The organism is Amycolatopsis sp. NPDC024027 (assembly GCF_040638975.1).
GTDB lineage: Bacteria > Actinomycetota > Actinomycetes > Mycobacteriales > Pseudonocardiaceae > Amycolatopsis.
The window spans coordinates 169,970-227,640 of record NZ_JBEZYY010000008.1 but is presented as its reverse complement, the minus strand read 5'-3'; the positions used below and the strand labels follow the sequence as shown (position 1 = coordinate 227,640).

General features: G+C 72.5%; 37 protein-coding genes (2 of these 37 running past the window's edge). 16 read left to right on the top strand and 21 right to left on the bottom strand.

Going from position 1 to position 57,671, the window contains the following annotated elements:
* The 5 genes from AB0F52_RS21860 to AB0F52_RS21840 all read right to left on the bottom strand — a co-directional run.
* A protein-coding gene (locus tag AB0F52_RS21860; protein WP_360173754.1) for a type I polyketide synthase crosses the window boundary here: on the bottom strand, positions 1-8,468 show its beginning. Its footprint begins 8,638 nt before the window's first position; the window shows 8,468 of its 17,106 coding nt (coding positions 1-8,468); its start codon is at positions 8,466-8,468; its stop codon lies beyond the left edge, outside the window.
* 192 nt (positions 8,469-8,660) lie between these two features.
* Positions 8,661-9,908 carry a cytochrome P450 gene (locus AB0F52_RS21855; protein ID WP_360173751.1) on the bottom strand — a complete coding sequence of 416 codons (1,248 nt, stop codon included), beginning with the start codon at positions 9,906-9,908 and terminating at the stop codon, positions 8,661-8,663.
* A 30-nt stretch (positions 9,909-9,938) separates the two neighbouring features.
* The gene (locus AB0F52_RS21850; RefSeq protein WP_360173748.1) at positions 9,939-11,180 is read right to left on the bottom strand and encodes a macrolide family glycosyltransferase; all 1,242 of its coding nucleotides are present in this window, start codon (positions 11,178-11,180) and stop codon (positions 9,939-9,941) included.
* Positions 11,177-12,406 carry a macrolide family glycosyltransferase gene (locus AB0F52_RS21845; RefSeq protein WP_360173745.1) on the bottom strand — a complete coding sequence of 410 codons (1,230 nt, stop codon included), beginning with the start codon at positions 12,404-12,406 and terminating at the stop codon, positions 11,177-11,179. The genes AB0F52_RS21850 and AB0F52_RS21845 overlap by 4 nt, the downstream gene beginning before the upstream one ends.
* A 17-nt stretch (positions 12,407-12,423) precedes the next feature.
* The gene (locus tag AB0F52_RS21840; protein WP_360173742.1) at positions 12,424-14,052 is read right to left on the bottom strand and encodes a beta-N-acetylhexosaminidase; all 1,629 of its coding nucleotides are present in this window, start codon (positions 14,050-14,052) and stop codon (positions 12,424-12,426) included.
* Positions 14,053-14,332: 280 nt separating this feature from the next.
* On the opposite strand from AB0F52_RS21840, the gene AB0F52_RS21835 reads away from it, so the two are divergent.
* Positions 14,333-15,442, top strand: a complete 1,110-nt coding sequence (locus AB0F52_RS21835) for a DegT/DnrJ/EryC1/StrS family aminotransferase (protein ID WP_360173739.1) — start codon at positions 14,333-14,335, stop codon at positions 15,440-15,442.
* Positions 15,443-15,455: 13 nt separating this feature from the next.
* The gene (locus AB0F52_RS21830) at positions 15,456-16,718 is read left to right on the top strand and encodes an activator-dependent family glycosyltransferase (protein ID WP_360173736.1); all 1,263 of its coding nucleotides are present in this window, start codon (positions 15,456-15,458) and stop codon (positions 16,716-16,718) included.
* Positions 16,719-16,836: 118 nt separating this feature from the next.
* On the opposite strand, the gene AB0F52_RS21825 is transcribed toward AB0F52_RS21830, so the two are convergent.
* From AB0F52_RS21825 to rfbC, 3 genes are all read right to left on the bottom strand, one after another.
* Positions 16,837-16,938 (bottom strand): CGNR zinc finger domain-containing protein, encoded by a 102-nt coding sequence (locus AB0F52_RS21825; RefSeq protein ID WP_360174024.1) that lies wholly within the window; start codon positions 16,936-16,938, stop codon positions 16,837-16,839.
* Between the two features lie 203 nt (positions 16,939-17,141).
* Positions 17,142-18,548, bottom strand: coding sequence for an NDP-hexose 2,3-dehydratase family protein (locus AB0F52_RS21820; protein WP_360173733.1), 1,407 nt, complete (start codon positions 18,546-18,548; stop codon positions 17,142-17,144).
* 118 nt (positions 18,549-18,666) lie between these two features.
* The gene (gene rfbC / locus AB0F52_RS21815) at positions 18,667-19,260 is read right to left on the bottom strand and encodes a dTDP-4-dehydrorhamnose 3,5-epimerase (protein WP_360173730.1); all 594 of its coding nucleotides are present in this window, start codon (positions 19,258-19,260) and stop codon (positions 18,667-18,669) included.
* Between the two features lie 185 nt (positions 19,261-19,445).
* Here rfbC and AB0F52_RS21810 point away from each other — a divergent pair, with 185 nt between their 5' ends.
* From AB0F52_RS21810 to AB0F52_RS21795, 4 genes are read left to right on the top strand one after another with little or no spacing between them, the layout of a single operon-like run.
* A complete protein-coding gene (locus AB0F52_RS21810) occupies positions 19,446-20,660 on the top strand; it encodes a macrolide family glycosyltransferase (protein ID WP_360173727.1) in 1,215 nt (404 codons plus the stop codon).
* A 49-nt stretch (positions 20,661-20,709) separates the two neighbouring features.
* The gene (locus AB0F52_RS21805; protein WP_360173724.1) at positions 20,710-21,690 is read left to right on the top strand and encodes an ATP-binding cassette domain-containing protein; all 981 of its coding nucleotides are present in this window, start codon (positions 20,710-20,712) and stop codon (positions 21,688-21,690) included.
* 26 nt (positions 21,691-21,716) lie between these two features.
* Complete coding sequence (locus AB0F52_RS21800) at positions 21,717-22,562, top strand: ABC transporter permease (protein ID WP_360174021.1); 846 nt, start codon at positions 21,717-21,719, stop codon at positions 22,560-22,562.
* Between the two features lie 53 nt (positions 22,563-22,615).
* Positions 22,616-23,497 carry a TIGR03621 family F420-dependent LLM class oxidoreductase gene (locus AB0F52_RS21795; RefSeq protein ID WP_360173721.1) on the top strand — a complete coding sequence of 294 codons (882 nt, stop codon included), beginning with the start codon at positions 22,616-22,618 and terminating at the stop codon, positions 23,495-23,497.
* Between the two features lie 114 nt (positions 23,498-23,611).
* On the opposite strand, the gene AB0F52_RS21790 is transcribed toward AB0F52_RS21795, so the two are convergent.
* Entirely contained in the window at positions 23,612-24,829 is a 1,218-nt protein-coding gene (locus AB0F52_RS21790; protein WP_360173718.1) for a class I SAM-dependent methyltransferase, read from the bottom strand.
* Positions 24,830-25,091: 262 nt separating this feature from the next.
* On the opposite strand from AB0F52_RS21790, the gene AB0F52_RS21785 reads away from it, so the two are divergent.
* A complete protein-coding gene (locus AB0F52_RS21785; RefSeq protein ID WP_360173715.1) occupies positions 25,092-25,415 on the top strand; it encodes a hypothetical protein in 324 nt (107 codons plus the stop codon).
* A gap of 187 nt (positions 25,416-25,602) precedes the next feature.
* On the opposite strand, the gene AB0F52_RS21780 is transcribed toward AB0F52_RS21785, so the two are convergent.
* The 6 genes from AB0F52_RS21780 to AB0F52_RS21755 form a co-directional block, all read right to left on the bottom strand.
* Positions 25,603-37,791, bottom strand: coding sequence for a type I polyketide synthase (locus AB0F52_RS21780; protein ID WP_360173712.1), 12,189 nt, complete (start codon positions 37,789-37,791; stop codon positions 25,603-25,605).
* A gap of 164 nt (positions 37,792-37,955) precedes the next feature.
* Complete coding sequence (locus AB0F52_RS21775; RefSeq protein ID WP_360173709.1) at positions 37,956-38,744, bottom strand: NAD-dependent epimerase/dehydratase family protein; 789 nt, start codon at positions 38,742-38,744, stop codon at positions 37,956-37,958.
* 459 nt (positions 38,745-39,203) lie between these two features.
* Positions 39,204-39,641 carry a hypothetical protein gene (locus tag AB0F52_RS21770; RefSeq protein ID WP_146073508.1) on the bottom strand — a complete coding sequence of 146 codons (438 nt, stop codon included), beginning with the start codon at positions 39,639-39,641 and terminating at the stop codon, positions 39,204-39,206.
* An 87-nt stretch (positions 39,642-39,728) separates the two neighbouring features.
* A complete protein-coding gene (locus tag AB0F52_RS21765) occupies positions 39,729-40,421 on the bottom strand; it encodes a response regulator transcription factor (protein WP_360173705.1) in 693 nt (230 codons plus the stop codon).
* Positions 40,418-41,665, bottom strand: coding sequence for a histidine kinase (locus AB0F52_RS21760; protein WP_360173702.1), 1,248 nt, complete (start codon positions 41,663-41,665; stop codon positions 40,418-40,420). Before AB0F52_RS21760 ends, AB0F52_RS21765 begins: the two co-directional genes overlap by 4 nt.
* A complete protein-coding gene (locus AB0F52_RS21755) occupies positions 41,662-43,290 on the bottom strand; it encodes a PH domain-containing protein (RefSeq protein WP_360173699.1) in 1,629 nt (542 codons plus the stop codon). The genes AB0F52_RS21760 and AB0F52_RS21755 overlap by 4 nt, the downstream gene beginning before the upstream one ends.
* Before the next feature lie 221 nt (positions 43,291-43,511).
* Here AB0F52_RS21755 and AB0F52_RS21750 point away from each other — a divergent pair, with 221 nt between their 5' ends.
* Together AB0F52_RS21750 and AB0F52_RS21745 are read left to right on the top strand one after the other, a co-directional pair.
* Positions 43,512-44,288: an alpha/beta fold hydrolase gene (locus tag AB0F52_RS21750; RefSeq protein ID WP_360173696.1), complete on the top strand. Its 777-nt coding sequence runs from the start codon at positions 43,512-43,514 to the stop codon at positions 44,286-44,288.
* A gap of 831 nt (positions 44,289-45,119) precedes the next feature.
* Positions 45,120-47,048 (top strand): glycoside hydrolase family 44 protein, encoded by a 1,929-nt coding sequence (locus tag AB0F52_RS21745; RefSeq protein WP_360173693.1) that lies wholly within the window; start codon positions 45,120-45,122, stop codon positions 47,046-47,048.
* A 28-nt stretch (positions 47,049-47,076) separates the two neighbouring features.
* Here AB0F52_RS21745 and AB0F52_RS21740 read toward each other — a convergent pair whose 3' ends face one another.
* On the bottom strand, positions 47,077-48,741 hold the full coding sequence (locus AB0F52_RS21740; protein ID WP_360173690.1) for an FAD-binding dehydrogenase: 1,665 nt from the start codon (positions 48,739-48,741) through the stop codon (positions 47,077-47,079).
* The gene (locus tag AB0F52_RS21735) at positions 48,738-49,376 is read right to left on the bottom strand and encodes a TetR/AcrR family transcriptional regulator (RefSeq protein ID WP_360173687.1); all 639 of its coding nucleotides are present in this window, start codon (positions 49,374-49,376) and stop codon (positions 48,738-48,740) included. The genes AB0F52_RS21740 and AB0F52_RS21735 overlap by 4 nt, the downstream gene beginning before the upstream one ends.
* A 245-nt stretch (positions 49,377-49,621) precedes the next feature.
* On the opposite strand from AB0F52_RS21735, the gene AB0F52_RS21730 reads away from it, so the two are divergent.
* Entirely contained in the window at positions 49,622-50,782 is a 1,161-nt protein-coding gene (locus AB0F52_RS21730) for a right-handed parallel beta-helix repeat-containing protein (protein ID WP_360173684.1), read from the top strand.
* 161 nt (positions 50,783-50,943) lie between these two features.
* Positions 50,944-51,219, top strand: a complete 276-nt coding sequence (locus tag AB0F52_RS21725; RefSeq protein WP_360173681.1) for a YggT family protein — start codon at positions 50,944-50,946, stop codon at positions 51,217-51,219.
* Here AB0F52_RS21725 and AB0F52_RS21720 read toward each other — a convergent pair.
* Positions 51,216-51,875, bottom strand: a complete 660-nt coding sequence (locus AB0F52_RS21720) for a TetR/AcrR family transcriptional regulator (RefSeq protein WP_360173677.1) — start codon at positions 51,873-51,875, stop codon at positions 51,216-51,218. The two genes, AB0F52_RS21725 and AB0F52_RS21720, sit on opposite strands and share 4 nt — an antisense overlap.
* A 116-nt stretch (positions 51,876-51,991) precedes the next feature.
* On the opposite strand from AB0F52_RS21720, the gene AB0F52_RS21715 reads away from it, so the two are divergent.
* On the top strand, positions 51,992-53,182 hold the full coding sequence (locus AB0F52_RS21715) for an FAD-dependent monooxygenase (RefSeq protein WP_360173674.1): 1,191 nt from the start codon (positions 51,992-51,994) through the stop codon (positions 53,180-53,182).
* Positions 53,183-53,251: 69 nt separating this feature from the next.
* Positions 53,252-54,232, top strand: a complete 981-nt coding sequence (locus tag AB0F52_RS21710; RefSeq protein ID WP_360173671.1) for an MCE family protein — start codon at positions 53,252-53,254, stop codon at positions 54,230-54,232.
* Positions 54,233-54,253: 21 nt separating this feature from the next.
* Here the strand turns inward: AB0F52_RS21710 and AB0F52_RS21705 are convergent, their stop codons facing one another.
* On the bottom strand, positions 54,254-54,685 hold the full coding sequence (locus AB0F52_RS21705) for a PaaI family thioesterase (protein WP_360173668.1): 432 nt from the start codon (positions 54,683-54,685) through the stop codon (positions 54,254-54,256).
* Between the two features lie 64 nt (positions 54,686-54,749).
* Between AB0F52_RS21705 and AB0F52_RS21700 the strand changes: the two genes are divergently transcribed.
* Positions 54,750-55,172 carry a MarR family winged helix-turn-helix transcriptional regulator gene (locus AB0F52_RS21700; RefSeq protein WP_360173665.1) on the top strand — a complete coding sequence of 141 codons (423 nt, stop codon included), beginning with the start codon at positions 54,750-54,752 and terminating at the stop codon, positions 55,170-55,172.
* Positions 55,173-55,176: 4 nt separating this feature from the next.
* Here AB0F52_RS21700 and AB0F52_RS21695 read toward each other — a convergent pair whose 3' ends face one another.
* Together AB0F52_RS21695 and AB0F52_RS21690 are read right to left on the bottom strand one after the other, a co-directional pair.
* Entirely contained in the window at positions 55,177-55,908 is a 732-nt protein-coding gene (locus AB0F52_RS21695) for a class I SAM-dependent methyltransferase (RefSeq protein WP_360173662.1), read from the bottom strand.
* Entirely contained in the window at positions 55,908-56,825 is a 918-nt protein-coding gene (locus tag AB0F52_RS21690; RefSeq protein WP_360173659.1) for a PAC2 family protein, read from the bottom strand. Before AB0F52_RS21690 ends, AB0F52_RS21695 begins: the two co-directional genes overlap by 1 nt.
* 172 nt (positions 56,826-56,997) lie before the next feature.
* On the opposite strand from AB0F52_RS21690, the gene AB0F52_RS21685 reads away from it, so the two are divergent.
* Both AB0F52_RS21685 and AB0F52_RS21680 read left to right on the top strand, forming a co-directional pair.
* Positions 56,998-57,507 carry a PH domain-containing protein gene (locus tag AB0F52_RS21685; protein WP_360173656.1) on the top strand — a complete coding sequence of 170 codons (510 nt, stop codon included), beginning with the start codon at positions 56,998-57,000 and terminating at the stop codon, positions 57,505-57,507.
* Positions 57,504-57,671, top strand: the beginning of a protein-coding gene (locus AB0F52_RS21680) for a PH domain-containing protein (protein WP_360173653.1). It continues 1,380 nt past the right edge of the window; 168 of the gene's 1,548 nt are visible here — the first part of the coding sequence; its start codon is at positions 57,504-57,506; its stop codon lies beyond the right edge, outside the window. The genes AB0F52_RS21685 and AB0F52_RS21680 overlap by 4 nt, the downstream gene beginning before the upstream one ends.

Here is a 57,671-nt window from a genome sequence, read left to right as displayed (position 1 = left end):
GCGGCCAACCGGTCCTCGATGGCCGCCACGTGCGGCGAGTGCGACGCGTAGTCGACGGCGATGACCTTGGCGCGGACACCGTCCGCCGCGCACTCCGCCACGACGGTGGCCAGCGCGTCGGGGTCGCCGGACAGCACCACGGACGAGACGCCGTTGACGGCGGCGACGGCGACCCGCCCGCCGAGTGCGGCGATCCGCCGCTCGGCCTCCTCGGCGGGCAACGCGACGGAGGCCATGCCGCCGTGCCCCGAGAGGCACTCCGCGATGGCCTTGCTCCGCAGCACCACGACGCGCGCGGCGTCCGCCAGCGACAACGCCCCGGACACGCAGGCGGCGGCGATCTCCCCTTGCGAGTGCCCGACCACGGCGTCCGGGTGGATGCCGCGCGATTCCCAGAGCGCGGCCAGCGACACCATCACCGCGAAGGACACCGGCTGCACGACGTCGACCCGCTCCAGCAGCGCGGCGTCGGTCAGCGCGTCCTGGAGCGACCAGTCGACCAGCTCGCCGAACGCGGCGGCGCACTCCGCCATCCGCGCCGCGAACACCGGCGACGAGCCGAGCAGTTCCGCCGCCATGCCTGCCCACTGGGCGCCCTGGCCGGGGAACACGAAAGCCACCCGGCCGGTGACGTCGGCGACGCCGCGGACCGCGCCCGCGCCGGTCAGCCCGGCTGCCAGGTCCGCGGCGGCCGAACCCACCACCACCGCCCGGTGTTCGAACGACGACCGCGACGAGACGAGCGAGTAGCCGACGTCGACGGGCCGCTCCCGCGAAGACTCCACGTGTGAGGCCAGCCGGGCCGCCTGCTCCCGGAGGGCGGCCGCGGACCGCGCCGACAGCACCCACGGCACGACCGGCGAACCGGGACGCGCCGGGGCTTCGCCGACGTCCGGCGCCTGTTCGAGCACCACGTGCGCGTTCGTGCCGCTCATCCCGAACGACGACACCGCGGCCCGCCGGGGCCGCTCCCCGGCCGGCCACGACCGTTGTCCGGTCAGCAGCCGCACATCGCCGGCCGACCAGTCCACGTGCGGCGAGGGCTCCTCGGCGTGCAGCGTGCGCGGCAGAAGCTCGTTGCGGAGCGAGAGCACCATCTTGATGACGCCGGTGATCCCGGCGGCGGCTTGGCCGTGCCCGACGTTGGACTTGCCCGAACCGAGCCACAGCGGCCGGTCCCGGTCCTGCCCGTAGGTCGCGAGCAGCGCCTGTGCCTCGATCGGGTCGCCCAGCGGAGTCCCGGTCCCGTGCGCCTCGACGGCGTCCACATCGGACGGTTCGACGCCCGCGTCGGCCAGCGCCGCCCGGATCACCCGCTGCTGCGACGGACCGTTCGGCGCCGTCAGGCCGTTCGAAGCACCATCCTGGTTCACCGCCGAGCCCCGTAGCACGGCCAGCACCGGATGCCCGTTGCGGCGTGCGTCCGACAACCGTTCGACGAGCACCATCCCGGCGCCCTCGGCCAGCCCCATGCCGTCGGCCTGCGCGGAGAAGGCCTTGCACCGGCCGTCGGTGGCGAGCCCGCGCTGGCGGCTGAAGCCGACGAAGCCGATCGGATCGGCCATCACCGCCGCTCCCCCGGCGAGCGCTAGCGTGCACTCGCCGCCGCGCAACGCGCGGATCGCCAGGTGCAGCGCCACGAGCGACGACGAGCACGCGGTGTCGACGGTGAGCGCGGGCCCTTCGAGCCCCAGGGCGTAGGCGATCCGGCCGGACACCACGCTCGTCGACGAACCCGTGACGAGGTGGCCCTGCGCCTCGGCGGCCACACCGTCGGAGGTGGCGCCGAAACCCTGGTGGGATGCCCCGATGAAGACGCCGGTGGACGAGCCGCGCAGGGACGCCGGGTCGATCCGCGACCGCTCGAGCGTCTCCCACGCGCCCTCGAGCAGCAGCCGCTGCTGCGGGTCCATCACCGCGGCTTCGCGCGGCGAGATGCCGAAGAACGCCGGGTCGAACTCGGCCGCGTCGCGCAGGAACCCGCCGTCCCGCGCGTAGGTCGTGCCCGCCGCGGTGTCGTCGGCGGAGAAGAGCCGGTCGAGGTCCCAGCCGCGGTCGGCCGGGAAGCCGGAGATCACGTCGCCGCCGGAAGACAGCAGCTGCCAGAACTCCTCCGGGCTCCGGATGCCGCCGGGCAGGTGGCAGGCCATGCCCACGATCGCGATGGGCTCGTCGGCGACCCGGGCGGCCGGCGCGGCTTCCCCGCGGACGGGGTCCTCGCCGAGCAGCTCCGCGAGCAGGTGGCCGGCGAGCACCGCCGGGGTGGGGTAGTCGAAGACGAGCGTGGCGGTCAGCTTGAGCCCGGTGGCCGCGTTCAGCCGGTTGCGCAGCTCGACCGCGGTCAGCGAGTCGAAGCCGAGGTCGCGGAACGGACGCTCGGCCTCGATCAGCGCGCCCGCGTGCCCGAGCACGGCGGAAGCCTCGGCCCGGACGAGCTCCACGAGGGTCCGGGTCCGGTCCGCCTCGCCGAGCCGGGCGAGGCTGCGGCGCAACGCCGGCTCGCCGCCCGGGCCCCCGGCCGCGGCCCGCCTCGACGGCGTCCGGACCAGCCCGCGCAGCAGCCACGGCAGCGAGCCGGTGCGCGCCTGCTCCCGCAGCGCCGCCTGGTCCAGGCGGATCGGCACCTGCACCGCCTCGTCGAGCCGCCGCGCGCGGTCGAACAGCGCCAGACCCTCCGTTGTGGACAGTGGCGCCACCCCGATGCGGCGGAGCCGCGCCACGTCGGCGTCGGTGAGGTGCGCGGTCATCCCGCTGCGCTGCGCCCAGAAGCCCCACGCCAGCGCGACGGCGGGCAGGCCGCTCGCCCGTCGGTGCTGCGCGAGCGCGTCGAGGAAGCTGTTGGCAGCCGCGTAGTTGCCCTGCCCCGCGTCGCCGAAGATCCCGGCGCCCGCCGAGAACAGCACGAACTCCGCGAGGTCGAGCTCCCTGGTCAGCTCGTGCAGGTGCCACGCGGCGTCCACCTTGGGCCGCAGCACCGCGTCGAGCCGGTCCGGGGTGAGCGACTCGACGACGCCGTCGTCGAGCACGCCGGCGAGGTGCACCACGGCGGTCAGCGGATGCGCTGCCGGAATCCGCGCGAGCGCGCTCGCCAGCTCCTCGCGGTTCGCCGCGTCGCAGGCGACGATGTCGACTTCGGCACCGAGGTCCGTGAGCTCGGCCCGCAGCTCGGCCGCACCCGGTGCGTCCGCGCCGCGCCGCCCGAGCAGCAGCAGCCGGCGCGTGCCGGTGGCGGCCAGGTGGCGGGCGATCTCGGCGCCGAGCGTTCCCGTGCCGCCGGTGAGCAGCACGGTGCCGTCCGCCGGGCGGGCCCGCGGAACCGTCAGCACCACCTTGCCGACGTGGCGTGCCTGGCTGACGAACCGGTAGGCCTCGGGCGCGCGGCGCACGTCCCACACGCGCGACGGCAGCGGGTGCAACGCGCCCTCGGCGAACAGCCGCAGCACCTCGGTCAAGATCTCCTGGACGCGTTCCGGCGCGGCCTCCACCGCGTCGAACGCCCGGTACCAGACCCCGGCGGCGGCGACCTCCTCGGCGTCGCGGACGTCGGTCTTGCCCATCTCCACGAACCGGCCACCGTCGCGCAGGAGGCCCAGCGAGGCGTCGACGAACTCGCCGGCGAGGGAGTTCAGCACGAGGTCCATGCCGTCCCCGGCGAACCGCTCGGCGAAGCTCAGGTCCCGCGACGACGCGATGCGCGTGTCGTCGAGGCCCAGCTCGCGCAGTGCGGGCCACTTGCCCTCGCTCGCCGTGCCGAAGACGTCCGCACCGAAGTGGCGCGCGAGCTGGACGGCGGCCATGCCGACGCCGCCGGCCGCGGCGTGCACGAGAACGCGCTGCCCGGCGGCGATCCGGCCGAGGTCGACGAGGCCGTAGTACGCGGTCAGGAACACCACGGGCACGCCGGCCGCCCGCTCGAACGTCCAGCCGTCCGGCATGGGCACGAGCAGCCGGTGGTCGGTGATCGCGACGGTCGCGATGCAGTTCCCGCGGAAGATGCCGGTCACGCGGTCGCCGGGGGCGAGCCCGGTGACCCCGGCGCCGGTCTCGGTCACGACGCCGGCCGCCTCGCTGCCCATCATGGCGTCGTCACCGGGGTACATCCCGAGTGCGATGAGGACGTCCCGGAAGTTCAGCCCCGCGGCCCGGACCTCGACGCGGACCTCGTCGTGGCCGAGCGGCTCGTCCGCCGCGGCCGCGGGCAGCAGCGCGAGGCCGTCGAGCGCGCCCTTCTTCGCGGTGCCGAGCAGCCACGCGCCGTGCTCCGGCGGGACCAGTGCCGGGTGGTGCGCCGGCAGCTTCGCCAGCCTCGCCGCGCACACCCGGCCGTCCGCGACGACCAGCTGCGGCTCGCCCGAGCGCAGCGCGCCGAACAGCCCGTCGGGCAGCTCGCCGGACGTCGCCTCGGCGGCGCCGAGGTCGAGCAGCACGACCCGGCCGGGGTGTTCGGAGGCGGCGGACCGGAGCAGGCCCCAGGCCGCCGACGCGGCGAGGTCGGTCACCGGGCCGCCGGGCGTGCCGATCGCGCCGCGGGTGACGACCACGAGCCGCGCGCCGGCGAACCGCTCGTCGGCCAGCCATTGCTGGACGACCGCGAGCACCTGCTTCGTCGCCGTTCGCGTGGCCTCGGCGAGGTCACCGGTGCGTGCTCCCGAGTGCGGCAGGAAAACCAGCTCGGGCACCTCGTCGGGCAGCGCGTCCAGCTCGGGATACGCCTCGGCCGGCAGGCTCGCCGGAACGACACCCGCGGGGTCGTCGCCGAGCACCGCGCACCGGGGCGTCTCCTGCCCCGGCTCGCCGACCGACACCCAGTCGACGAAGTACAGCGAGTCGTGGCCGCGGTCCGGGGCGGTGTCCGGCGCGGCGAACGGCCGCAGCGCGAGCGAATCGACGGTCGCCACCGGCTCGCCGAGCGGGTCGGCGAGCGCGAGCGACACCGCGCCGTGGCCGGCCGGCGTCAGCCGGACCCGCAGCGCGGTGGCGCCGCTCGCGTGCAGCCGCACTCCGTTCCAGGAAAACGGCAGCAACGGCGAACCGGAGTCATCGAAGGCTCCCGTGAAGCCGATGGCGTGCAGCGCCGCGTCGAGCAGCGCCGGGTGCAGGCCGAACCCGGCGGCGTCCCGGCGAGCCTGCTCGGGCAGTTCGACCTCGGCGAACACCTCGTCGCCGAGCCGCCACACCGTGCGCAGGCCCCGGAACACCGGGCCGTAGCCGTACCCGCGCTCGCCGAGCGTCTCGTACGGGTCGCCGAGGTCGAGCGCGACGGCGCCCTCGGGCGGCCACGGCCCGGCCTCGGGAGCCGGCACGGACGCGTCCGGTTCGAGCACCCCGGTCGCGTGCCGCGTCCACGGCCGGTCGTCGCCGGTGTCCTCGGGTCGCGAGTGGATGACCAGCGAACGCGCACCGTCGCCGTCGGGCGAGCCGATGGCGAGCTGGAGCACCACCGCGCCGTTCTCCGGCAGCGGCAGGGCCGCTTCCAGGGTGAGCTCCCGGACCACGCCGCAGCCGACCTGGTCACCGGCGCGCACCGCCAGTTCGAGGAACGCCGTGCCGGGCAGCAGCACGCGGCCGCCGACCTCGTGGTCGGCCAGCCACGGGTGCGTGCGCGCGGACAACCGGCCCGTCAGCACGACCTGCTCGGACTCGGCGAGCGTCATCACCGCGCCCAACAGCGGGTGATCCGGCGAGCCGAGGCCGGCACCCGAGACGTCACCGCTCGCCGTGGCGGTCTCCAGCCAGTAGCGCGTGCCGCCGAAAACGTACGTCGGCAGATCCACCTTGCGCGCACCCGAATCCGCGAACGGCGCGATCCGGTCCGGTTCGAGGACACCGACCTGGGTCTCGGCCACCGACAGCAGGAACCGGCCGAGGCCGCCGTCGCCGCGGCGCAGCGACCCGACGGCGAACGCGTCGGCCCCGCGGTCCTCGATGGTCTCCTGGATGCCCGTCGTGAGCACCGGGTGTGCGCTCACTTCGACGAACGCGTCGCGCCCCTCGTCGAGCAGGGCGCGCACCGCCTCGTCGAACCGCACGGTGCCGCGCAGGTTGGTGTACCAGTACTCGGCGGTCAGCTCGCGCGTGTCCAGCCAGGCGGCGGTCACGGTCGAGAAGAACGGGATCCGGCCGGCGCGCGGCTCGATCGGAGCCAGGTCGGCGAGCAGGCGCTCGCGCAGCGACTCGACGTGCGCCGAATGCGACGCGTAGTCGACGGGGATGCGCTTGGCGCGCACGCCGTCGGCCCCACAGGCGGCGAGCAGCTCGTCGAGCGCGCCGGGTTCGCCGGCCACGGCGACCGCGCTCGGCCCGTTGACGGCCGCCACGGAAAGCCGGTCGGCGAACGGCTCGAGCAGCTCGCGGACCCGCTCGACGGGAGCCGCGACGGAGGCCATCCCGCCCCGGCCCGCCAGCTCCGCGGCGATGGCGATGCTGCGCAGCGCCACCACGCGGGCGGCGTCCTCCAGGGACAGCGCGCCGGAAACGCAGGCCGCCGCGATCTCACCCTGCGAGTGCCCGACGACCGCGGACGGGCGAATTCCGTTGGCCCGCCACAGTTCCGCGAGCGACACCATCATCGCGAACAGCGCCGGCTGCACCACGTCGACCCGGTCGAGGCCCGGCGCGCCGTCCTCGCCCCGCAGCACGGCGGTCAGCGACCAGCCGACGAACGGAGCCAGTGCGCGCTCGCAGTCCGCGATCCGCTCGGCGAACCGCGGCTCGGTGTCGAGCAGCTCGGCCGCCATCCCGGCCCATTGCGCACCCTGGCCGGGAAAGACCAGTACCGCGCGGCCCTCGGCCCGCGCGGTGCCGACGCGCAGGTTGGCGGCGGACTCGCCGCCGGCGAGCGCCCGCAGCCCCGCGGTCAGCTCCTCGACGGCCGAGCCGACGACGGCGGCCCTCCTCGGCAGCGCGGCCCGCGTGCTCGCCAGCGAGAACCCGATGTCGAGCGGGCTCGGCGCGTCCTCGTTGCCCACCGCGGACAGCAGCCGCGCGGCCTGCGCCCGGAGCGCGTCGTCGTCGTGTCCCGAGAGCAGCCAGGTCACCGGGCCCGGACGCGCGGCCGGTGCGGCGTCCTCGGTCGCTTCCGGCTCCGGCGCCTGTTCGAGGATCACGTGCGCGTTGGTGCCGCTCGCGCCGAACGCCGACACCGCCGAACGCCGCGGGCCGTCGCCGTCCGGCCACGGCGTCCGCTCGGTCAGCAGCCGGACCGTGCCCGGCGACCAGTCGACGTGCGGGCTCGGCGCGTCGACGTGCAGCGTGCGCGGCAGGCTGCCGTACCGCATCGCCAGCACCATCTTGATCACGCCGACCACGCCGGCGGCAGCCTGGGTGTGGCCGATGTTGGACTTGATCGTGCCCAGCCACAGCGGCCGCTCGGCCGGCCGCCGCGCGCCGTAGGTGGCCAGCAACGCCTGCGCCTCGATCGGGTCGCCCAGCGTGGTCCCGGTGCCGTGCGCCTCGACCGCGTCGACGTCCGAGGGGTCCAGCCTCGCGTCGGCGAGCGCGTCCTGGATGACGCGCTGCTGCGACGGTCCGTTCGGGGCGGTGAGCCCGTTCGACGCCCCGTCGGAGTTCACCGCGCTGCCGCGCACGACGGCGAGCACCGGGTGGCCGTTCTTCCTGGCGTCGGACAGCCGCTCGAGGACGAGCACGCCGACGGCCTCGCTCCAGCCGGTACCGTCGGCACCGGCCGCGAAGGCCCGGCAACGGCCGTCGGCGGAGAGCCCGCGCTGACGGCTGAACTCCACAAAGGACCGTGGCGTCGCCATCACCGTCGCACCGGCGGAGACGGCCATCGAGCACTCGCCCGCGCGCAGGGCCCGCACCGCGAGGTGCAGCGCGACGAGCGCCGAGGAACACATCGTGTCGACGGTGACCGCGGGGCCCTCGAGCCCGAAGCTGTAGGCGAGCCGGCCCGACAGCACCGCGGTGCAGCTGCCGGTGAGCACGTGCCCTTCGATGTCCTCGGTGGCGGCGATCGGGCCGGAACCGTAGCCCTGGTTGCTGGCGCCGACGAAAACCCCGGACCGGCTGCCGCGCAACGAGGACGGGTCGATCCCGCCGCGCTCGAACGCCTCCCAGGCGAGCTCGAGCAGCAGCCGCTGCTGCGGGTCCATGGCCGTCGCCTCGCGCGGCGAGATGCCGAAGAACCCGGCGTCGAACGTGCCGGCGTCCTCGAGGAAGCCACCCGAGCGGGTGTAGGTGTGCCCCGCGCGGTCCGGGTCCGGGTCGTAGAGCGCGTCGGTGTCCCAGCCGCGGTCGGCCGGGAACTCGCTGATCACGTCCCGCTCGTCGACGAGCAGCCGCCACGCGGCCTCCGGATCGCGCACCCCACCGGGCAGCCGGCAGCTCATCGACACGATCGCGATCGGCTCGCTGTCCTTGGCCTCGGCGGCGCGCAGCCGCTGCCGGGTCTCCCGCAAGTCGGCCGTGACGCGCTTGAGGTAGTCGCGAAGCTTCTGTTCGGTGTCCATTGCGATGTCAGCTCCTCGAGAAGTCGGCCGGGCGGTGCCGGCGAGCCGACCGATGTCTTCACAGTGCCGGGTCACCCACCGGCCGCACGAGGGCGGCGAGGAAGTTCTAGGTGGACCACTAACTCCGGCCCTTCCGCAGCCGGGCCCGTCAATCCACAGTGGACTGACGGGCCGACCGGGCGCGGAAGGTGGTCAACCGTCGGTCTCGTCCCAGGTCACGGGGAGCCGGTAGACGCCGTAGTGGAGCATGTCCTCCTTCGTCGGCACCTCGTCGGCGGGGACGGCCAGCCGCAGCGAGCCGAACCGCTCGAACAGCGCGCGGTAGCCGATGCGGAGGGTCAGCCGGGCCAGGTGCTGGCCGAGGCACTGGTGCACCCCGTGCCCGAACGCCACGTGCCCCTGGGTGTTGCGGCCGAGGTCGAGGACGCCCGGATCGGGGAACCGCGCCGGGTCCCGGTTCGCCACCGGCAGCGCCACGACGACGGTCTGGCCCTGCTCGATCGTTTCGCCGCCGATCTCCACGTCCGTCAGCGCCGCCCGGCTCGCGCCGAGGTGCGAGACCGTCAGGTAGCGCAGCAGCTCCTCGACCGCGTTGTCCAGCAGCTCGGGCTCCGCACGCAGGCGGGCGAGCTGCTCCGGGTGCTCCAGCAGGGCGAAGACCCCGAGTCCCAGCATGTTCCCGCTGGTGTCGAAGCCGCCGCCGAGCAGCGCCCAGGCGATGTTGATCAGCTCGCCGTCGGTGAGCTCCCCGGTCGCGGCCAGCTCGCCGAGCAGGTCCGGTGTCGGGTTCTCCCGCTTCTGCCGCACGATCTCCGTCAGCAGCCGGCCGAGCTCGACGACCGCCTCGGTCAGCTCTTCGACCGTGTAGGACATCCGGGAGACGACGGCGAGGTGCTTGGCCAGCGGCGCCCGGGGGCCCGGCGGGATGCCCATCAGCTCGCACATCACCCGGATCGGGAACGGTTCGGCGAACAGCTCCACCAGGTCCACCCCCGGGCCCGCGTCGGCGAGCGCGTCGAGGCAGTCCTGCGCGACCTGCTCGATCATCGGGGCCAGCTCACGGACCCGCCGCACCGTGAAGTAGCCGGCGAGCAGCCGGCGGTACCGCATGTGCTCCGGCGGGTCCATCGCGATGAACGCGCCCGGTTCCGGCGCCGGCGCGCGGTAGACGACCTGCTCGCGGTCGTCGCCGGTCGGGATCGGCGACGGGATGGACAGCGAGATGAGGTCCTTGCGGTGGCTGAACCGGTCGTCGGCGAGGATGCGCCGCACTTCGTCGAGCCCGGTCGCCACCCAGCCGTCGCGGCCGTCCACGCTCACGGGCATGGCGAGCCGCGCGATCGGGCCCGCCTTCGTCAGCGCCGCGTAGTTCTCGGACGGGTCGAACGGGCAGCGCCGCTCGACGGGCAGCCGCGGGTTCGCGGCCGCGCTGTCGGACATCTTCGTCTCCCCTTGTCGTCGTCCCGGCCGTCACCGTGCGGCCGGCTGAAGCCCTTCCAGCACAGTGAGCCGGTGCTCAAGCACGTCGGCCGCCTTCCGCGCGCCGCCCGCGTCGCGCACGTGTTCGCGCATTTCGGCGACCCGCGCGCGAATTCCCGCGTCCGACGCGGTACCGAGCACCGCCGCGCGCAGCCGCTCCGGCGTCACCGATTCGCGATCCAGCCGCGTGGCGAGCCCGAGTTCGAGCAGCCGGCGCGTGTTGAGGTGCTGTTCGGTGTGGTGCGGGACGACGACGAGCGGCACCCCGAAGTACAGGGACTCCAGCACGCTGCCCATGCCCGCCTGGCACACCACGAGGTCCGCGTGCGGCAGGACCGCGGCGTGCGGGATCCACTGGTGGACCTCGACGTTCGGCGGCGGCGTGCCGATGTCCTCGAGCCGGAGCCTGCCGCCGAGGGTCAGCACGAAGTGCCACGGCAGGCCCGCGAAGGCCCGCAGGCAGTCGCGGAAGAACTCGGGCCGGTCGTTCACCGTCGTCCCCAGCGTCACGAGCACCACCCGCTTGCCGTCCGGCGGGCTCCAGTCGTGGTCCGCGGCAGCGTCGGCGGGCGGGCCGACGAAGGTGTAGCCGGCGCCGAAGGTTTCGGCGGCCGGCTGGAACCGCTTCGGGACGAAGACCAGGTTGACCTCGTTGCGGCCCTCGTACAGCCGGACCAGCGAGGCGTCGTCGACGCCGTACTCCGCCGCGTACCCGGTGATCAGCCGGTCGAACTCGACGAGCCCCGGGTGCGCGGGGTCGAGCGGGCCGACATCGCTGCCGCCCTCGCCGAGAATGCTCGCGCCGTCTTCGTTGAGCGAAAAGCTCTCGTTCGAGGCGAAGGTGGGGATCAGCTGGACGGACGGCAGCCCGGTCCGCCACGCGGTGAACCGCCCCGGCGCCCACAACGTCGTGTCGTAAGCGAGCAGGTCGGGCGGATCGGCGGCGAAGGCGGCGTCGATGCCCGGCGCGACGGCCATGGTCATCGACAGCAGGTTCGTGGGCAGCCACGCGGCTTCGTCCGCGGTGTGGTATTCCGAGGGCGGTCCCGTCCCCAATTCCGCGGAATAGGCGACCGGGCGGGCACCCGTGGCCGCCACGCGGTCGGCGAAGGTCGGCGTGGTGAAACAGGTCACGCGGTGTCCCCGCGCGGTCAGCTCGGCGAGCACGGGCAGCACCGGCGTCGTGTGCCCGTACGCCGGATAGGGCAGGAAAGCGAAGTGCCGGCGGTTCATCGCGACTTCGCCACCGCTTCGATGGCGTCGGCCGCGGCCGACGTCCCGCCCGCGGCGCGGATCTCGTCCCGCATCTTCGCGACCCGTTCCTTGGCCGCGTCGTCGCCGGCGAGCCCGAGCACCGCCGTGCGCAGGGTTTCCGCGTCGGCGTCCGCGGGCATCACCATGCGCCCGAGCCCGAGTTCGACCAGGCGCTCGCCGATCAGCTGCTGCTCCCCGAGCCGGGGCACGACCACCGGCGGCACCCCGAAGTACAGCGCCTCCATGGTGGTGCCCATCCCGGCGTGCGCGAGCAGCGCGTCGGCCCGCCGCAGCACTTCCAGCTGCGGGACCCAGGGCACGACCTCGAAGTTCGCGGGCAGCGGCTCGAGTTCGCCGGGCTTGACCTGAGTACCGACCGCCATCACGACGGTCCAGTCCACGTCGCCGAAAGCGCGGACGCACTGGCGGTAGAACTCCGCCCGGTTTTCGTAGCCGTGGCTGCCCATCGTGATCAGCAGCAGCGGCCGGTCGCCGGCGGGCGGGGTCCACCGGCCGTCCCCGGCACGCAGGCCGTTGCCGAGCGACGGACCGGTGAACGCGAAGCCGTCGCCGAAGGTTTCGGCGCCGAGCTGGAACGATTTCGGCAGGAACACGACGGAGAGGTCCTCGCCGCCCGCGCCGAACTCCTCGACCGGCAAGTCCGCGAAGCCGTGCTCGTCCAAAGTGGACCGCATAACCTTGCCGAGCTCGGCGAACGAAGGGTGGGTGAAGTCGAGCTGGATGTCGCTCAGCTCCGCCAGCCGCGCGTACGGCGAGTATTCGGCGTTGGCGGCGAACGTGGTGCAGGTCTGCACGCTCGGCAGCGACCACTTCCGCGCCAGCAGCCGGCCCGTGTGGTGCGCGTACTGGTCGAACACGATCAGGTCGGGAACGTCGCCGGTGAGCCGCTCCACCGCCGCTTCCAGCGGCGCGAAGCCTTCCAGGACCTGCGCGAGCATGGCGTTGGCCGCGTCGTCGGCGGTCGGCTTCTCGGGAATCGCGACGTCTTCCCAGTTTTCGGGCGTCGTCGACGCGTACTCGAGCACGGTCGCGCCGGCGTCGGCCACCGCGCCGGCGTACTGCCGGGGAACGGCATAGGTGACGCGGTGCCCGCGGCGGACGAGCTCGGCGACCACCGGCAGCGACGGGTTGAGGTGCCCGTGGGCCGGATAGTTGAAGAAAGCCAGGTGCTTGGTCTCGGGCATGATGATGACTCCGTTCGCTACCGGGTTTCCCGCGGGGGCCAGGCGATCTGCGGCGAGCGGTAGTAGCCGACGCCGGTCAGGTCCCAGTGCGGCCCCTGTGCGGCGAGCCGGTCGCGGAAGGAGGTCCAGTCGTGGGTGGCCGCGGGAGACCAGCCGATCTCCGCGATCGCGGGCAGCCGGGGGAAGGCGAGGATGTCGATGTCCGGCCGTTCGAAGACCAGCTCGGTGAACAGCGGGGCCGAGACACCGATGACGGACTTCTCGTCGATTCCGGGGACGACCGTCTCCGGCTCCCAGTCGTAGGCGTCGCGCACCTCGATGTAGCCGGCCCAGAACTGCCCGACCGGGTACGCGGGGTTGTTCTCGTCGTACTTCATGTCGAGGTAGGCGTGCTCCACCGGGGACATGACCAGCTTCGCCCCGTGCTTGCTCGCGTCGGCGACGGCCTGCTGGTCGACCTCCTCGGGGAACCAGATCTGCGCGGTGGTCCGCGCCGGATCGGTCGAGCCGGCCACCTCCTGCCAGCCGAGGAGCTTCTTGCCGTACTTCGCCACGATCGCCTGCACCCGCTGCATATAGGTGCGGTACTGATCCGTCGGGACGTCGGTCGCCTCGTCGCCGCCCACGCTCAGGTACGGGCCCGGGGTCAGCGCGGCGACCTGGCGGATCACGTCGTCGAGGAACTCGTAGGTGATCTCCTTGCCGAGGCACAGGGTGCTGTTGGGACTGCCGTAGATGTCGGTGAAGAGCGGCGGCGCGACGCCGTCGCAGTTCAGCTTCGCGTACGACGAGCGCGCGGCGTTCGCGTGCGCGGGCCCTTCGATCTCGGGGATCACGGTCATGAAGTGCGCCCCGGCGTACTCGATGATCGCCCGGTAGTCGTCCTGGGTGAAGAAGCCGCCCCGCTCGCCGCCGACGCCGGTGGACCCGCCCACCGAGGTCAGCCGCGGCCAGCCGGTGATGGCGAGCCGCCAGCCCTGGTCGTCGGTCAGGTGCAGGTGCAGGTAGTTGATCTTGTAGCGGGCGATGTCGTCGATGTACTTCTTCACCTCGGGCACCGTCCAGAAGTGCCGGGCGACGTCCAGCACCGCGCTGCGGTAGCCGTACCGCGGGGAGTCCGTGACCGACCCGCCCGGCAGCGTCCACGGCCCCGGCTGGACCGAGGTCCGCTCGACCTTCGCGGGCAGCAGCTGGCGGACCGTCTGCACGCCGTAGTACAGCCCGGCGGCCCGGTTCGCCTTGATCCGGACCGAATCCGCCGCGATGTCGAGCTGGTAGCCCTCCTCGCCGGCCTGCCCGCCCGCGCCGAGCTGCAGGGAGATTCCGGGCAGCGCCAGTCCCGGCACCGCCGGCACCACCGGCAACGCGAAGCCGGTGGCCGGCCGCAGCTGGGCCGCGAAGTCGTCGGCGACCTGCCGCGCCCGCGGCAGCCGCGGGTCGTAGGAGAGCACCGACCACGGACGCAGCTCGAACGTCACCCCGTTCGCCGGCCGCACGCTCGCCGGGGCCGGGATGACCCTGGCCAGCGACGGGATCCCCTCGGCCGCCACGGCCGGCTGCGCCGCCGGCACCACCAGCCCGGCGACCAGGGCCAGTGCGAGGAACAGGCCCCGGAACCGCCGTCGGACGGTCGTGGATTGCACCATGGTCGGTCCACCTCGTGAATTCTGGGATTGGCCGGGTCCATGGGTATACCGAGCAGGCGCGCACCCCTAGCGGGGAAGCGGATTCCTAGCAGTTTTCTCAGCGCGCGCCCGGCCGGGACGGCTCCGCCCGCGATCGCCGGACCAGGAATTCCCTTAGTACTCGGCAGCGCGGGCTTGTCGCCCGCGCGCGCAGCCGATTGCCTTGGCCCGCTGCCCCCGCTCGCGCACCGTCGCGCCGAGTCGTCCCCCACTCAGCCACTTTCGCAGGAGGTACCCCCGGATGCCCATTCTCACCTGGGACTACAAGCAGGAGTACGAGAACGAGCGGGACGACATCCTCGACGCCGTGGACTCGGTCTTCCGGTCGGGCCAGCTCGTCATGGGCAAGAGCGTCCAGAACTTCGAAGCCGAGTACGCCGCCTACCACGGCATCGAGCACTGTGTCAGCTGTGACAACGGCACGAACGCCATCGTGCTCGCGCTCCGCGCGCTCGGCGTCGGCCGCGGCGACGAGGTCATCACCGTCTCGAACACCGCGGCACCCACCGTCATCGCCATCGACCAGGTCGGCGCGACCCCGGTGTTCGTCGACATCAACCCCGGCGACTACCTGATGAACACCGACCTCGTCGAGGCCGCGATCACCGAACGCACCAAGTGCCTGCTGCCCGTTCACCTCTACGGCCAGTGCGTCGACCTCGCGCCGTTGCGGGCGCTCGCGGCGAAGCACAACCTCAAGCTCCTCGAGGACTGCGCCCAGTCGCACGGCGCGAAGCAGCACGGCACGCTCGCGGGCACGACCGGAGACGCCGCGGCGTTCTCCTTCTACCCCACCAAGGTGCTCGGCGCCTACGGCGACGGCGGGGCGATCGTCACGGCGGACGCCGAGATCGCCGCGAACCTGCGCAGGCTGCGGTACTACGGCATGGAGAAGCAGTACTACGTCGTCGACACCCCCGGCCACAACAGCCGGCTCGACGAGGTGCACGCGGAGATCCTGCGCCGCAAGCTGAAGCGGTTCGACGGCTACCTCGCCGCCCGGCGCCAGGTCGCGCAGCGCTACGCCGAGGGGCTCGGCGACACCGATCTCGTGCTGCCGCAGATCACGCCGGGCAACGACCACGTCTACTACCTCTACGTCGCCCGGCACCCGCGGCGCGAAGAGATCATCGAGCGCATGCGCACCTACGACGTCAACCTGAGCGTGAGCTACCGCTGGCCCGCGCACACGATGACCGGCTTCGCCCACCTCGGCTACGAGAAGGGTTCGCTGCCGGTGACCGAGGAGCTCGCCGACCAGATCTTCTCGCTGCCGATGTACGCCACGCTCTCCGAAGACATCCAGGACAAGGTCATCAGCGCGCTGCGCGAGGTGCTCGCCACCCTCTGAGGGAAGGACCCCGATGCGGGTGCTCTTCGTAACCCTGTCCGAGAAGTCGCACGTCTACGCCATGGCTCCGCTCGGCTGGGCCATGGCCGCGGCCGGGCACGAGGTCCGGATGGCGAGCAATCCCGCGATGGCGCCGGTCATCGCGGGCACCGGGCTCACCGCGGTCTCCGTCGGCGTCGACCACCCGATGCACGACATCGTGCTGGAGGCGCAGCAGAACGGGATGCTGGAGAAGGACTACGCGGCCTGGACCGAAATCTCCAGCGAGGCGCTGAGCTGGGACGAGGTGCTGCTCAAGTCCACCGAGGAACGGATGGGCCTCGACGTCTACAGCAACTCGATGGTGCACGAACTCGTGGAGTTCTGCCTGTCCTGGCGGCCGGACCTGGTCGTCTGGGACCTGCTCACCTTCGCCGGCGCCGTCGCGGCGCGGGTCTGCGGCGCCGCGCACGCGCGGCTGCTGTGGGCCGCCGACGTGTACTCCACCACCCGGGCGGCGTTCCTCGACCTGCGTGCGCAGGACCCCGCGCGCGCCGGCACCGACCCGCTCGGCGAGTGGCTCGGCGGGTACCTCGACCGCTACGGCCACGAGTTCGACGACGAGATCCTCAACGGGCAGTGGAGCATCGACCTGCTCCCCGCCAGCATCCAGCTGCCGCTCCCGGTGCCCCGCGTTCCGGTGCGCTACACGCCCTACAACGGGCCGTCGATCGCGCCGGACTGGGTGCTGCGGCCGCCGGAGAAGCCCCGGGTCTGCCTGACGCCCGGCGTTTCCTTCGGCGTGGACTCGGGCTACCTGCCGGTCCGGACGGTGCTCGACTCGCTGGCCGATCTCGACGTCGAGGTGGTGGCCACGTTCGACCCGGACGAGCTGCCCGCTTCGGAGGTGCCGCCGAACACCCGGGTCACCGGGTTCGTCCCGCTGCACACCCTGCTGCCCAGCTGCTCGGTCACGGTCAACCACGCCGGCTACGGCTCATGGATCACGGCGGCCTACTACGGCGTACCGCAGTTCCTGCTCCCCATCCGCTACGGCGACCTGATGCCGGTGGCCCGCAACCTCGAGTCGGCCGGGGCGGCGTTGTTCGCGGACGGGGCAACGGCCGACGCACAGCAGGTCCGCGACGGCGTGCTCCGGCTGCTGTCGGAACCATCCTTCGCCGACGACGCCGGGGCGCTCCGCGCCGAGATCATGAGTACCCCTTCGGCGGCCGAGATCGTGCCGCACCTGGAGCGCTTGACCATCACCCACCGTTCGAACCGCAGCCTCGTCTGACGGCCGGTCGTCGCAGCGGGAACGAGAGAGGGCCGGACGCGAACGTCCGGCCCTCTCTCGTCTTCGCTGTGCGGCAACCGCCCCGCGGGTGCGGCGGGCCGGCGTGATCGCCCGGCCGTCATGATTCCGCGCGCCGCCGCTCCTGAGCGCGCACCCGGCCTCGGCTGGCGCAGGCGGGCGACGGGCACCAGCGCCGTCGTCCGGCCGGGTCGGCGAACAAACCGCGGCAGTCCTGCTCGGGGCAGGCCCGCAGGTCGTGCCGCAACGGGCCAGTCCGCCAGTCCGCGGCCTGGTGCGCCAACCGTGCGAAGGCGGCGTGCGTGACCGGCGCGAGCGGGTCAGCTCGGAGCGGGCCAGCCAGCCGCGCAGCCGGGCCGCGGTCGGCAGCCGCTCGACCGGCCGGGAGCCGAAGTGGCCACCGTCCTAGCGGATGCCTCGCCCGGCCGCCGTCCCGGCAAGGCTGTGCAGGCAGGCGACGATGCTGCGGGCCTGGATGTTGACGTAGTGGCTGTGCCGCAGCAGGTCCGTGAGCTGAGGCAGCGACAGCCAGCGGTAGTCGGGGAACTTCGCCGGCGGGACGTCGATCCCGGTCTCGACCGCGACGTAGCGGTTCAGCGCGTGGTGGAACCGGCCGCCCTCCTCGGACAGCAGGTTGTCGTACCTGATCTGCGCCGGCCCGGCGGCGAGGAGCTCGCCGAGGAACGGCGGCTGGGCCGCGGCGGGGAGCACCGAGTAGTTCTCCGGTGTGCACTGCACGGTCGGCGCGAGCTCGACCACGTCGACGTACCCCGGCTCGACCCGGGCGTTCATCAGGCAGTGGAGCACCCCGTCGATCCGCTTCACCAGCATGCCGACCACGCCGATCCCGATCGGCTCGATCATCGGCTGGCACCACCGGCGCACCTCGCGCCCGCCCGCGCGCACGTCGACGCCGATCACGTTGAAGAACTTCCCCGACTCGTGCCGGATCGCCGTCCCGTCGCGCTGCCAGCCGCTCACCTCGTTGAGCGGGATGCGGTCGGCGTAGACGTCGGTGCGGGTCCGTGCCTCGGTGATCCACGCGAGCAGGTCGCGCATCCGGGAGCTGTCCGGGGGACCGGCGAAGGGCAGGCAGGACAGCACGGTCCTGGCGTCCATGTTCACCACGTCTTCCTCGTGCAGCAGCGCGTGCACCTGGCCGAGGCTCAGCCAGCAGAAGCCGTCCAGCACCTCGACGTCGGAAGACACCTCGATGATCATGTTGCGGTTGCGCTTCTGGTGGAACCACGAGCCCTGCTCGGACTGCCGGACGTCGGCCACGACCCGGCGGTCTCCCGAGCGGTCGCGGAAGTACTCGAGGTAGGGCACCGGCTTGCCCTGGTGGACCCGGGTGTAGTTGCTGCGGGTCGCCTGGACCGTCGGCGACAGCTGCACGCCGTTGCGGTTGCCCGGTTCCACCTTGGCCTGCATCAGGCAATGGAGTACGCCGTCGAACTCCTTGACCAGGATGCCGAGGATGCCGATCTCGGGCTGGTTGATGATGGGCTGGGTCCAGGCCGGCACCGCGGCGTCGGGCAAGCGGACGTCGAGTCCCTCGACGGTGAAGAACTTGCCGCTCTCGTGCACGATGTTGCCGGTCACCGGGTGGGTGGCCCACCCGGCCAGCTCGTCCAGCGGGATCCGTTCGACGACGGTGTAGTTGCGTTCCGCACAGGCGGCGAACCACCGGTGGAACTCGTCGAGGCCCAGCACCTTACCGTCGGCGCACGACACGGACTTCGCGATCCGTTCGGCGATCGCCGGCTCGTCGTCGACAGGCGGAGGTGCGAGCACCGTGGTGGCGTCGGTCATCTGAGCTCCTCGTCGCACCGGATTCGATGCGGTCAACGTAGGCAGGCCGGGAGTCCGGCCCCCTCGCCGGGCGAGCCACTTTAGTGATTCTCCCAGCCGGGGTGGCCCGGAATTCCTTTCAGGGCAGGGGGAACAGCGCGCGGCACCGCTCGTAGTCCGGCAGCATCTCGCGGGCGGCGGCCTCGTCGAGGGTCACCGCCGCGGTGTCGCGTTCGGACATGAGCGGCTCCATGCCCGCCGGGATGGGCAGGCCGATCCGCGGGTCGAGCGGGCTGATCGAGAGCTCCTCGCTCGGCACGTACCGCGTCGAGCACAGGTAGGACATCACGGTGTCGTCCTCCAGCGCGATGAACGCGTGGCCGAGGCCCTCCGCGAGGTAGAGCGAGCGGAACGACTCGCCGTCCAGCTCGACGGCGTCCCAATCGCCGAACGTGGGCGAGCCGACCCGCAGGTCGACCGCGATGTCGAGGGCACGGCCGCGCGCGCAGTACACGTGCTTGTAGCCGGCCGGGGGCATCGCGGTGAAGTGGATCCCGCGCACGACACCGCGCCGCGAAGTGCTGTGGATCGTCCTCGACAGCTCGAAGGGCCGCCCGGTCGCCTCGCTGAACCCGGGCTCCTCGAACGGCGACACGAACGTTCCGCGGTCATCGGTGTACACGACGGGGGTGAACTCGACGGCGCCGGAGATGGACAGCTGGCGTGCTTTCACGACGCCCGACCCTAGGAGGGGACCCGGGGTGTACACCGATGACCGCGCGAACAATGGGGAATCGACTAGGACTGGCACGCGGTCGGCCGCCGGGCGACGGTACATGCCCGACCATGACACTGATCGCCGGCCTGTGCCCGGCGATCAGTCACGCCCGTTCTCCCGAAACGAGGGTCGGACCACCGATGACCGGTCACATCGCGTTCTTCAGCTTCCCGGCGTACGCCCACATCGCGCCGACACTGCCCGTTGTGGAGGAACTGGTCGAGCGCGGGCACCGGGTCACCTACGCGGTCGCCGGCCGGTTCGCCGGCAAGGTGGCCGCCACCGGGGCGGCCGTCCTGCCGTACGACTCGACGTTTCCCTGGGAGAAGGGGCTTTCCGGCGCCGGGACCAAGGCCGCGATGACCGAGATGGTGACCAGCTTCGTCACCGAGGCGCTCTCGTCGCTGCCGGCCGCGTTCGACCGCTTCGCCGACGACGTCCCCGACCTGTTCGTGCACGACCACGCGGCCTCCGAGACCGCGCGCATCCTCGCCAAGGCCTGGGACCGCCCGGTCGTGCAGACCGTGCCGACGATCGCCTCCAGCGAACGGTTCTCCATGCGCCAGGAGCAGAACAAGCACGCGGCCGGCGGGCCCGCCCTGCAGCCGGACGACCCGGCTCTCGTCGAGTTCTTCACGCGGCAGCAGGAGCTGCTCGACCGGTTCGGCCTCGGCGACGTCGACATCGACGGCTTCGGGGCCGAACACGGCCCCAACATCGTGTTCGTGCCGCGGGAGTTCCAGATCTTCGGCGACGAGTTCGACGACCGGTTCGCGTTCGTCGGGCCGTGCCTCGGGCACGACGAGCCGGACACCGGCTGGTCGCCGCCGGCGGACGGCCGCCCGGTCGTGCTGGTTTCGCTCGGCACCTCCTACAGCCCCGGCCGCGTCGAGTTCTTCACTCGGTGTGCGCACGCGTTCGCCGGCACCCGGTGGCACGTCGTCATGACGCTCGGCTCCACGATCGCCCCGGCCGACCTCGGCCCGCTGCCGGCGAACGTCGAGGCCCGCCAGTGGGTTCCGCACCTCGAAGTCCTCCGGCACGCCGCCGTCTTCGTCACGCACGCGGGCATGGGCAGTGTCATGGAGGCGCTCAGCACCGGCGTTCCGATGGTGTGCGTGCCGCAGCAGGTCGACCAGCGCGTGATCGCGGGCCAGGTCGCCGCGCTCGGCCTCGGCCGGACCGCCCCCGGCCCGCTGGACCCCGCCGAACTGGTCGAGGCGGTCGACGCCGTGGCCGTCGACGGTGTGCACCGCGCCGCGCTGCGCGACATGCGCACGCACCTGCGCAACGCGGGCGGGGCCGGCAAGGCGGCCGAAGTACTGGAAGGTTGCCTGGCCGGGGCGACCGCGTGACCCACGACGACGAGAACCGGGTTCCGCACCCGGGAGGAGGCCGCACCTCATGACCGAGTCCGCGATCGAGGTCGACCGGCTCAGCAAGAGCTTCGGCGACGTGCACGCCCTCGACGAGGTGAGCCTGACCGTACCGAGGGGCAGCGTCTGCGGCCTGCTCGGCCACAACGGTGCGGGCAAGACGACGCTGGTCAACATGCTGAGCACGCTCTTGCTGCCGACCGGCGGCACCGCCACCGTCGCCGGCTTCGACGTCGTCCGCGAAGGCGCGCAAGTGCGCCGGCGCATCGGCCTGACCGGCCAGTTCGCCTCCGTCGACGAAAACCTGACCGGATTCCACAACCTGGTGCTCATCGCCCGGCTGCTCGGCGCCTCCAAACGGGACGCGCGGACGCGGGCCGGCGAACTGCTCGACGTGATGGGCCTGGTCGAGGCGGGGCAGCGGCTCGCGAAGACGTACTCGGGCGGCATGCGGCGGCGGCTCGACCTCGCGGCCAGCCTCGTCGGCAAACCGGAGCTCATCTTCCTCGACGAACCGACGACCGGGCTCGACCCCTCGGCACGCATCACGATGTGGCAGCTCGTCAAGCGCCTCGTGCGCGAGGGCACCACGGTGCTGCTGACCACCCAGCTGCTCGACGAGGCCGAACAGCTGGCCGACTCGATCACCCTGCTGTCGCAGGGAAAGGTCGTCGTTTCGGGCACCCCCGCCGAGCTGAAGGCCAGGGTCGGCAAGCGGACGGTCACGATCACGCTGGCCTCCACGGCGGACATCCCGGCGGCGACCACGGCCTTGCTGGACGTCGGGCTGCCCCCGCAACGGCCCGGCGGGCGGCCCGGCAGCGACGCCGCCGGGACCGAAGATGCCGAGCCCGAGCTCTCGGTGCCCGCCGAAAGCCCCGCCGATCTGGCGCGCGTCGTGCGCGCACTCGACGACGCGGACGTGACACCACGCCGGCTCGCGCTGGTCGAACCGCGCCTCGACGACGTGTACCTGGCCTTCACCCATCCCGCGCCGAGCGCGGCCTGACCCCCGGGGGTAAGAACGTGACGACGATGACGCCGGGGCAGCGCACGGCCGGTGAACTCGCGCCATCGGGAGTCGATGTCAGCACCTGGCACGGCGCGAGCTTTCCGACGCAGGTGGCGCTGCTGACCGGCCGGCTGCTGCGGCAGCAGGCGCAGCACCCGCTGTCGGCGCTGCTCGGCCTGCTGCAGCCGATGGTGATCCTCTTCCTCTTCACCCAGGTGTTCACGAAGGTCGTCGCCGGCACCGGCCAGCTGACCGGCGGGATCAGCTACCTGGACTTCCTGATGCCGGCGATCGTCGTCATCGGCGCGTTCACCACCGCGGTGAACTCCGGCGCGGGCATGGTCGAGGAAGTCAAGAACGGGGTGATGGCCCGGCTCCGGTCGCTGCCCATCACCTCGGCGTCGGTGGTGATCGCCCGCAGTCTCGCCGACGCCGTGCGCAACGCCGTCCAGCTGGGCGTCATGCTCGTCGTCGCGGTGCTGGTGTTCGGCTTCCGGCCGGCCGGCGGCGTGCTCGGCACGCTCGGGTGCTGGCTCGTGGCCGTCCTGATCGGCTGGGCGCTGAGCTGGGTGTTCATGGCGCTGGCGACCTGGATCCGGGACGCCGAGCTGACCCAGGTCGCCGGGGCGACCATCATGCTGCCGCTGATGTTCGCCTCGTCGGCCTACGTCCCGATCGACAGCATGACCGAGTGGATGGGCGCGGCGGCGAGGGTCAACCCGATCACCTTCGCCGTCGACACCTCGCGCTCGCTCGCCCTCGGGCTGCCGCTGGAGAGCGGTCCGCTGTGGGCCCTGTTCGTTTCGATCGCCGGCGTCGCCGGCTCGATCGTCCTGGCACTGCGGGGTTTCCGGCGACGGCAGGCGTGACTCCGCCGCAGACCGCGGTTCGGGGGGAAGACACGGAATCGAGGACAGCGCCCATGATGAAACGACCGTTTCGCTTCGGTGTCGTACTGATGTCCGAGGGCTGCTCCCGCGAGGAATGGGTCGCGAAGAGCCGGCGCGCGGAGGACCTGGGCTACGACGTCATCTCCGCGGCCGACCACCTCAACCTCACGTCGCCGTTCCCGTCGGTGCTGCTGACCGCGGAGAACACGACGCGACCGCGCGTCGGCACCTACGTGCTCAACGCCGCGTTCCACAACCACACGCTGCTGGCGAGGGATCTCGCGACACTCGACCAGTTCACCAGCGGACGCCTCGAGATCGGTATCGGGACCGGCTACGTCGAGTGGGAGTTCACCTCCGCCGGCGTGCCGTTCGGCTCGCCGGGCACACGCGTCGACCGGCTCGAGTCGGCCGTGACGGAGATCGACCGGGCGCTCGGCGATGCCGGACACCCGAAACCGGTGCAGCTGCCGCGGCCGCCCCTGCTCGTCGGCGGCCACGGCGACCGGGTGCTGCGCCTGGCCGCGCGCCGCGCGGAAACGGTGAGCCTGACCGGGGCGAAGTTCAACCCGGCCTACGGGCGGATGACCATCGCCACGGCCGATCAGATGGACGAGCGCGTCGCCTACGTTCGCGCGTGCGCCGGCCACCGCGCCACCGACGTCGAGCTCAACCTGCTGTCCAAGGCGACCCTGCTGACCACCGACCGCGGCGCGGCGGTCGAGCAGCTCCGGCGGTTCGGGCCCGATCTCGCCGAGGACGAGCTCCTCGGCGCACCGACCGTCCTGGTGGGCACGCCCGCGGACGTCACGGCGAAGCTGCACGAGAACCGCGATCGCTACGGCATCTCCTACACCACCATCATGGAGAACTCCATGGAGAACTTCGGCAAGGTCATCGAAGCCGTCCGCTGAACCGGAACCGCTGAACCGCCAACCCGCTGAAACGCTGGAACACTGAAACAAAAGCGCCGTCGGGGTGACCGGTGTTCTCCGGTCACCCCGCCGGCGCGGGCGGGGACGGGTTCGTCAGACGGTGTGGACGTCCGGCACGTAGAGGATCCACTTGCCGCCGTTCTGGCGGAACTCCTTCTCCTTGGCGAGGATCTCGTCGGCGTGGTTCCACGCGAACAGCAGCGCGTAGTCGGGGTAGGGGTCGCGGAACGCCTCCGGGCCGCGGACCGGGATGTGGCTGCCCGGGGTGAGCCGGTTCTGCTTCTGCGGCGTGCTGTCGCAGACGAACGAGACGAGGTCCGGGCCGAGCCCGCACAGGTTCGCCACGGTCGCGCTCTTGGCGGTGGCGCCGTAGGCGACCACCCGCTTGCCTTCGTCGCGCAGCTTGGTCAGCAGGGCGACGAGGTCGTCCTTGATGGCCGTGACGCGGTTGCCGAACTCCTCGAGGGTCGACAGCTGCGCGAGCCCCCGCGCGTCCTCCTCGGCCAGCAGCGCCTCGACGGCGGCCTTCGGCTCGCGGGCGCCCTGCTTGGCGATCGTGTACCGGACTTCGCCGCCGTGCACGCCGAAGTGTTCGACGTCGACGAGCTCCAGGCCGAACCGGCGGGCCATGTTGCGCACCGCGCGCGCGGTGAACAGGTAGAAGTGCTCGTCGTAGATCTGGTCGAACGACGCGCGCTCGACGATGTCGCCGAGGTAGGGGTCCTCGAACACGAAGATGCCGTTCGGCTTCAGCAGCGCGGCCACGCCGCGGAAGATGGAGTCGAGGTAAGGGATGTGGCAGATCGTGTTCGCCGCGAAGATGACGTCGGCGTTGCCCTCGGCCGCGACGATGTCGAGCGCCTCGGACTCCTCGAAGAAGGCGGTGCGCGTGCGGATTCCCTTGCTGCGCGCGCGCTCGGTGACCGCGCCGGAGGGATCGACGCCGAGGTGCTTCACGCCGGCGTCGGCGATCGCCTTGAGCATCACGCCGTCGTTGCTGCCGACCTCGACGATGAACGGGTCCGGCCCGCTCAGTTCGGTGTCGAGGAAGGCCTGCGCTGTGTGCTCGAAGTGCTTGCGCATCACCTCGGAACCGGAGGAGTAGTACGGGTAGTCCTCGTGGAACATCCTGTCCCGGGGGACTTCCTCCATCAGCTGGACCATCGTGCAGGCACCGCACATGCCGACGGCGAGCCGGTAGAAGAACTCTCCCTCGAGCTTGTCGGGCTCGAGGAAGGCATCAGACAAAGGCTGGCGACCGAAGTCGTAGACTTCGGTGAGGGCGCCGCCGCAGGTACGACATTCAGGCATGTCCTCAACGTAAAGCCCGCTGTTCCGGCGCTCAACGTGTTCTAAGGATGCCCCTAGGTGTACTTGGCCACGAGGCCGGCGCGGGCGTGCCGGCGCCATCATGGGCGAGATCTCCGGGTGCTCCGCGCGAGACCCCGAGCGGCATTTCGGCGCGTCCGGCGTCACATTCCGGCACACCCGTGACTGATCGACCACAAGCGCACTCACTCTGGTAATGTCACCCCCCTAGGTAACACCGGTCAGGACATTCGGGGAAGGTTCCATGGCAAACCTGGAGAGTTGGCAACTAATCGCAGGAGTGGGCGGCGGCATCGTACTGGCCCTGATTTTCCTGTGGGCGCTCGCGGGCTCCGTCGGCGCGGTTTCGGTCACGAAGAAGTCGCCCAAGTCCTCAGCCGCGAACAAGGGCCTCGCCCGTGGCTACGCGCTGCTGGTGCTCGGCCTCGCCGCGTTCCTCGAGGCCAAGGTGCTGTTCAAGGACGGCGAGACCACCCAGTTCACCCTCTTCGGCATCGGCGGCCTGCTGCTGATCATCGCGATCGTGGTGATCATCGGCGCCGAGCGCAAGCAAAAGAAAGGGGTCTGAACACCCACACCCGGGTTAACCACGGCAGAACTTTCCTGAGGGCCGCGCGACGTCTCGTCCGCGGCCCTCAGCCGTGTCCGGGTTCGAATTCTTCCCGGCATCGGGTTTTATGGCGCGCGCGAATTGCGCCGTCGCGTTCCGCACCCCGGAACGCGACCGCGCGCGCTTTCCGCCATCCCGTTCCCCGCTAGTCAGCCCCCAATTCCTGTTCGATGAGGTCGAAGATCTCGTCGTCGGTGGCTTCGTCGATATCGGCGGGCACGCCGGAGTGCGGATCCGCGCCCCACCGCTGGACCAGCTCGCGCAGGCGCGCCCGGATCTCCTCCGGCGGCGGAGTGCGGTCCAGTGCCCGTTCCAGCTCGTCCAGCTGGGCGTACAGCGGAGCCGGCGACGCATACTCCGTGAGCACGCGCTCGCAGAGGTGCTCGGCCAGCGCCCGGGGCGTCGGCTGGTCGAACACGATCGTCGCGGGCAGGCTCACCCCGATCGCCGCACTCAGCTCGTCGCGCAGTTCGACACCGGTGAGCGAGTCGACGCCGAGTTCCTTGAACGGCTTGCCCGCCCGGACGTCGTCGTGGCCGAGCACCCGCGCGGTGGCGGCCCGCACCAAGTCCAGCGCGGCGGGCAGCCGGTCCTCCGCGAGCGCGTCGAGCAGCTTCGTCACGAACGCGGGCAGGCCGCCCGCTTCCGCCGCCGCGGCGGCCGGTTCCGCGGGTGCCACCACGGCCTCGGGCAGCTCGTTCAGCAGCGGCCGCGACCTCGCCATGGTGTAGGCGGGTACGAACGTGGCCCAGTCGACGTCGGCGCAGACCAGGTGCGCGCGGTCGCCGCGAACGGCGCTGCCGAGCACGCCGACCGCGGTGTCCGGCGCCATCACCGGCACGCCCCGGCGCCGGTGCAGTTCCGCGGTCTCCCCGTCGACCATGCCGCCGCCACCCCAGGCACCCCAGGCGATCGAGGTCGCGGCGAGGCCGCGCGCCCTTCGCTGCTGGGCGAGGGCGTCGAGGAACCCGTTCGCGCCGGCGTACGCGGCAGAGCCCTGGTTGCCCCACACCGCGGCGACCGAGGAGAACAGCACGAACGCGTCCAACGGCTCGCCGGCGAAGAACTCGTCGAGCACCCGCGCGCCGCCGAGCTTCGCGCGGGCGATCTCGGCGAACTCGGTGAGCGACAGCTGCTCCAGCGGCCGGGGTTCCTGTGCGAGACCCGCCGTGTGCACGACCGCGGTCACGCGGGCTCCCTCGGGCAACCGGTCCGGAAGCGACGCCAGCAGCGCCGAGAAGGCCTCCTCGTCGCCGACGTCGCAGCCGAGGATCGTGACGCCCGCGCCGTACCCGGCGAGCTCCGCGGCCAGTTCGGCCGCTCCCGGGGCCTCTTCGCCGCGGCGGCTGACGAGCACGAGGTGCTCCGCGCCCTCCTCGGCGAGCCATCGCGCGACCCTGGCGCCCAACGCTCCGGTTCCGCCGGTGACCAGCACCGCCCCGCGCGGCCGCCAGCCGGCCGCGCCCTCGGGGCCGAAGGGCGTGCGGACCAGCCGGCGGGCACTGGTCCCCGACGCGCGGACGGCGACCTGGTCCTCGCCGTGGCCGCCGGCCAGGACGGCGAGCACCCGCTTGATCGTCAGATCGTCCACATCGGACGGGACGTCGATCAGGCCGCCCCACTGCTTCGGCCGCTCCAGGCCCAGCACCGCGCCGAGGCCCCACACCGCGCCCTGGGCGGCGTCGCCGATCGGCTCCCCGTCGGTCGTCGCGACCGCGGAGGCGGTCACGCACCACACGGGAGGCGCCTCGTCGAGCGCGCCGAGCAACGTCACCGTGTCGGCGAGGCCGCGGCTCAGCGGGGCACAGCGCGGATCGTCGCGCCCGTCCAGCGCCAGCAGCGAGAGCACACCCGAGAAGCGCTGCTCCGCCACGATGGCGGCGACCTCACCGAGCTGGTCGGCCCGCAGCGGGACCACCGCGACCCCCTCGGCGCGGAGGCCGGACAGCAGGCGATGGGCCAGGGCGTTCCCACCCGACGGCAGCGCGACCAGCCAGGTTCCTTCGACGGTGGGGGAACCGGTGTCGGGCACGGGCCGCCACTCGATGCCGTACGTCCAGGAGCCGACCGTGGCCTCCTGGCGACGGCGAGACGGGCGGAGCCAGTACCGCCGGCGCTGGAAGGCGTAGGTCGGCAGCGGAACCCGGCGCACCGGACGCGCCGCGAACCAGCGTCGCCAGTCGGGCGAGCAGCCCGCGACGTGCAGCGCGGCCACCGCGTCGCGCAGCACGGCCACCTCGTCCCGGTCCGCGCGCGACGCCGCCACGAGCACGGCCGACTCGCGATCGACCGTCTCGGCGGCGAGCGCGGTCAGCACCCCGGCCGGCCCCACTTCGAGGAACCGCGTGACGCCGAGGCCGGCCAGCTGCCCGACGGCGTCGGCGAACCGGACCGTCGCCCGGACCTGCCCGGCCCAGTACCCGGGCGTGCGCAGCAGCGCCGGGTCGGCGAGCTCGCCGGTGACCGTGGAGATCATCGGCAGCCGGGGCTCGCCGTAGCCGAGTCCGGCGGCCACCCGGCCGAATTCGGCGAGCATGGCGTCCATGCGCGGCGAGTGGAAGGCGTGGCTCGTCCGCAGCCGCTTGGTCCGCCGGCCGTCGGCGGCGAACCGGCCGGCCAGTGCCGACACGGCGTCCTCGTCGCCGGACACCACGACCGACGTCGGGCCGTTGACGGCGGCGATGGACACCGACCCGGGCAGCAGCGGCTCGACTTCGGCCGCCGCGGCCTCGATCGCCACCATGGCGCCGCCCTCGGGCAGCGACTGCATCAACCGGCCGCGGGCGGCGACCAGCGTGCACGCGTCGTCGAGCGAGAACACCCCGGCCACGTGCGCGGCGGCGAGCTCGCCGATCGAGTGGCCGACGACGAAGTCGGGGGTGAGCCCCCACGATTCGAGCAGCCGGTACAGCGCGACCTCGACCGTGAACAACGCGGGCTGCGTGTAGGCGGTGCTGTCGAGCAGGGCGGCGTCGGCGGTCCCCTCGCCGGCGAACATGACGTCCCGCAGCGGGCGTTCCGCGAGGCCGCCGCCGGCACCGTGCAGTGCGGCGTCGAACCGCGCGCAAGCCGCGTCGACCGCGTCGGCGAACACTTCGTAGGTCTCGTAGAGCCGCTTGCCCATTCCGGCGTGCTGCGCGCCCTGCCCGGAGAACAGCCACGCGGTCCGTCCGGTGGCGGCGAGACCCGTGACCACGCCCGGCGCCGTCGTCCCCCCGGCCAGCGCCGCGAGGCCTTGCACCGCCGCGTCGTGGTCGGCGGCCGGCACCACGGCGCGGTGTTCGAACGCCGATCGCGTGGTGGCGAGCGAAAACGCGAGGTCGTCGAGTGGGTGCGGATCCTCATCGAAGGCGGCCAGCAGGTTCGCCGCCTGGGCCCGCAACGCGGCGTCGGTGCGGCCCGACAACACCAGCGGCACGGTCCCGGGCGGTCCGGGCACCGGCTCGCGCACCGCGTCCCGTGCCGGCTCGGCGGGCGGCTGTTCGAGGATCACGTGCACGTTGGTGCCACTGATCCCGAACGCCGAAACGCCGGACCGGCGGGCCCGGCCGCGATCGGGCCACGGGCGTTCCTCCGCGAGCAGCGCGACCGTGCCGGCGGACCAGTCCACGTGCGGTGTCGGCTCCTCGGCGTACGGGCTGCGCGGCAGCACGCCGCGGCGCATCGCCTCGATCATCTTGAGCACGCCGACGAGGCCGGACACGGTTTGGGTGTGCCCGACGTTGGCCTTGACCGACCCGAGCCACAGCGGCTCCTCCCGGTCCCCCTCGCCGTAGGTCGCCAGCAGCGCGTTCGCCTCGATCGGGTCGCCGAGCGTGGTGCCGGTCCCGTGCGCTTCGACGGCGTCCACTTCGGACGGTTCGAGCCCGGCCGCGGCGAGCGCGTCCCTGATCACCCGCTGCTGCGCCCGCCCGCTCGGCGCGGTGAGCCCGTTGCTGGCGCCGTCGGAGTTCATCGCCGAGCCGCGCACGACCGCGAGCACCGGGTGGCCCAGGCGCCGTGCGTCGGACAGCCGCTCCACCAGGACGACGGCCGCTCCCTCGGCGAGCGCGAAGCCGTCCGCCCGCGCGGAGAACGGCTTGCAGCGACCGTCCTCGGCGAGCCCGCGCTGCCTGCTGAAGGCGATGAACTGCGACGGGGTGGCCATCACCATCGCGCCGGCGGCGACCGCGAGCGAGCATTCGCCGGAGCGCAGCGCGTTCGCCGCCAGGTGCAGGGCCGCCAGCGACGACGAGCACGCCGTGTCGAGGGTGACCGCGGGGCCTTCGAGCCCGAAGACGTAGGCGATCCGGCCGGAGGCGACGCTCGCCACGTCGCCCGTGACCAGGTAGCCCTCGTCGCGCTCGGCGTCGTTCCGGTTCGGATCGCCGTAGTACTGGTCGGTCACCCCGACGTAGACGCCGGTCCGGCTGCCGCGCAGCGACTCGGGCGGCAGCCCGGCGCGTTCCACGGCTTCCCAGGTGAGCTCGAGCAGCAGCCGTTGCTGGGGATCGGTGGCCAGCGCCTCCCGCGGGGACATGCCGAAGAACTCCGCGTCGAAGTCGCCGCTGTCGTGCAGAAATCCGCCGGTCCGGGTGTAGCTGGTGCCGGGCCGGTCCGGATCCGGGTCGTAGACGCCCGGATCCCAGCCGCGGTCGGCCGGCAGGCCGGACATCACGTCCCCGCCGCGGGCGAGCAGCTCCCAAAGCTGTTCGGGCGAGCCGATCCCGCCGGGCAGGCGGCAGCTCGCCGCGACGATCGCGATCTCGTCGCCCGCCACCGGCGTCGCCGTGGTGGTCACGCGCTGCCCGGCACCGGCCTCGGCGCCGCGCGCCCGCGCGAGCAGGTGGCCCGCCAGCGAGGCGGGCGTGGGGTGGTCGAAGACCAGCGTGGCGGGCAACGAGAGCCCGGTCGCCGCGCCGAGCCGGTTCCGCAGCTCGACCGACGTCAGCGAGTCGAAGCCGAGGTCCTTGAACGCCCGGTCGAGCTCCAGCGCCGACGGGTCCTCGTGGCCGAGGGCCCGGGCGGTGTGGGCCCGCACGAGCTCGGTGACCGCCCGCTCCGCCTCGTCCTCGCGCAGCTGCGCCAGCCGGCGCGCCAGCGAGGGCTCGTCGGCACCGGCGGGCTCGGACCGCGCCGTCGCCTCGTCGTCCGGACCGCCCAGCCGGGCCAGCAGCGGGCTCGGCCGCACCGAGGCGAACGTCGACACGAAGCGCGCCCGGTCGAGCTCCGCGATCGCGATCACGGTGTCCCGCTGGTCCAGCGCCTGCCGCAAGCCGGCGAGCGCGGGTTCCGGGTCGAGGACCGGCACCCCGCGGCGGCGCAGCACGTCCTGCTGGTGCTCGGCGATCATGCCGCCGCCCGCCCACGGTCCCCACGCGACCGAGAGCACCGGCAGGCCCTGCGCGCGGCGCTGCTCGGCGAACGCGTCGAGGAACGCGTTGGCCGAGGCGTACGCGGCGTGCTCGCCGACGCCCCACGTCGCGGAGATCGACGAGAACAGCACGAGGGTGTCGAGCTCGGTGTGGCCGAGCAGCGCGTCGAGGGTGCGCACGCCCGCGACCTTGGCCTCGGCGACTTCGGCGACCTCGGCGACGGTGAGCTCGCCGATCGGTGTCAACGGCGCGATCCCCGCCGCGTGCACGACCGTGCGCACGGGTTCCCCTTCGGCGGCGAGTCCGGCCAGCAACGCGCCGAGCGCGTCGGCGTCGGTCACGTCGCAGGCCGCGATGGTGATCCGCGCTCCCTCGGCGGTGAGCTCGTCGCGCAGTTCGGCCGCGCCGGGCGCGTCGGCGCCGCGCCGCCCGGTGAGCACGATGTGCCCGGTGCCCGCGCCGGCGAGCCAGCGGGCGAGGTGCCCGCCGAGCCCGCCCGTGCCGCCCGTCACCAGAACGGTCCCGCCGGGCTGCCACGCCTTCGCGGGCGCGGTGTCGCCGACCGGTGCGGGGACCAGCCGTCGTGCGAACAACCCGGACGACCGCAGGGCCAGCTGGTCCTCGCCGTCGAAGCCGGCCAGCGCGGCGCGCAGCCGGGCCGCGGCCCGGCCGTCCAGCACCGGCGGCAGGTCCAGCAAACCACCCCAGTGGCGCGGGTACTCCAACGCCGCGGTCCGGCCGAAGCCCCACACCGCCGCCTGTTCCGGGCTCGCCGGCCGGTCGCTGCGGCCCGTGGTCACGGCCGCGCGGGTCAGTGTCCACAGCGGCGCGGCCGACGGGAGGCCGCCCCACGCCGCGGTCAGCTCCACCGTCGCCGCCAGACCGGCCGTGAGCACGCCGAAGCGGGCATGCGGCCGCTCGTCCATCGCGAGCAGCGAGACCACGCCGGCCGCGGAAGCGCAGTCGCGCAAGGACTCCCCGAACCACGTGCGGTCGGCGGTGTCCGGCACGCGCACGACGGTCGTGCGCGCTCCGCCTGCTTCGAGCGCGGCCACGACGTCGTCGAGCACGTCCACGCCCGCGGCGGGCGCGACGACGAACCAGTCGCCGGACACCCCGGCGCCCTCGGGCCGGACGGGTTCCCATTCGATCCGGTAGCGCAGGGAATCGGCGACGGTTTCGGCGTTGCGGCGGCTGCGCCACGCCGACAGCGCGGGCACCAGCGGACGCACCTCGTCCTCGTCCACCGACAGCGTCTTCGCCAGTTCCCCGACGTCGGAGCGTTCGACCGCGGTCCAGAACCGCTGCTCCACCGGGTCGGCGCCGGCCGTCGTCCGCTGCTCCGGCGGCAGCCAGTAGCGCCGGCGCTGGAACGCGTACGTCGGCAGGTCCACCCGGCGCGGCCGGTGTTCGCCGAAGACCGCGGACCAGTCCGGCGTCACGCCGCGCACGTACAGCTCGGCCAATGAGGTGTAGAACCGGCGGAGCCCGCCCTCGTTGCGCCGCAAGGTTCCCACCACGACCGTGGGACCCGCGCCGAGCTCGTCGACCGTCTCCTGCACCGCCATGCCGAGCACCGGATGCGGGCTGCTCTCGACGAAGACGCGGAAGCCCTGCGCCGCGAGCGCCCTGGTCGCGGTCTCGAACTGCACGGGACGGCGCAGGTTGTCGTACCAGTACCCCGCGTCCAGCGTGGTCGTGTCCGTCCATTCCCCGGTCACCGTCGACAGGAACGGCACGCGCGCCGCGGCCGGCTCGATGAACGCCAGCTCGTCGTGCAGCCGCTGCCGGATGGTTTCGACGTAGCCGCTGTGCGAGGCGTAGTCCACCGGGACCCGGCGCGCCCTGATCTCCTCGGCCGCGCAGCGGGCCAGCAGCTCGTCCAGCGCGGCGGGCTCCCCGGCGACGACCGTGGCCGAAGGACCGTTGAACACCGCGACGCCGATCCGGTCCGCCCAGTCCTCGATCAGGCGCTCGGTACCGGACGCCGACAGCGAAACCGAGACCATGCCACCGTGTCCGGCCAGCTCGTCGCGGATCGCCTTGCTCCGCAGGGCGACGACCGCCGCGGCGTCGCGCAGCGACAGCGCCCCGGACACGCAGGCGGCCGCGATCTCGCCCTGGGAGTGGCCGACGACCGCGTCCGGCTCGATCCCGGTGGCCTGCCACAGCGCCGCCAGCGAGACCATCACGGCGAACGACACCGGCTGCACGACGTCGACCCGGGCCAGCATCGTCTCGTCGCGGAGCGCGTCGAACAGCGACCAGTCGGCGAACTCGCTCAGCGCGGCCGCGCATTCGGCCATCTTCCCGGCGAAGACCGGCGCGGTGTCCAGCAGCTCGAGGGCCATCCCGGCCCACTGCGCACCCTGGCCGGGGAACACGAAAACCGTGCGGCCGGCCACGTTCGCGGTTCCTTCGACGAGCCCGGCGGGCACCACGCCGTCCGCGCCGCCGGCGAGCTCCCGCAACGCGGCCAGCGGTTCCGCGCACCCCGCGCCGATCGCGACGGCCCGGTGCTCGGCGGCGAATCGCGTGGTCGCCAGCGAGTGGGCCAGATCGGCCGCACGCGGATCGCGCATCGACGTCACCCGTGAGACAAGGCGTCCGGCCTGCGCGCGCAGCGCTGCCGCACCGCGTCCGGAAAGGACCCACGGCAGCACCGGTTCGCTCCCGGCGTGCCGGACCGGTTCCCCGGGCTCGGCTTGTTCCTGGGCTTGTTCTTCGGCTTGTTCGAGCACGACGTGCGCGTTGGTCCCGCTGATGCCGAACGAGGACACCGCCGCGCGCCGGGGCCGGCCGGCCGCGGGCCACGCGCGCGCCTCGCCGAGCAGCCGGACCGTTCCCGCGCTCCAGTCGATCCGGCTCGACGGCTCGTCGGCGTGCAGCGTGCGCGGCAGCGTCGCGTTCCGCATGGCCTGCACCATCTTGATCACGCCGCCGACGCCGGCCGCGGCCTGCGCGTGCCCGATGTTCGACTTCAGCGAGCCGAGCCAGAGCGGCCGGTCGGCGGGCCGGTGCCGGCCGTACGTCGCCTGCAGCGCCTCCGCCTCGATCGGGTCGCCGAGCGTCGTACCGGTGCCGTGTGCCTCCACGGAGTCGACGTCTTGGGGTTCGAGGCCCGCATCCGCGAGCGCGGCGCGGATGACGCTCTGCTGGGCCGGACCGCTCGGCGCGGTGAGCCCGTTCGACGCCCCGTCCGAATTGACCGCGGAGCCCCGCACGACGGCGAGCACCGGGTGCCCGGCCCGCCGCGCGTCGGAGAGCCGTGCCAGCAGCAGTACGCCGACGCCCTCGGCCCAGCCGGTACCGCGGGCGCCTTCGGCGAACGCCCGGCACCGGCCGTCCTCCGCCAGGCCCTGCTGCCTGCTGAACTCGACGAAGATGCCCGGCGAAGAAAGCACCGTGGCCCCGCCGGCGAGCGCGAGCCCGCACTCCCCGGCTCGCAGTGACCGCACGGCCGAGTGCAGCGCCACCAGCGACGACGAGCACGCGGTGTCCACGGTGAGGGCCGGGCCGTGCAGCCCGAGGGTGTAGGCGAGCCGGCCGGACGCCACGCTCGCGGTGTTGCCGGTGAGCAGGTGGCCCTCGAACCCTTCGGCGCCTTCGGACAGCCGCGGGCCGTACTCCTGGGACATGGCACCGACGAACACCCCGGTGTCGCTGCCCCGCAGCGACGAGGGATCGATGCCCGCGCGCTCGACCGCCTCCCACGAGGTTTCGAGCAGCAGGCGCTGCTGCGGGTCCATGGCCGTGGCCTCGCGCGGCGAGATGCCGAAGAACTCCGCGTCGAAATCGGCCGCGTCGTAGAGGAAACCACCCTGGTCGGTGGCCGAGCTCCCCCGCCGGTCGCCCGCGGCGCGCAGCTTGCGCAGGTCCCAGCCGCGGTCCTCGGGGAACGTGCCGATCGCGTCCACCTCGTCCGCGACGAGGCGCCACAGCTGTTCGGGTGAGCGCACGTCGCCGGGGAACCGGCAGGCCATGCCGACGATGGCGATCGGCTCGTCCGGCGCCACCCTGGTCCTGGTGCCGGTCGTGGTCACGCGCGCCTCGGCCGGTGCGGCCGCGAGCCGCTCGGCCAGGTGTTCGGCCACGGCACGCGGTGTCGGCCGGTCGAAGAGCAGTCCCGCGGGCAGTGCGAGCCCGGTGGCCGTGCCGAGGCGGTTGCGCAGCTCGACCGACATCACGGAGTCGAAGCCGGCTTCCTTGAACGTGGCCGCCGGTTCGATCGCGGCCGGATCGCCGTGTCCCAGCACCGCGGCGGCGTGCGCGCGGACGACGTCGAGCGGGTCGAGCGACGGCGTGACCGGGACGTCGTCCTCGGCGGCGTCGCCGTGCCAGTACCGCTTGCGCTGGAAGGCGTACGTCGGCAGGTCGACCCGCCGGGGCGCGCCACCGGCGAAGACCGCGGCCCAGTCGGGTTCGACCCCGCGCACGTGCAGTTCCGCCAGCGAGGTGAGGAAGCGCGCGAGACCGCCGTCGTCGCGCCGCAGCGTGCCGACGACCACCGACGGGCCCGCGCCCATGTCGTCGAGCGTCTCCTGCAGGCCCGCCGGCAACACCGGGTGCGAGCTCACCTCGACGAACGCCGCGTACCCGGCGGTGGCGAGCGTGCGGACGGCCGCCTCGAACAGCACCGGCCGCCGCAGGTTCGCGTACCAGTACCGGGCGTCCACAGTGGCCGTTTCGATCCACTCGCCGGTCACCGTGGACAGCCACGGCACCTTCGGCACCCGTGGCTCGAGCGCGCCCAGCTCGGCCGGCAGGCGCTCCTCGATCTGCTCGACGTGCGCCGAATGCGAGGCGTAGTCCACCGGAACCCGCTTCGCGCGGACGCCGTCGGCCTCGCAGCTCGCGACCAGTTCGTCCAGCGCCGCCGGTTCGCCCGCGACGACGACCGACGACGGGCCGTTCACCACCGCCACCGTGATCCGCGCCCCGTACCCGGCGATCCGCGCCGTCACCTCGCGTTCGGACAGGCCGATCGAAGCCATTCCGCCGCTGCCGGCGAGCCGCTCGCCGATCACGCGGCTGCGCAGCACCACGACCCTCGCCGCGGCGCGCAGCGACAACGCGCCCGAAACGCAGGCCGCGGCGATCTCGCCCTGCGAGTGCCCGACGACCGCGGCCGGGCGGATCCCATACGACTCCCACAGCGCGGCCAGGGACACCATCACCGCGAACGACACCGGCTGCACCACGTCGACCCGCTCGAGCAACGCGGGGTCGGCGAGCGCGTCCCACAGCGACCAGTCGACGAGCTCGCCGAACGCGTCGGCGCACTCCGCCATCCGGGCCGCGAACACCGGCGCGGCGCCGAGCAGTTCCACGGCCATCCCGGCCCATTGCGCGCCCTGGCCGGGAAACACGAACACCGTCGGGCCGGTGACGTCCGCGAGGCCGCGGACCCCGGACGCACCGCCCTGCCCGATGCCGCGAACGGCGGCGGCCAGCTCCGCGCGGCCGGATCCCACGACGACGGCGCGGTGCTCGAACGCCGAGCGGGTGACCGCGAGCGAGAAGCCGATGTCGACGGCACGGGCTTCGGCGGAGTCCGCGTAAGCGCCCAGCCGGACCGCCTGCTCCCGCAGCGCGCCCGGAGTGCGTGCCGACCACACCCACGGCACGGCCGCGGAGAAGCCGTCCCCGGCGGCAGCGGCCTCGGATTCTTCGGATTCGGCCAGCACGACGTGGCAGTTCGCCCCGCCGACACCGAAGGAACTGACGCCGGCGACGAGCGCACGTTCCTCGCGCGGCCACGGCTCGGTCCCGCGCTGCACCTCGATGTTCGCGGTGTCCCAGGGAATTTCCGGGTTGGGCGTCTCGAAGTGCAGGCTGGGCACCAGCTCCCGGTGGTGCACGCACAGCACGGTCTTGAGCAGCCCGGCGATCCCGGCGGCCCCTTCCAGGTGCCCGATGTTCGTCTTCACCGAACCGACCCGCAGCGGTGCGTCCCCGTACTCGCCGAGCGCGGCGCCCAGCGCGGCCGCCTCGATCGGATCGCCGGTCCGCGTCCCGGTTCCGTGCAGCTCGACGTACTGCAGGGCAGCGGGTTCGACGGCCGCCCGCCGGACGGCGGCCCGGATCACCCGTTCCTGCGCCGCCGCGCTCGGGACCACGAGGTCCGCGTCGTCGCCGTCGTGGTTCATCGCGCTGCCGCGCAGCACGCAGTAGATCCGGTCGCCGTCCTGACGAGCGCGGCGCACCGTCTTCAGCACGACGAAAGCGCCGCCCTCGCCGCGGACGAAACCGTTCGCGCGCGCGTCGAACGTGTGGCACCGGCCATCCGGCGACAGGCCGCCGAACCGTTCGAGCGTCAGCGCGCTCTCCGGCGTCAGGTTCAGGTGCACGCCACCGGCGACGGCCAGCTCCGACTCGCCCCGGCGCAGGCTCTCCGCGGCGAGGTGCACCGCCACCAGCGACGACGACTGTGCCGTGTCGACGGTCAAGCTGGGCCCGGTCACGCCGAGCGCGTGGGAGAGCCGGTTGGCGATGAGCCCGCGGTGCAGCCCGGCGAGGCTGTAGTGGGTGAGCGCGTCGGTGCCGTGGCGCTGGGTCACGGTCGCGTAGTCGTCGGCGATGGCACCGACGAACACGCCCGCGGACGTGCCGCGCACGGTGGCGGGCACGATGCGGGCGTCCTCGAGCGCTTCCCAGCCCAGTTCGAGCGTGAGCCGCTGCCGCGGGTCCATGGCGACGGCCTCGCGCGAGGAGATGCCGAAGAACGCGGCATCGAACCGGTCGGCGTCGTCGATGAACCCGCCCGCGCGCAGCGGGGCGCCGCCGGCGTCGTCCGGTGACGCACCGGGCCCCCACCGCCACGGCGGCACGGTGCCCACCGCGTCGACACCGCCGGTGAGCAACCGCCAGAACGCCGCCGGGCCGGCCGCACCGGGGAGGCGGCACGACAAGCCGACCACGGCGAGGAAATCCTCGTCCCGGCCGTCGCCGGGAGAACCGTCAGACACGGTGGTACCCATGGCGGCGAGTATCCGGCAGCCGCACCGGCCGGCCGGCCGGCCGGGATCGAGGACTAAGCAAAGTCCTACTGTGCCGTTCTGGGCTGATCCGACCACAGCCACGGCCGAATGGCCTTCGTGGCAACGGTTGCTTACCGCTGGGGGTCGGCCTACTTTTGGTCGGATCAGCCCAGCGTCTGCGGTGTCCGCGCCGGGACGGCCGCCCGCGCGCACAGCACGTCGAGGTACTTGTCCAGCAGGCGGGGCAGGTAGTCGGCGCCGAAGCCCAGCCCGGCCCACTCCGGGACCAGCTGGCGCAACCGGGCGGTGTTCGTGGGCATGCTCACCACCGGCACGTCCACCGTGACCCGTTCCGCCACCACACCGAACCGTTCCTCGATGCTGTCGACGACCCGCTCGATCGGCTCCAGCACCCCGGAAGCGACGTTGATCACCTCCTGCCGGACCCCGGTCGCGAGCACCCGATCCAGGGCCAGCAGCAGGTGTTCCACGTCGAGCAGGTCGCGGTGGGCGTTGCGGTGCACGGTCACCGAACCCTCGAGGACCTGCCGCCCGAGCGACGGGATGAGCTGGTGTGCCCGCTGTCCCTCGCCGACGATGTGGGTCAGCCGGAACGCGAGGTATTCGACGCCGGACCGGGCGAGGATCTCCTCCAGCCCGAGCTTGTGCCTGCCGTAGGCGGAAACCGGGTACACCGGGCCTTCTACCAGTCCCGGGCAGTCGAGCGTCCCGTACATCGAGTCCGAGGCGGTGGAGAAGAACACGACCGTGCGGCCGGACCGCCGTGCGCGGCGCACGACGTCGTAGACCAGCGCGGCTTCCCGGTCGAAGTCCGCCAGTGTGGCGGACGTGGTCTTGGTGACGCCCGCCGCGATGGCCGTGACGTCCGGGTAGCGATCGGCGAACGAGCGGGTGAGGTGACGCGAGAGGAAGCCGTCTCCGATGATCTCCACAGGCCAATCCGTTTCGTCGGTCGCCCCGACGCGGTGGCGGGGCGGGCTGGTGGCTCCGCCGACACCCGAACCTTCGCGGAAGCGGCGTGAAACCGTTCCGTGGCAACGCATTTCCGACATCGGCGGTAGGCGTCACGACCGGCGACGACGACGAGCCCGTGCCGTACCGGCATCCACGATGCCCGCGCCACGCCACGGCGGCATCGTTCGATCGGTGACCCGACCGAGTCTCACGGGGCTTCGCGCTGCGTGTCAAAGAGACCTACGAGAATGACTAGACGATCGGAAACCGGGCGGCCGTCCGGAAACGGGACGGGGACCGGCGCGACGGCGCGCCAGGCACGAGGGGGGACCGCCGATCCGGCGGTCCCCCCTCGTGCCTGGCGGCCACGTCGACGGGTGGGCGCCGGGCGACCGCCGGTGGAGCGGCGGACGGTGCCCGGCACGGTCTTCGGCCGCTTACCGGCCGGTCCGGGGCGAGTTCGCGGAGGCGAGCCAGTCGGTGAGCAACCGGTACCACCGCTGGTTGTCGGTGCGCTCGCTGAACCAGCGGTGGTTGAGGAGCAGGTACGCCTCCTCACCGCTGGTCCGGCGCAGGATCACCGGAGCGCCGGCCTTCTTCAGGCCGCCGCCGAGGAATCGGCCGTACAGGTCGGTGAACTCGTTGGTGATCGCACTGATTTCGCGTGGGTACAGCGTGACGTCGCCGTTGTCGTCCCAGCTGCCGAGCACGAGCCGGTCGGCGTACAGCGTCGCCGTGCCCCGGTGCGGGAAGATCGCACGCTGGTTGATCGCTGCCTTGGCCTTGTCGGCCAGACCCATGGCCTGCAAGTCGGCGGCTGTCGCGCCGTAGTACTCATCCTTCGCGAGCAGTCGGTTCAAATTGCCTTCGGTCATGGCCACAGTCTGAATCGGCCACGCCGGCTCGAACAGCACTCGATCGGCTAGCGCGGCCTGTCCAAGGTCTAGCCGTGCGCGGACCGGCTACGACTTTGGTCGGTGTTGCCCGGCGTCGTGCGCGAGCAGCGCGATCTGCACCCGGTTGTTCAGCCCGAGTTTGCCGAGCAGGCGCGTGACGTGCGCCTTCACCGTCGGCAGGCTCATGTAGAGCTCCTTGGCGATCGCGGCGTTGGTCTTTCCCTCTCCGATGGCGTACGCGACCTGCCGTTCGCGGTGGGACAACCCGTCCAGCGCCGCCGACGCCATCCGCTGCCGGGCGGATTCCGCCGTCTCGGTCTCGTCGGTGACGTGGTTGATGAGCTGCCGGATGACGCTCGGCGAGAGGATCGGGTCGCCGGCCGCGACCCGCCGGATGGCGTCCACGATCTCCGCCGGCGGGGTGTGCTTGAGCAGGAAACCGCCGGCGCCGGCCCGCAACGCGCGGAGCACGTGGTCGTCGCTGTCCAGTGTGGTCAGCACGATGACCTCGATCCCGGGTTTCTCCGCGCGGAGCCGCTCGGTGGCGACGAGACCGTTCGTCCCGGGCATGCGGATGTCCATCAGGACCACGTCGGGCGCGGTCTCGGCGACGGCGCCGGGCACCTCGCCGCCGTCGGCCGCCTCGCCGACGATCTCCAGATCGGCGACGCCGCCGAGCATCGTCCGCAACCCGCTGCGGACCAGGGGGTCGTCGTCGACGATCAGCACCCGGACCGGCGGGTTCTGCGGCTGGCTCATGACGGCCAGGGTAGCCAAGCCCGGATGCGGAACTCCCCGGCCATGGTGCGGCCGTGCTCGAAGCGCCCGCCGGCGAGGCTGGTCCGTTCACGCAGCCCGGTCAGCCCCACCCCCGAGCCCGGCAGCGGCGCCGAACCCGTCGGACGGGCGCCGGACCCGCTCAGCGCGTTGCGCATGGAGATCTCCACCCCCTGCTCCGGCGAGCCGTGGATCGCCAGGCGCACGACGGCGCCCGGCGCGTGCTTGCGCGCGTTCGTCAGGCCCTCCTGCACGATGCGGTAGGTGGTCCGGCCCAGCAGCGCCGGAACGCCGTCGAGCCCGGTGACCGCGTCGTCGAACTCGACCTCGGTGCCGACCGCGCGCGCCTCCTCGACCAGCACCGGCACGTCGGCCATCGTCGGCTGCGGGCCTTCCTCTTCCGGTTCCGCCTGCCGCAGCACGTGGATGACGCCCTGGAGGTCGACCAGCGCCTGGTACGCGCTGCTGCGGATGACTCCGGCCGCCTGGCTGATCTCCTCCGGCGGCGCGTCCGGCCGGAACTCCAGCGCGCCCGCGTGCATGCTCAGCAGCGAAAGCCGGTGCGCGAGCACGTCGTGCATCTCCCGGGCGATGCGTTCCCGCTCGCGCAGCCGGCCCTGGCTGACGCGCAGTTCCTGTTCCGCCTCGGCCCGCTCCGCCCGTTCCGCCAGCGACACCACGAGCTGCCGCCTCGCCCGGACGCCCATCCCCCACAACACGGCGAGCACGCTGAGCGTCGCCGCGATGCCGACGGCCATCCAGTACACGAGCGGCGTGTCCGGCTCCAGGCGGTAGATCCGGAACTGCACGAGCGGCGAGAGCACGCCCAGCACGAGCAACGGGATCACGGTGGCCGTCTTGCGGTGCACGGCGACGGTGAACAGCGCGATCGCGCTCGCCCCCGACGCGTGCACGAACCAGACCGACAGCACCATGAGCACGAGCGCCAGCTGCACCGGCCACCGCCGCCGGAACCACAGCGAGAGGCAGGCGGCGATCGAGACGGCCAAGCTGAGCGGCAACGAGATCGAGGGGACCACGTCCGGGTCCCGGACCCACAGCGACAGCAGGCCCATGATCAAGGCGCACAGCACGCACAGCGCGTCGGTCAGCCAGTCGCGCAGCGAGCGGCGCGCCCGGCCGCCGCCGGGGTGCGCGGTGGCCTCGAGCGTCGCCGGGAGCATCGCCGGGTACTCCGGTCCGCGCCCGGCTCGGTCCGCGCTCACCGGCGTGCGGGTTCGGGTTCGGGGGCCTGCCGAGCGACCACGAAGGGCGCCAGCAGCCCGGGGACGGCCTCGCCGGCGAACGCCACGCCGTCCGGAAGCCGGACGTCGCGCACCTGGTACGCACCGCCCTTGCCCGCCGCGGTCACGGCGCTGACGGTGACCAGCCCGGACAGGCGCTGGCCCGGGGAGCGCGAGATCCGCCACCCGATCACGCCGTCCCGGCGCAGGGCCACGGTGTGCCGCCGCAGCGTCCCGTACCGGGTGACCAGGTAGTCGCCGGAGACGTCGTGGCCGAGCGCCCGGTAGGCGTCGACGCCGAGCAGGAGCCCGAGCAGAACGCCGGCCGCCGCGACGATCCCCACGCTGGGCAGCACGGCCGGTGCGATGCTCCAGCCGAGCACTACGAGTACGGCCGCCGGTACCAGTGCGGCCGCGACCCCGCGAAGCAACCGGCGGCGCAGCGCGGCGGGCGGATGCGGCCGCAGCCGCGTGGTCGCCGTCGGCGACGGCGACTGTTCCGCGATCGCCGCCGCGATCCGGTCGGCTTCCCCGCGCGGCACGGCGGGGGTGACCACCTGCATGCCCGTGTAGTCGTCGTCCGAGGCGCCGAGACCGGTCGCGATCACCTCGACCCGGCCGGCCCCGAACAGCCGCAGCGGCAACGGTTGCGTCACCTCGACACCGCGGACGCGCCGCCGGTCGATCGCGATCTGCCGGGTCGTGAGGAGACCGCGGCGGACCCGGTAGGTGTAGCGCCCCTCGATCTCGAAGCGGTAGCGCCACCACTGCTCGCAGAACAGCAGCAGGCTGCTCAGCGCGCTGAGGACGGCGAAGACGGCCCCGAACGAAAGGATCACCTGGACGGGCGAAGCTTCCTGGAAGAACCGGGCCAGCCACCGGAAAACCCCGTCGAGGCTCAGGCCGAACCAGTCCGCCACCCGGGTCGCGAGCGCGACGAGCCCGACGATCGCGAGCCCGCCCCACATGGTGAGCGGCGCGTAGCGGATCCACGACCACCGCAGCGCGGCGATCGTGCCGTCCTCGGCCACGGCCGGGTCGCGCGCGGGATCTTCCGCCGGCGCACCGGCGCCCGCGAGCAGTTCCGCCTGCAGGGCGAGCGCGTCCCGCTTCGACAGCGCCGACAGCTTGACTTCGTGGTCCTTGCCGTGCGGCCCGCTGCCCGTGCCGATGCGCACGATGACGAGCGCGAACAGCTGCTGCGCGGGCCCGGCGGTCAGGTCGACCCGGCGCACGCGGCCGCGCCGGATCGAGCGGTGCCGGCGCAGCACCAAGCCCTTGCGCAGCTCGAACACCTCGCCGGTCACCCGGAAGTGGGTGGTGAGCAGCTGCACGACCTCGTACACCGTGACCGCGACGAAGGCGACGCTGACCATCCCGAGCTTGTACAGCGACGCGACCTCGAGGTCGCCGCCGGTCCACAACGCGTACGCGCCCAGCGAGGCGGCCGGCGGCACGAGCCACTTCAGGTGGACGCCGAGCGTCCGGCGGCTCAGCCGCCGCCAGCCGGCGCCGGCGCCGGCCGGGCCGGCGTCCCCGGTCCCCGGCTCCACCGCGGTTTCGTCGGTGTCGGACCGGGTCCCGGTCCGCCCAAGGCGTTCTGGCATACCGTCACGCCCCCTCCCCAGTGATCACTGGGCTCGACGATAGCAAACCGGCCGATCTCGCTGTAACCGCCGGAACACGCCCTGGAGTCGCCGGGCGCGAGTGAAAGCGGCGCGAAAGACTAGGGGTTTCGCCCACGGTCCGGGCCCAGGGTTGCCGGTGGGCCCGGCAGCACAGGAAAGTCCGGGACAATCCCGTACCCGACCGCAGGAGAGTGACGTCCGTGGCCGACAACCCGGAGGCGCAGCCGTGGATCCGGCGCTACCACCCGATCCCCGACGTGCCGGTCAACCTGGTCTGCCTGCCCTACGCCGGCGGCTCGGCGAGCTACTTCTTCCCGGTCTCCCGCGCGCTCGCGCCGCGAATCGGCGTGCTCGCCGTGCAGTACCCCGGACGCCAGGACCGCAGGCGCGAGCCGAGCATGTCGAGCATCGCCGAGCTCGCCGACGCGGTGACCGCCAACCTGCTGCCCCACACGGATGTGCCGCTGGCGATCTTCGGCCACAGCATGGGCGCGACGCTGGGGTTCGAGGTCGCACTTCGGCTGGAGAGCGCGGGCGTCGCCCCGCTGGCCCTGTTCGCCTCGGGTCGCCGGGCGCCGTCATGCCACCGGGACGAGCGGTACCACCTGCTCGGCGACGCCGGGTTCATCGCCGAGATCAAGTCGCTCAGCGGCACGAACGCGCACCTGCTCGACGACGAGGAACTGCTGGCGACGGCGCTGCCCGCCCTGCGCAGCGACTACCGGGCCGCGGAGACGTACCGCTACGAGCCGGGACCCCCGCTGCACTGCCCGATCCACGCGCTGGTCGGCGAATCGGACCCGAAGGCGACCGTGGCGGAGGCCCGGGCCTGGGCCGGCCACACGACGGCGGACTTCACCCTGCACACCTACCCCGGTGGTCACTTCTACCTCGACGAGCACGCGCCGCGCGTCCTGGACGTGATCTCGCGGACGCTGACCGCGCGCCCGCGGGATCTTTCGAATACCGCGAAATAGCCACAAGTCGTCTTGACGGCGAGAACACCTGACCATCGGCAGCCTCGGTCAAGACCGTTGCCACCTAGGCACGCGACCGGGCACTGGGCTTCAATGGGACGCGCCGAGCGCGGGAGTACCGACCCGGCATCCGGAGCACCATGCCATCCCTTAGGGATACCAGCGCTGGTGCGGCAAAACAGACACCCCCAGCTGGATTGCCGCGCCAGCGCGCTTCCCCGGCGCCAAAGCGTCCCATGTGGACATTCACGACCACCTCGTCGAACCGCGGACCACCCCCTCGACGACTGTGACCCACACCGGGGATTGACCAGCTGACCGATCTGGTCAGCATGGAGGCCGTGCTGGTCGAACGCGCGCCGGGACGTCGCTCCGGCGGCTACTTCGTCGCCCTGTTCGGGGCGGGCAAGGCGGCGGCCACTCACCTGGGCCTCGGTGCGCACCTGCACGACCGCGGCAGCCCGCAGCTTTCGGTGAACCTCGACCGGCCCGGGCGTCACCGGGGTCGACGTCACCCTGCGGAACACCGCGACCGGCACCGAGGTCACCGAGCGGTCATCGGTGTCCGGCGTGCTCCCGAGCTGGCGCCGGCCTCGGCCCGGAGCGCGCGAGTCGGCGTTCGAGCTGATCGCCGCGCCCGGCAAGCCGGTCTCCGCCGTCCGAACACGCTCTCCGCCACCCGGCGGCGAGAAATTTTCACCGCCGACACCGCTCGCCGCACCAGGTCAGCGCGCCGGGATCGGCGACGACCGCCCATCGGCCGATTGACGACCGGGCCGCGGCCGGTAGCGTATGGGAGCGCTCCCACAAGCCGGCGGCAGGAGTTTCCCCATGGGTGCTCGACGACGACACCACCTCAGGCCCGGAACGGCGAGCGGCTGCGTGCTGGCCGCGGTGCTGGCCGCACAGGCCATCGCCGCACCCCCGGCGTCCGCCGCCGGGCTCGACCTGTCGGTGGACGTGTCCGCCGCCCGGCACCCGATCAGCCCCGGCATCTACGGCCTCAACGGCGGTGATCCGGCGTTCAACGCCGAAATCGGCCAGACGGTCGCGCGCTGGGGCGGCAACGCCTCCAGCCGCTACAACTTCAAGAACCACACCTACAACACCGGCAGCGACTGGTACTTCGAGAACATCGTCGCCGACCAGGAGCACTCCGTCGAAGGCATGGTCGGGTCCAACCTCGGCCGCGGCATCAAGCCGGTCGTCACCGTGCCCCTCAGCGGGTGGGTGGCCAAGGACTCACCGTCGTCCCACCCGTTCGCCTGCGGGTTCCCGGCGACCCGGTTCCCGCAGCAGGACAGCTTCGACCAGTGGGACCCCAACTGCGGCAACGGTCAGCTCGGCCAGCAGAACCTGACCGGCGTTCCCACCGACACCTCGGTCCCGGCGGACGCGGCGTTCGACGGCGAGATGGTGTCGCACCTGGTGGAGGAGTTCGGCACGGCGGCCCAGGGTGGCGTGCCGATCTACGAACTCGACAACGAGCCGGTGCTCTGGTCCAGCACGCACCGGGACGTGCACCCCCAGCCGGTCTCGGACGACGAACTGGGCGGCAAGGGCACCGCGGCCGCCGCGGCGATCAAGGCCGCCGACCCCAGTGCGGCAGTGCTCGGCCCGTCCGGCTGGGGATACTGCGAATGGGTCGCGTCCGGAGTGGACGGTTGCGGACCGGGTGCCGATTCGGCCGCGCACGGCGGGCTCAACCTCTCCCAGTGGTACCTGAAGAACATGAAGGACTACAGCGACGCCCACGGCGGCAAGCGCTACCTCGACTACTTCGACCAGCACTTCTACCCGCAGATCAGCGGCGACAAGACCCCCGAAGCCAATGCGCTGCGGCTGCGGTCCATCCGGTCGCTGTGGGACCCCACCTACGTCGAAGAGTCCTGGATCGGCCCGAGCGGCGTCAACGCGCCGCCGCTGCAGTTCATCCGCACGATGAAGTCGTGGGTCGACCGGTACAACCCGGGGACCAAGACCGCCATCACCGAGTACAACTGGGGCGCGCTGGACGACATCAACGGCGCGCTGGCGGAGGCCGACATCCTGGGCGTCTTCGGCCGCGAGGGCCTCGACCTCGCCACGATGTGGGGCGAGCCCAAGCCGACCGACCCGGGCGCGTACGCGTTCCGGATGTACCGCAACTACGACGGCGCGGGCAGCCGGTTCGGTGACGTCAGCGTGTCGGCGACCGCCGCCGACCAGGGTCAGCTGGCGGTGTACGCGGCCCAGCGGTCCGCCGACCAGGCGCTGACCGTCATGGTCGTCAACAAGACCGGCGGCGACCTCACCGCGCCGCTGTCGGTGGCCGGGTTCGACAACGCCGGCGCGGCACAGCGGTTCACCTACAGCCCGGCTGACCTGGGCGCCATCGTGCGCGGCGCCGACCTCCCGGCGGGCAACGGCCGGGTCGACGCGACCTACCCGGCGAACTCCATCACGCTGCTGGTCCTGCCGGCGGCCGGGTGCACCGCGAGCCTCCAGGTCAACGGCGGCTGGGGCACCGGGCACGTCGCGACGGTGACCGTCACCAACGACCGCCGCACGCCGATCACCGGCTGGCGCGTCGGCTGGACCTGGTCCGGCGACCAGCAGGTCACCAACTCGTGGAACACCACCCTCAAGCAGAACGCCGCGAGCGTGGTGGCCACCGACGCCGGCTGGAACGGCCCCATCGGCCCGGGCGGCAGCACGACCTTCGGGTTCCAGGCGAGCGGAACAGCACCCCCACCGAGGCTGACCTGCACGCCCGCCTGAGAACGCCGTTCCTCGACGTGACCGCGACCTACGGCAGGGTGCGGGCGAGCGCCCGGCCCGCCGCACGGCCGGAAAAGATGCAGCCACCGAGGAACGTGCCTTCGAGCGCGTTGTAGCCGTGCACGCCACCGCCGCCGAAGCCGGCGACCTCACCGGCGGCGTACAAGCCGGGGAACGGGGAGCCGTCGGCGCGCATCGCCTGTGAATCCAGGTTCGTCTGGATCCCGCCGAGCGTCTTGCGCGTCAAGATGTTGAGGCGGACCGCGATCAGCGGGCCGTGCTCCGGGTCGAGGAGCCGGTGCGGCTTCGCCACGCGCACCAGCCGGTCGCCCAAGGTCCGGCGGGCGTTGGCGATCGCCATGAGCTGCAAGTCCTTCGAGAACCGGTTGCCGACCTGGCCGTCGCGGGCGGCGATCTGCCGTTCGATCGCCGCAACCTCCAGGTCCGGGCCACGGGCGATCTTGTTCATGCCCGCGACGAGCTCGCCGAGGGTGTCGGCGACGACGAAGTCCACGCCCCGGTTCTTGAAGGCGTCGACCGGTCCCGGCGCGCCCTTGCCACCGCGGCCGACCAGCGTGCGGCGGAGGTCCTTGCCGGTGATGTCGGGGTTCTGCTCGGACCCGGACAGCACGAATTCGCGGTCGATGATCGTCTGGTTCAGCACGAACCACGAGTAGTCGTAGCCGGTCGACAAGACGGCCTTCAGGGACTGGTTGGTGTCGAAGCCGGGGAAGTTCGGGGCGGGGAGCCGCTTCCCGGTGGCGTCGAACCACATCGACGACGGACCCGGGATGATCCGGATCGCGTGGCCGGGCCAGATGGGGTCCCAGTTGTGCAAGCCTTCGGTGTAGTGCCACATCCGGTCGCGGTTGACCAGGCCGGCGCCGGCCTGCTCGCTGATCGCGAGCATGCGGCCGTCGACGTGGGCGGGCACGCCGGGGATCATCGTCTCCGGGCACGGGCCGAGGCGGCCGGCCGGCCAGTTGGCGCGGATCAGGTCGTGGTTGTGCCCGTTCCCGCCCGAGGTGACGAGCACGGCCTTGGCCCGCAGTTCGAAACCGCCCACGCCGTCCCGGGACGACGCCTTGCCGCGGTCCAGCTCCGACGGCTCCAGCACGGTGCCCCGCACCCCGGCCACGGCGCCGTCCTCGACGATCAGCTCGTCGACCTGGTGCCGGAACGCGAACCGCACCGATCCGCGGCGTTCGGCCGCCAGCACCGGCTCGGCGAAGACCCGGACGACCTCGGGGCCGGTGCCCCAGGTCAGGTGGAACCGCGGAACCGAGTTGCCGTGGCCGTCCGCCGTGCCGCCCCCGCGCTCGGCCCAGCCGACCACGGGCGTGAACCGCAGGCCCAGGTCGTGCAGGTAGGGCCGCTTCTCGGTGGCGGCGAACCGGACGTAGGCCTCCGCCCACTGCCGGGCCCAGTGGTCCTCGTCGTCGCGGTCGAAGCCGGCGGAGTCCAGCCAGTCACGCAGCGCCAGCTCGTAGGAGTCCTTGATGCCGTTGCGCCGCTGCTCCGGGCTGTCGACGAGGAACAGGCCACCGAGCGACCAGAACGCCTGGCCGCCGAGGTTGGCGCGGTTCTCCTGTTCGACCACCAGCACCCGGCGTCCGGCCTTGGCGAGCTCGTAGGTCGCGACGAGGCCGGCAAGGCCGGCTCCCACCACGATGACGTCCGGTTCTCCGGTCATGAGCGATCCTTGCTTTCGGTGCTGTATGCGGTGACGACGCGGGCGAACAGCTCGGCTCGGCGCTGCCACACCACGGGGTCGCCGGGTTCGGTGAAGCACTGGGCGGCGGTGCCGTCGTGCACGGCGATCAAGGCCTGCCCCAGCGCGTCCGGGTCGGGCACGGTCCGGCCGATGCGTTCGAGGAGAGCCAGCAGGAACGGCAGGAAGGACGCGGCGATCGCCCGCTCCCGGCCGGCGATCACTTCGCGCAGCTCAGGGGTGCGGAGGGCGTGCGCGGTGAACTCGGCGCTCACCCGGTACCACTCCTCGTCCATCGGCACGACCCGCAGGACCTGGTCGACGACACCGTCCACATCGGTCACCGCCGGCACGCCGCCGGTCTCGAACACCTGCCGGGCCTCGGCGATCTGCGCGGTGGACCGCTGCTCCCACATGGCCAGGAACAGCTCGTCCAGTGACGCGAAGTTCGAGTAGAAGGCTCCCCGCGTGTAGCCGGCGTGGGCGCACACCTTGTCGACGGTCGCGCGGCCGAAGCCGTCTCGGGCGAAGACCTCGAGCGCGGCATCCAGCAGCCGGCGCCGGGTTTCGGCGCGTCGCTTCGTCACCCTTGGCTCGCGGGCTCCTTCTGCGGTCATCGCTCCTCCTGTCCGATACAATAATGCATCGGATACATTCGTGTATGCAAGGCGGCCGGCGTCGAAGTGACCAGGCACACCGGCCGGACCACACGCTGAAAGCGTTTTCAGTACAGACGACCCGCTTGGCCCACTCGGGCCGCCGCTACCCGGTGCTACCGTCGCCTCACCGGAGGTCCCGCTCCGATTGGGAGCGCTCTCGGATCCGGCTGCCCGACACGTTTCTTGCCCGCAAGGAGGCGCGCATGAGCTCGTACCGAAGCATCAAGAAAGCGCTTACAGCAGCTGCCGCACTGGTCACGGTGGCCGCGTTGGCACCGCCATCCGCCGCCGCGGCCACCACCCTCTACGTGGCACCGAACGGCAAGGACTCCGCCGCCGGTACGCAGGCGGATCCGACCACCCTGCCCTCGGCGCTCACGCGGATCGGTTCCGGTGGCACCATTTCGCTGCGCGGCGGGACCTACTCCTACGCCCAGACCGTCACCATCGCGCCGGCCAACAGCGGCACCTCCAGCGCGCGCAAGACCCTCTCCGCCTACCCCGGCGAGACGCCCGTGCTGAACTTCTCGGCCATGAAGGAAGACCCGGCCAACCGCGGGCTCGCCGTCAACGGCTCCTACTGGCGCGTCGCCGGCATCGTCGTCGAACGGGCCGGGGACAACGGGATCTTCGTCGGCGGGAGCAACAACGTCCTCGAACGCGTCGTCACCCGCTTCAACCGCGATTCCGGGCTGCAGATCTCCCGGATCGCGTCGAGCACGCCGAAGGACCAGTGGCCGGCGAACAACCTCGTCGTCAGCTCCGAATCGCACGACAACGCCGACTCCGACGGCGAGGACGCCGACGGGTTCGCCGCGAAGCTGACCGCCGGCCCCGGCAACGTCTTCCGCTACGACGTCTCCCACAACAACATCGACGACGGCTGGGACCTCTACACCAAGACCGACACCGGCCCGATCGGCCCGGTGACCATCGAGGACTCCCTCGCCTACGCCAACGGCACCCTCAGCAACGGCACCGTCAACAAGAACGGCGACCGCAACGGCTACAAGCTCGGCGGCGACAAGATCGCGGTCAACCACATCGTCCGGCGCGACATCGCCTACCGCAACGGCCACCACGGGTTCACCTACAACAGCAACCCCGGCTCGATGTCCGTTTCGGACAACGTCGGCATCGACAACGCCGAACGCAACTTCTCCTTCGACACCGGCACTTCGGTGTTCCGCAACGACACTTCGTGCCGCTTCGCCAGTGGCGGCTCGAACGACAAGACCGTCGGCAGCGTCGACAGCTCGGACCAGTTCTGGACCGGCAAGAACGGCTCCCGCTGCACGGCGTACGCCGGAACGATGAAGTGGACCTTCGCCTCCGACGGCCGGCTCGTGGTCACCTTCGGCTGAGCTCCGCGCGGAATCCGTGCGTGGGCCGGCCCGAGCCGGTCCACGCACGGCGTCGTTCACCAGGCCAAGTGCCGCCAACCTGTTGAAATGCTGTGAACCGGACAGAACTGGCACTCCCCGCACCGCCCGCGCGTTCACCGGGTAGTGGAAACGGAGGGACCATGGGTGCACTAGGGACACTGCTCGGGTTCGCGCTGAGCCTGTACCTGCTCGTGCTGGTCGCGCGGATGGTGCTGGACTGGGTCGCAGTGGTGGCGAACACCCCGCCGTGGGCGCGGCGCGCCCGGGGCCTGGCCTACGCCGCGACCGAGCCGGTGATCGGGCCGGTGCGGCGGGTCGTGCGGCCGGTGCGGCTCGGCGGGTTGTCGCTCGATCTGGCCTTCACGCTCGTCTTCATCGGCGTGATCGTGCTGCGGAGCATCGTGTACGCCCTTTAGAGCGTGCCGCGGAAGCTCGCGGACAGCCGGTCGACGCCGCGCTCGAGCTCGGCGCGAAGCCCGCGCAGGTCGACGCCGTCGGGGTCGATCAGGGCCTGCATCGAGATCCCGCGCAGCTGGGCCAGCATCGCCGAAGCGTAGGAATCGGGGTCGCGGACGCCGGTGATGGACCCGTCCGCGACCCCGCTGGCCACGGTCTGCGCGATGGCGAACCGGAACCGGCGGTCGGCCTCCGTCAGCGCGCCGCGCAGGGCCGAGGACTCCGCCGCCGCGTCGCCCCACAGGGCCAGGAACGCGTGGTTGAGCGTCGGCATCGTGCGGATCAGCTCGAAGATGATGTCCAGCAGCGCGCGCAGCATGTCCATCGGCGTCGCGTTCGCCGAGCCGGTGCGGGCCGCGACAGCCTCGCTGTAGACGTTGGTGAACTCCTCGACGGCGTGCTCGACGAGCCGTTGGCCGAGCCCGTCCTTGTCGCCGAAGTGCTGGAAGACGACCGACCGCGCGTAGCCGGAGCGGGCGCAGACGCCGCCGATCTTCAACCTGCCGAAGCCCTCTTCGGCGATCAGGTGAGCGGCGGCATCCAGGATGCGTGCCTCGACGGCTCCCTCGCCGTCCTCCTGGATCCGGCCTTCGGTGGCGCGGTCCACGCGGGTCATGTTAGCGACTGCAACCGCGGCGCACTGGCCGAGCCGTCAGCGGATGGTGCGAGGACCGTCAGCGGCCGCCCGCAATCTCGGCGTCGGCACCCACCGACCCGAGAGGAATTCCTCCGATGACCGCCAAGACCGTGCTCGTTTCCGGGGCCGGCATCGCCGGCCCGTCCGCCGCCCACTGGCTGCACCGCGGCGGCTACCGCGTCACCGTCGTCGAGTCCGCCCCCGCGCCGCGCCCCGGCGGCCAGGCCGTCGACTTCCGCGGTGAGCAGGTGAAACTGCTGGTCGCGATGGGGGTCCTCGACGAGATCCGCCGGTACGAGACGGCGATGGGCGACCAGACCGTGCTCGGCCTCGACGGCCGGCCCGTCCTGACCGTGCCCGGCGCCGCGTGGAGCGGCGAGGTCGAGATCCTGCGCGGCGACCTCGCGCGCATCCTGTACGAGCACACCGCGGACCACACCGAATACGTCTTCGGCGACCGCGTCACGAGCCTCACCGAGACCGCGGACGGCGTCGAAGTCACCTTCCACCACGGCGCACCGCGCACGTTCGACCTCGTGGTGGGGGCCGACGGCGTGCACTCCGGCGTGCGGGCCGCGGCCTTCGGGCCGGAGGCGGACTTCCGCAGCGACCTCGGCTTCGGCATCGCCGGCTTCACCGCGCCCAACCACCTCGGGCTCGACCACACCAGCATCTCGTACAACGAGCCCGGCCGTGGCGTCAGCGTGGGCAGCCACCGGCTGCCGGACCGGCTGCACGTCAACCTGGTCTTCGCGGCCGACGGCGTCGAGTTCCACCGCCGCAGTGCCGCCGAACAGAGCGGGCTGCTCGCGCAGTTGTTCGCGGACACCGGCTGGGAGACGCCGAAGCTGCTCGAAGCGCTGCTCGCGGCCGACGACCTGTACGTCGATTCGATCAGCCAGATCCACCTCGACCGCTGGTCGAAGGGCCGGGTCGTGCTCCTGGGCGACGCCGCTTGGTGCGCCGGGCCGGGCGGATCCGGCACCGGGCTCGCGATGATGGGCGCCCAGGTGCTGGCCGGGGAGCTCGCGGCCGCCGGCGGCGACCACGTGACGGCGTTCGCGAAGTACGAGCAGCGGCTGCGCAAGCCGGCCGCGGTCGGGCAGAAGAACGGCAAGGGCTCCGGCAACTTCCTCGCGCCGCGCACGGCCGCGAAGATCCGCAGCCGCAACCGCGCCTACCGGATGCTGAGCACACGGCTGTTCGGCGGCATCTTCACCTGGATGACGGACCGGGCGGCCAACGCGCTGGACTACCGTGAATACCCGGCGCTCACCACCGCGTGAGGCCCCGATCTTCGTCTTATCAGGGGACACCGGTGGCGGTCCGGCGTGACGTGGGTCACTCTTGACGCCATGTCAGCACGTCGGGCCGCCGATGCCCCGGTCCGGACGGCGCTCGCCGGCCTGACCGTGCTCGCCCTCGGCGTGGTCACGGCGTTGAACGTGCGCTCCCTGCCGGTGCTCGGCGACGGGACGGCCTACTCGGCCGAGTTCACCGAAGCGGCCGGGCTGATCGAGGGCAACGACGTCCGCGTCGCCGGCGTCGAGGTCGGGCGCGTGTCGGCCGTCCGGCTGCGCGGCGACCACGTGCTGGTTTCCTTCCGGGCCAAGGGCGCTTGGCTGGGCGACGCGACGAGCGCGGCGATCCGGCTGAAGACCGTGCTGGGCCAGAAGTACCTCGCCCTCGACCCGCGGGGCGAGGGCACGCTCGACCCGGGGCAGCCCATCCCGCGCTCCCGCACCACGGTGCCCTACGACATCCTCGCGGCGTTCGGCGAACTGTCGTCCACAGTGGACCACGTCGACACCGCACGGCTGGCGAAGAGCTTCGACACCCTGTCGGCGACGCTGGCGAACACCCCGCAGAGCGTCCGTGCCGCGCTCACCGGGCTGTCGCGGCTTTCGGATTCGCTCGCCTCACGCGACAGCCAGCTCGCGAGGCTGCTGGGCAACACGCGCGTGGTTTCGCAGACGCTCGCCGACCGCGACGCGGCGGTACGCCGGCTCCTCGACGACGGAAACCAGCTGCTCGCCGAGGTGATCAACCGCGAGACGGCGATCAGCACCCTCCTCGACGGCTCCCGGAGGCTGGCGACGGAGTTGTCCGGGCTGATCGCCGAGTCTCCCGTCGGCCCGCTGCTCACCCAGCTCGACCAGCTGACGTCGATGCTGCAGCGCAACCAGGACGCGCTGGCCGCCGGGATCCGGGGCTTCGCACCCTTCGTCCGGCTGGGCACCAACCTCGCCGGGAGCGGCCGGTGGATCGACGGCTACCTGTGCGGGCTGGTCCTGCCGTCGTTCGGGCCGGTGAACGAAGAAGGCTGCCACGGCTAGGCCATGCCTTGGCCCAGATGATCACGGCATGCCGGACGACCGGTGATCGGTCTTCCGGCGCGCACTCCCCTGCGCGGCGGCGCACAGCACGGGCTCGCGACCTCCGTCCAGTGTGTACACCTCGCACCGGCAGGTGGCCCGCGACCGCCCGGCCTGCACGACGACGGCGCGGGCGCGCAGGACCGCGCCGACCGCCGGCCGGAGGTAGTCGATCGTGAAGCCGGCCGTGAGCAGCGCGGGCCCGAGGGCGGTGCCCGCGGCGAAGGTCAGCGCGTTGTCGGCGGCGTAGGCGAGGACACCGCCGTGGAGGTAGCCGTTCTGCTGCTGGAGTTCTTCGCGGATGTCCAGTTCGAGCGTGGCCGCACCGTCGCCGAACTCGGTCAGCCGGGCGCCGAGCAGCCGGCTGAACGGCTGGCTCGCCAGGCCGTCGCGTGCTGCCGCGAAATCGAGCATGACCCCTCACTTCACTAGTGAAGTCAGCATGGCGCGACGCTGCCGCGGCTGTCAAGATCGGGGCGTGCCAGAACCCGATCAGCGCTTGTTCTTCCTGCTCCAGCGGGCCGCCCACCGGCTCCGGGTGGCCGCCGACCGCCGCTGCCTCGCCGCGGCCGGCATCACCACCGCCCAGCTCGGGGCGCTCTTCGCCATCGGGGCGGGCGGTTCGACCCAGCGAGAGCTGGCCGAGCAGCTTGACCAGCGCGAATCGGCGGTGACCGCGATGGTGACCCGGCTCGTCGAGGCGGGCCTGGTCGCCAAGCAGCCGCACCCGCGCGAACACCGGGCGGTGGTGCTGCGGCTGACGGCGGCGGGCGAGGAAGCATTGGCCCGCGTCGGCCCGGCGATCGAGGAGTTCAACGGGCGGCTGCTGGCCATCCTGGGCGAGGACGGGTTCCGGGACACCGCCGAAGGCGTCGGCAAGCTCGCGCGCAGCGAGTGGTGAGCCGCTAGGCCACGATGAGCCGGAAGCCCGCGTCCCACTCCGGCAGGTCCAGCAGCTCCGCGTGGTCGGCGTGCCACCGCCCCGACTCCAGATCTGCCCGAAGCCGGGCAACCCCCCGCGAAACCGCCGCCGGGTCGGTCTGGGCCAAAGCCGAGCACGACTGGCGCACTCCCGGATCCAGGTAGGCCTCCGGCCGGCGCCAGTACGCCGGGAACACGCCATCCGTGAAGTCCCAGGGCACCGGCAACGGCCGCACCGAAGCCGCCCCGAGGAACTCCGCGATCTCCGGCGCCGAAGGACGCGAACGCTCGAGCGAAGCCACCTCCGGCACGTACTCCCGCACGAACCAGAAGTCGCTGTGCAGCGCCGTGTCGTACGCCAAGACCACCTGACGGCGCGAGACCCGGCGCAGCTCGGCGAGGCCCCGCCGCCAGTCGGGCCAGTGGTGCACGGTCAGCACCGCCAGCGTGGCGTCGAACGCCGAAGACCCGAACGGCAGCGCCTCCGCGACCGCCCGCACCACCGGCGCCGCCCCGGGACGACGTTGCCGGATCATCTCCGCCGACGGCTCGACCGCGACGACGTGCCGCGAAGGCGGCTCGTACGAGCCCGTCCCCGAACCGACGTCCAGCACCGAAGCCGCCGGGCCCAGCGCGGACAGCACCGGCGTGAGCCAGCGCGGGTCGGTCCGCCGCCCCCGCGCGTAGCCGACGCCGATCTCGTCGTAGCGGGTCATCAGCGCTCGGGTCCGTCGCCGCCGTTCTGCTCGGCGAGGAACCGCTCGAACTGCGAGCCGAGCTCCTCGGCCGTCGGCATGTGCTCGACCGACTCCGCGAGCAGGCTGCCCCGGTCGGAGGCCTCGATGAACGTGTCGTACTGGCGCTCCAGGGCGCGGACGACGTCGGCGACCTCGTCGGACTCGGCGACCTGCCGGTTGATCTCGGCGTCGGCCAGGTCCGCGGCCGCGCGCAGCTCGCCCTCGGGCAGGCTCAGCCCGGTCGCCCGGCTCAGCGCGTCGAGCACGATCAGCGACGCCGCCGGGTACGTCGACTGGGCGAGGTAGTGCGGCACGTGCGCGGCGAATCCCATCGCGTCGTGGCCCCACTCGCCGAGCCGGTACTCCAGCAGCGCGGCGAGGCTGCCCGGTACCTGCAGCCGGTTCGGCAGCGGCTGGTTGTCGCCGACCAGGTCCTTGCGGGTGGCGTGCGCGGTGACGCCGAGCGGGCGGGTGTGCGGCGCGCCCATCGGGATGCCGTGGAAGCCGGCGGTCAGCCGGACGCCCCAGCGCTCGACGAGGTTCCGGACCGCCGCGCTGAACCGCTCCCAGTCGTGGTCCGGCTCCGGGCCGGACAGCAGCAGGAACGGGATGCCGTCGGTGTCGTGCAGCAGGTGCACCACCAGCTCGGGGGCGTCGTAGTCCTCCCAGTGGTCCACCGCGAAGGTCATCGCCGGCCGCCGCGAGCGGTAGTCGATGAGCCGGTCGACGTCGAAGCGGGCGATCACCCGGTGCTCGCCGCCCAGCAGGTGCTCGGCCAGCAGACGGCCCGCCGAGCCGGCGTCCATGAACCCTTCGAAGTGGTGCAGCAGCACCGCCCCGGTCAGGTCGGGGACGTCCGAGTCCACCTCGTACAGGTCGTCGGGATCGAGTCCCACCGGATCCTCCTGCTCTCCATACATCTGTCCGTCAAGCACAACACACCCCGCGAGGGATTCCATTCCGCCGACGGTGTCGCTGATCGTAACGCCATGCGATCGACGCCGGTTCGGATCGCCATCGTGACAAGTGTCGTGGGCACGCAAGGCCCCGATCAGGCACGCTTGAGCGGTGAGCGAACACACGACGAACACGGCGCCCGGGCTGCGGCCGCCGGCGCACCGGGTCAGCCCCCGGGCCATCGGCTACTGGACGGTGACCGCCTCGATCCTGTGGATCATCCTGATCGGCGTGCAGACGCTCATCGTCGTGACCAGCGACGACGCGCCGTCGTTCCTGACCGTGACGCTGGTGGTCTCCTGCGTCCTCGGCCCGCTGCACCTGATCGTGATGCCCCAGTGGCGCTACCGCGTGCACCGCTGGGAGGTCACCGGTGAGGCCGTCTACACGCAGTCCGGCTGGCTGAAGCAGGAGTGGCGGATCGCGCCGGTCTCGCGGATCCAGACCGTCGACATCGAGCGCGACCCGTTCGAGCAGCTGTTCGGGCTGGCGAAGATCACCGTGACGACAGCGTCCGCGGCGGGCCCGCTGCGCATCACGGGCCTGGCCCACGACCGCGCGCTCGTGCTGGCCGACGAACTGACGAAGACCACCCAGGCCGTGCGCGGGGACGCGACGTGACCCCCACGGAAGCGGCGGAGAGCACCGAACCCGCCCTCACCCCGCCGGCCGAAGGCACGCAGGACGCGCCGTGGCATCGCCTCGACCGGCGCATGCTACTCATCCGGCCCGTGCTGGACGTGGTGAAGTCGCTGCCGGTGCTGCTGGGCGCACTGCTGTTCGGG

Coding starts and splice junctions, on each gene's coding strand:
- AB0F52_RS21855 (WP_360173751.1), bottom strand. CDS start 9,908: ATGTCCGACAGCGCGGCCGCGAACCCGCGGCTGCCCGTCGAGCGGCGC.
- AB0F52_RS21850 (WP_360173748.1), bottom strand. CDS start 11,180: ATGAACCGCCGGCACTTCGCTTTCCTGCCCTATCCGGCGTACGGGCAC.
- AB0F52_RS21845 (WP_360173745.1), bottom strand. CDS start 12,406: ATGCCCGAGACCAAGCACCTGGCTTTCTTCAACTATCCGGCCCACGGG.
- AB0F52_RS21840 (WP_360173742.1), bottom strand. CDS start 14,052: ATGGTGCAATCCACGACCGTCCGACGGCGGTTCCGGGGCCTGTTCCTC.
- AB0F52_RS21835 (WP_360173739.1), top strand. CDS start 14,333: ATGCCCATTCTCACCTGGGACTACAAGCAGGAGTACGAGAACGAGCGG.
- AB0F52_RS21830 (WP_360173736.1), top strand. CDS start 15,456: ATGCGGGTGCTCTTCGTAACCCTGTCCGAGAAGTCGCACGTCTACGCC.
- AB0F52_RS21820 (WP_360173733.1), bottom strand. CDS start 18,548: ATGACCGACGCCACCACGGTGCTCGCACCTCCGCCTGTCGACGACGAG.
- AB0F52_RS21810 (WP_360173727.1), top strand. CDS start 19,446: ATGACCGGTCACATCGCGTTCTTCAGCTTCCCGGCGTACGCCCACATC.
- AB0F52_RS21805 (WP_360173724.1), top strand. CDS start 20,710: ATGACCGAGTCCGCGATCGAGGTCGACCGGCTCAGCAAGAGCTTCGGC.
- AB0F52_RS21800 (WP_360174021.1), top strand. CDS start 21,717: ATGACGCCGGGGCAGCGCACGGCCGGTGAACTCGCGCCATCGGGAGTC.
- AB0F52_RS21795 (WP_360173721.1), top strand. CDS start 22,616: ATGATGAAACGACCGTTTCGCTTCGGTGTCGTACTGATGTCCGAGGGC.
- AB0F52_RS21790 (WP_360173718.1), bottom strand. CDS start 24,829: ATGCCTGAATGTCGTACCTGCGGCGGCGCCCTCACCGAAGTCTACGAC.
- AB0F52_RS21785 (WP_360173715.1), top strand. CDS start 25,092: ATGGCAAACCTGGAGAGTTGGCAACTAATCGCAGGAGTGGGCGGCGGC.
- AB0F52_RS21780 (WP_360173712.1), bottom strand. CDS start 37,791: ATGGGTACCACCGTGTCTGACGGTTCTCCCGGCGACGGCCGGGACGAG.
- AB0F52_RS21770 (WP_146073508.1), bottom strand. CDS start 39,641: ATGACCGAAGGCAATTTGAACCGACTGCTCGCGAAGGATGAGTACTAC.
- AB0F52_RS21765 (WP_360173705.1), bottom strand. CDS start 40,421: ATGAGCCAGCCGCAGAACCCGCCGGTCCGGGTGCTGATCGTCGACGAC.
- AB0F52_RS21755 (WP_360173699.1), bottom strand. CDS start 43,290: ATGCCAGAACGCCTTGGGCGGACCGGGACCCGGTCCGACACCGACGAA.
- AB0F52_RS21745 (WP_360173693.1), top strand. CDS start 45,120: ATGGGTGCTCGACGACGACACCACCTCAGGCCCGGAACGGCGAGCGGC.
- AB0F52_RS21740 (WP_360173690.1), bottom strand. CDS start 48,741: ATGACCGGAGAACCGGACGTCATCGTGGTGGGAGCCGGCCTTGCCGGC.
- AB0F52_RS21735 (WP_360173687.1), bottom strand. CDS start 49,376: ATGACCGCAGAAGGAGCCCGCGAGCCAAGGGTGACGAAGCGACGCGCC.
- AB0F52_RS21730 (WP_360173684.1), top strand. CDS start 49,622: ATGAGCTCGTACCGAAGCATCAAGAAAGCGCTTACAGCAGCTGCCGCA.
- AB0F52_RS21725 (WP_360173681.1), top strand. CDS start 50,944: ATGGGTGCACTAGGGACACTGCTCGGGTTCGCGCTGAGCCTGTACCTG.
- AB0F52_RS21720 (WP_360173677.1), bottom strand. CDS start 51,875: ATGACCCGCGTGGACCGCGCCACCGAAGGCCGGATCCAGGAGGACGGC.
- AB0F52_RS21715 (WP_360173674.1), top strand. CDS start 51,992: ATGACCGCCAAGACCGTGCTCGTTTCCGGGGCCGGCATCGCCGGCCCG.
- AB0F52_RS21710 (WP_360173671.1), top strand. CDS start 53,252: ATGTCAGCACGTCGGGCCGCCGATGCCCCGGTCCGGACGGCGCTCGCC.
- AB0F52_RS21705 (WP_360173668.1), bottom strand. CDS start 54,685: ATGCTCGATTTCGCGGCAGCACGCGACGGCCTGGCGAGCCAGCCGTTC.
- AB0F52_RS21695 (WP_360173662.1), bottom strand. CDS start 55,908: ATGACCCGCTACGACGAGATCGGCGTCGGCTACGCGCGGGGGCGGCGG.